The following is a 57,671-nucleotide window of genomic DNA, read 5'->3' on the forward strand; positions in this document are numbered from 1 at the left end:
GCCCTTTGGGCCGGTGTCCTTCGCTTCGCTTCGGACGGGTTCGGGGATCTCGCTTCGCTCGGTTCCCGAATGGCCCGCTTCGCGGGCGATGGTGACCCCGTTTCACGGGGTCCGGGCCTTCGACCCGTTGGGCGGGTCCGCTTCGCTCCCCCACCCGGGTCCTTCCGGCTTCGCCTCCAGGACCAGCCCGCTACGCGGGCGCCAGCAGCGATGGCGAGGGCTTTGGTCGGGGTTGCCGAGCCCGTCGTGGGCTATCCGAAAAGGGTTCGCGCTGTCATGGTGTGCCCTCGTACCGTCTTCGCGGTGGGGCGCGGAAGCTCCCTGCTGGTTGCGGAGTCGTGGCAGAGCGGCCGATTGCGATCGGTGTGAGGGAGGCCCTCCTCACGTCCGACTGACCGGGTACTGGGCGGGCCTGTCTTCCCCGGTCCGCGGGTTCGAATCCCGCCGACTCCGCAACCCCCTGCTTGGAGGGGGCAGCTTCACCAGGTCGTTCGCTGCGGGTTGCTTCAAAATTGGAGTCGGATTCTCTCTGGGATGCGCTGCCCGGGGTGGTACCTGCATCCTGCTTTGCGGCGGCATGTCGTCGCGCTCGGGCGTGGGCGGGGTGGCCTCGCGATGGCCGGGCCGGCCGCCGGGGTCACGAGCGGTCGGGGGCTCGCAGCAGCGGGCGCACCAGGGCCCAGGCGATGGACAGCCCGCCCAGGATCTGGAGAAGGAATCCTCCGCCGGACAGCACGCCCAGGCCGAGTTGGGCCATCGGCTGGGAAGCGGCCGGCGCCCCGTCGGCCAGCCAGTAGCAGAGCTGCCCGACCCCGATCAGGACAACACCCGCTACCAAGTAGCGCACGTCACGAGCACTCATCCCGCCCCTTGTGTTCACCCGGTCACGTTCCGTATGCATCGTACTGCTCTCCCTGCTTGCCTCGGCTCTTCCGCCGACGAGGACGTCGGCCTGTTCCAGACTCCCTGTGTCCCCTGCTCAGGCCTCAGGCATGCCGCCCATCTCACGGGCGGCATGCCGCAGCACTTCCTCCGAGGGCGCCACCAGCGGCCCAGCCGGAGGCATCACGGCATCCGGCCGCCACACGGCAGCCCTGAAGAAGGCGGCCAGCATCGCCAGCAGCGTCAACGCCGTCAGGACGAACTCCGCCTGCACCAGACCAAGACGGCCCGCCCGCCAGGCAGCCGCCTGCAACCCCCCGCCGAGCAGCAGCGCCTCCACCGCGATCCGGTCCCGCCAGGACAACGCCCACCAAGCCGCCCGCCCCCGCTCCGCGAACGCCCGGATACACCACCGCCTCGGCGCTGGGGCCGTCACCGGCCCCGTCCACGGCCCGAGGTCCTGGTGGGGGCCGCCTGCTGCCGGTGCGCGGGCACCGCAGGCTCCGAGGGCGCGGCCTGGCCGGGGGCCGCGCCGGTGGGGGTGGTGGTGGAGCGGGAGCGGGCGGCCGTCGCGGAGGCGCGGGGGCCGTCAGGAATCGGGGCGCCGGGCGGGGTGGTCAGGGCGCGCAACGTGGCGCCGACCATGCGGCCCGCGAGCTCGCCGGGCGGGCCCTGCTCCCAGGCGCGGTTGTCCGCGAGGCCGGCCTTCAGCCGGGTGCGCAGGCCTTGCTCTCCTTCCGGGCCGCGGGCGACGTCGGCCATGCGGGCTGCGAGGAGGGGCCAGGCCCGGGTGGCCACCAGCAGGGCGGTGGCCCGTTCGGAGCCGATGTAGTCCTTCGCGATGGTCAACAGGTGGCTGTTCGCCGCCCCGCTGACGCCGAGCTGGTCAAGGGCGGCGGGCCGGTTGGACAGGTCCAGGTCGTTCGGGACGTTCAGGCCTTCGGTCAGCGGCCCCCACATCGCGCGGGCGTCCGCGCTCACCACCACCGGCTCCGGGGCCGGGGCCGGGGCCGGATCGGGAGCAGCGGGGGCAACCTCCGGTGCGGCGGCCGGTGCGGCGGGGGCGGGTCGGGCGGCGGGCACCCCGGCCGCGGTCGCGGGTCCGGCTGCCGGTGCGGCTGCGCCCTGCTGGGCCAGCAGGCTGGCGACGGCCTGGTCGACGCCGATGCCCTGGCCGTGCGCGGCGGTCAGGAACCCGGAGACGTCGACACCCTGCTGGTCGAGGTGGGCCATGGTGGCGGCCATGTCCGGCCAGGCCGGGGAGGAGAGGATCGCGTCGCGCACCAGGCCCTCCGGCATCGCCTGCTTGAGCAGGTCCGCCCACCGGTCGGTGCCCGCCGCGCTGATGCGCGCGGCGTTGGCCTCCACCGCCTGATAGACGGTCCGGACCATGCCGCCGAGCTGGGGCAGGAACAGGCTCAGGTTGACGCCGGCCCTCTGCAGCAACACCATCTGCCCCGCCATCTGCGGCCAGTCCTGCCCCGACATCAGGTCGGCGAGCACCCCCTCGTCGAGCAGCGGGCGCAGCGCGTCGGCCGCCCAGCCCGGGGCGAGCTTCTCCTCACCGTCGGCGAGTTCGACCTCCTCGCCCTGGCGCAGCTTCTGGGCGGCACGGCGGACGGCGTCGGAGATGGTCAGCATGAGCCGGAAAGCCGCCGCGGCGGTCTGCGCGGCTTCGGCCATCGACTCGGCGAACGGATCGACGGCGGCAGGGTCCGGAGCGGGTGCGGGGGTGGACACGATCAGGGCTCTCCTCGCGGGCGGGTCAGCGGGACTTCCCCGAACCCGGCTTGGGCGGGCCGGGAGCACGGGGCGGCACACCAGTAACGGCACCGGGCGCGGCCGGGCCACGGCCCGCCGTACGCGACGTCCGCGCGGTGCGCGCCGGACCCGTACGGGAGGGTGGTGCGCCGGCCGCGGCGGCGGCCTCGCGCAGCAGCAGTCCCGCGTCGGCCGCGGCCTTCGCCTGCGCGCGATGCTGCTGCGCCTCGTGCCACAGCCGCGAGGCCTCCACCGCCTCCACCAGCGCCACCAGCAGCGTCAGGACCACCACCGCCCCGCCGCCCCGAGTAGTGCGCGGAGCCCGCTCCAACGCACGCGCCGACGCCCGCCAACCCGCCCGCGCCCGGCCCTCCAGGGAGCGTTCGCCCGGGGCCCGGCCGGCCTGCTCGAAGGCGTCCGCCGCCGCCGCGAGCCGCTCGCGCACCGCGGCGGGGGCGTGCGCGGCGGCGGCCACCAGGAGGTCGCCGAGCGCGGCCACATCACCCGCACCCTCCGCGCGGCCGGAGCGGGCGAGCGCGGCCGCCGCCTGGCGCACCAGGCGCTCCGCCGCCGACCAGTCCGCCGGACCGACCAGCGGCTCGAAGCGCTCCCGTACCCGGGGCAGCGACAGGTCGTAGGCGAGGGAACTCCCGGAGAACCACACCGGGCGCGACCCGGCGTCGGCGCGGTCACCGGGGAGCGCAACCGCATACCCCAGCAGGACACCCGCCTCGTCCCGGCGCTCCCGTACGCGAAGGCCCGCATCCCGCAACCTGTCCAGGAAGTCGGTGTCGCTGGCGGCGAGCGCGGCCGCGGTACGGACGGTGCGCTGCAACGTCTGGCGGGCGGTCTCCAGCAGGCCGCGCCGGCCGGCCTTCGCCAGCTCCCCCGTCGACGGGCGGCGCACCGCGGTACGGTCCTGCGGCGACATCGGCGTCAGCCCCCAACGGGCCTCAAACTCCCGGGCGACAGCGTGCATCGCAAGGATGTCCCCGCGCAGCCGCGGCTGCCGGCCGTCGACGCGGGCCAGGGTCGCAACGAGGTGGATGTGGTCCTCGGCGTGGCGCACCGCGACCCACCGGCAGGCCTGCTCGTCACCTGCCGGGGCGATGCCCGCAGCGTCCACCATCGCCGCCGCCACCTGAGCCCACTCCGCATCCGACAGGACCCGGTCACCGGGCGCGTTGCGGACCGAGACGTGCCACACATGCTGAGGCGGGCGCGCCCCGCGCAAGGCCTCCACGGGCGCGTCAAGGAGGTCCGCCAACTCCCCCAGACCCATCCGCTCCGGATGGCGTGCCGGGCACGGCAGGTGGGGATCCCAGGTCGCGACGAGGTGGGGGTCGGTGTGCTCGTCACGCTTACCCGGACCGAAGAGGTACTCCAGCAACGTGTACGTGGCCTCACCCATGGCCGGCTTCTTCGGCATCACGAACGGGCCCGCCTCTCCCGCATCACCGCCACCGTCGCCACATCCACCCGCACCACCGCCGCACGCACATCAACCAGAACCTCCCCCAGCGCTGCGCCGGCCGTGCCGTCGGCGCCAAGAGCATCCAGACGGACCGCGACCTCCCGCAGACCGGCACGCGCTTGGACAAGCTCGCGCAGGACATCGGCCCGGTCCGCGGAGACCGGCACCAGCACCTGCTGCGCGACCGCCATCACCTGCCGGCCCACCCACCCCGCCGCCGACATCCCCTCACGCCCAGCCGCGGCGCGGACGACCGCCAACTCGGCCGGGCTGAACGCCACGCCCACCCGCTCCGACCGCCGCTCCCCCGACTCCCGCTCACGCCGGCGGCCACCCTCACCAGCCACGCCCAGCCACCCCATCTCGACCACACCAGGACACCGGAAAACGGCCCGTCGGGCCCGGACCAAAACAAGATCAGCTAGCGCGTAATGTTCCATTCCGCACTAACTGGCTGCCAATTTCTAATGCCTGGAAAATCCTCCCAGCCCACCGCACCCACCCCAGCCGAAATCGCCCCACAGGCAGCCCACAATCACCCCAACCAGCGACCCCCAAAACACCCCCACGACACAACCCAACCCCCGCGCCACCACCCCCACCACACCCCCACCACACCCCCACCACGCCCCGCACCCACACCACACCCACAGCCCACAACCCCACCCCCCACCACCAACCCCACCCCCACACCGGCACACGAAGCGACGACCACCCCGGGGTAAACCACAGCCACCTTGGCTGCCGCGGTGCGGGCGGAAAATCCAGCGGCGACAGCGGCCGGTCGATACCCTTCCGGATCACCAGCGTCGCGGCGGAAGCGACGTGCGCACCATGCCGGGGGGCAGCATGGCGATCACCTTCGCCGTCTCGGAGATCATGTTCAACGGGGGCCTGAAACTGGCTCCGCCACAGAACGGGATGACCCTGTTCATCGGCCCCAACAACAGCGGCAAGTCGGCCCTCCTCCGAGAACTCGACCAGCAGCTCGCCTACCCCCGTGGCGGCGCCCCTGACCGCCGATGGCTCCACTACGTCCGTCCAGAGCATGAAGGAACCAGCGACGAGTTCCTGGAGTGGCTGCGGGACCGCGGGCATCGCACCTGGTATCCGTCACCGGCCGCCGCTGCCTACAGCACGCCAGATGGGGAAGTGCTGCTCCAGGACGCCGCCCGGCAGATGTGGGCCAGCAACCCTGCGCCGCTCATGCCCTTCCTCGCGCATGCACAGTGGACTGACAACCGCCTGGCTGTCAGGGACGAGGACGCTCTGTGGGACTTTGCTCAGCCACCGCTGTCAAAGCTGCAGTATCTGTACGAGGACCGCGACGCCGAGCGGGCCTTCTCCGACCTCGTTCAGATGGCCTTCGGGCAGGGTGTCTGCGTAGACCGCTACGACCAAATGATCAAGCTCCGGGTTGGCCGGACGGACGTCCCCGACGTCCTTCCCGGATCCGGGCACGAGGTCATCTCGGCGTACCGAGAGCTACCCCTGGTCTCCACACAGGGAGACGGGTTCCGAAGCTTCGTCCAAGTGCTCCTGCATGCCATGGTGCGGCCGACACCCATCGTCATCATCGATGAGCCGGAAGCCTTCCTGCACCCTCCCCAGGCCCGCCTGCTCGGCCAGCTGCTCGCGGGCATGGAGGGCCAGACGCAGCTGTTCGTCGCCACGCACAGCGCCGACTTCCTGGCGGGTGTTCTTGAGGCACGAGAGCGAAGGCCGTTGTCCATCGTGCGCCTGGACCGCACGTCGGGAACGCCGCAGGCGCGGGTGCTGGCCACCCAGGCAGTGCAAGCCCTGCTGAACACCCCCCTGCTGCGGTACTCCAATCTGTCCTCGGGGCTCTTCTACGACCAGGTCGTCCTGTGCGAGGCCGCTGGGGACTGTCAGTTCTACGCGGCAACCTTCGACGTCACCAAGGACGCGGCGGGCACCCATGAGAACACGTTGTTCCTGCAGACAAGCGGTCTGGCTGCGCTGACGACGACGGCGCAGCATTTGCGGCAGTGCGGAATCCACACGGCGGTGATCGCCGACTTCGACATCCTCCGCGAGTACGGCGGCCTGCGCAGCGCATTCGAGCGCCTGGGCGGGTTCGCTGACGCGCTGCGCAGCGACGTGAAGACGGTCAACGACTTCGCGAACGGCACACGCGTCGTTACCACCATCGACGGCTTCCGGAGCGCGGTGGCCCAGTCCTTCGAGGGCAGCAGCGGTCACGCCGCGCTCACCGGCCAGATGGTCGACGAGCTGATGAAGAAGTTGAAGGGGGCCTCTGGCTGGGACGTCCTCAAGAAGGCCGGCCTGAGCGGCCTTCAGGGTGACGCACATGCCGCCGCGCAGCGGATCCTGAACGCGGCTGCCGACCTCGGCCTGTTCATCGCGCCGTGCGGCGAGCTGGAGTCCTGGGTGCGCCAGGTACCGAACGCGAAGAAGTCCACCTGGTCGCGGAGGGTCTTCGAGGAGGAGTGGTACGCAAAGCCGACCCCCGAGCTACAGGCCTTCTGCGAGTCGATCCGAGCCTTCTTCAAGGACGGGGTAGCCGACTACGACCGCGCGGCCGCGCAGGCGCTCCAAGTCAACTCCGAGCTGGGCGAGAGCCAGGCCTCAGTCACGAACGCCAGCGACCGCATCCTGACCGAGATACGCGTCATCAGGGCCACAGCCATGTATGAAGGGAACCTGATTCCCGGATCGCTCTGGGCCGAGGGCGAGGTCACCAGCAGCCGCAATCTCGCCCCCGGCAACACCTTCACCGTGAAGCTGGGAAAGATGGTCTGGGTGGAGCACGAAGGGTTCTTTCCCCGCGAAGCGACGGAGTTGGCGCTCACCATCCATTTCCGCGATGCCGCGGGGCTGTGGTGGGAACGCAACGGCCAAGCGCCGCCGACGAGGCTGCTGAACGGCCCTTCCGAACCTGACCCACGCCCGGAATAGGGGCTTGGGAGGCCACCGCTTGCCACGTGCCACCCCGGCACGCCCCTCCACGATAAAGCCGGGCCAATCGCCCCCAGCGCAGCCCTTGGCCGCGTCGCGGTCGGTCATGTCGGCGGGAGTGACCATGACCAGCAATGGGAGCCCGCGAGTGTCCACCACGAGATGGCGCTTCCTGCCGTTCATCCTTTTCGCTGCGTCGAGCCGCGTTCGGCGTTTCAGCCCCGCGTGGGCGGGGCGCACGGCCTTCACGCATGTCAGCTGTCAGGCTCTGGCGGTTCAGCCGCGCGTGGGCGGGGCGCACCGACGGTGGGCTCCTCCGACGTACTGGGACCGCGGTTCAGCCCCGCGTGGGCGGGGCGCACAGGACGGGGATGGACTGAGCGATCTCCAGCAGCGGTTCAGCCCCGCGTGGGCGGGGCGCACTGCGGAGCGTAGTCGTCCGCCGCCGAGTGGGGCGGTTCAGCTCCGCGTGGGCGGGGCGCACGTCGCGGTGAACGGCGTGGCCAGGGGGAACGGCGGTTCAGCCCCGCGTGGGCGGGGCGCACGGCTCCCCCCAACGTCAGGGACTGTAGGGAGCCGGTTCAGCCCCGCGTGGGCGGGGCGCACACCTCCAGGCGTGGCACCTGGCCGCCCCAGTCCGGTTCAGCCCCGCGTGGGCGGGGCGCACAGCGCGGCGTCGAGGTCCTGGTCCTCGGGAGCCGGTTCAGCCCCGCGTGGGCGGGGCGCACCCGTTCTTCTCCCGCAGGACGTAGACGGAGTCCGGTTCAGCCCCGCGTGGGCGGGGCGCACCTCCGGCCCGGACGAATGGGTACTCATGTGGCCGGTTCAGCCCCGCGTGGGCGGGGCGCACCCCCGGCGGATTTGCCCGCCTTGGTCAAATCGCGGTTCAGCCCCGCGTGGGCGGGGCGCACCGGCCGCCGGGTGGCCCTCACGGGCCTGACTGCGGTTCAGCCCCGCGTGGGCGGGGCGCACCCTTCACGACCTGCGACGATCCGGGCGCTTTGCGATTTCTTGGCCTGGCTGGGTGACGTGTCTGGACATCAACCTAGTCCCTCGTCAGGCCGGTGGTCTTGTCGAGGTGTGTGCTTCGCGGTCCGTTGGCGTACGTGCCGGTTGCCGGGTGGTGGGGCAGGAGGGCGATGTCGCGCAGGGCCGGTGTTTTCGCCCAGCCGGTTGGGGTGTTGGTGGTGGGGTCGTCGTGGGTTAGTGGTCCGGTGGTGGTGATCCATTGTTGGCGGATGGGGATGGTGCGTTGCATGAGGCGGCGGATGGTGTGTCGGTCGCTGGGGTGGACGCGGTGTGGCAGGCGGGTGCGTGGGGTGTGGTGGGTGGGGTGGAGCCAGTGCTTGCCGTCCGCGTCGGTCCAGACGGGCAGGACTCGGATGGAGGGGTCGCCGAGTCGGGTGGTGAGGAGTTCGCTGGTGTGGGTGGAGTTGGTGAGGGGGTGGAGGTTGGTGCTGGTGCGGTGTTGGCGGATGGCGACGAGGTCGGCGAGGGCTTGCTTGGCGTTGTCGTCGGCCCAGCGGTGGACGTCGTCTTCTGCGGTGTAGGTATCGCTGTAGATGGCGTCGACGTGGTGCTGGAGTTGTTCGGGGACCGCGATGGGTGTGGTCAGGGTGGCGAGGTGGGTGTGGGTGCGGCGTAGGAGGCTGGCGTCGTAGATGGGTCCCCAGTGCCGGGGCACGGTGGGGTCTCCCGTCTTGGTGGTGGGTGTGAGGACGTGCAGTGCGGGGTGCTGGGCGTATGGGGGGCGGGTGCGGTCTTGGTGGCGGTGGCCGCGGCCGGCGCGTTGGGCGAGGAGCGCGAAGGGGGCGAGGTCGCTGATGACGAGGTCGAAGTCGACGTCGAGTGATTGCTCTGCGACCTGGGTGGTGATGACGACCAGGGGTCGGTGGGGGCGGCGGCCGGTGGCGGGGGTCCAGGTGCCGTCGGGGGTGTGGTGTGCGGGACGGTGGGGGCCCATCCAGCGTTCGAGTCGGCGGGTGATGCCGTTGCGTTGGTGGACGGGCATGCGGGCGTGGAGGATCCGCACGAGGGTGATGGTGTGCCGGTAGGTGTGGCGGAGGGCGGCTTCGGTGGCTTGGGCGTCGGCGACGGTGTTGCACACGATCAGTGCCGCGCCGGGGGTCTGGGGGCTGGTGTGGAGGGGGTGGAGGATGTCGAGGATGCGGCGGGTCCGGTCCGCGGTGCTCGCGGTGGCGAGGGTAGGTCGGCTGGGCGTGTAGGGGTGGGTGTGGATGGTGAGGTGGTGGGCGCGGGGGGAGGGGTAGGGCCCGCGGGTGGTGGTGGTGCCGGTGGCGTGGTCGGTGTAGGTCCAGCCGGGGTAGGTGGGGGTGGTCGCCTCCAGCGGTGGGTGGCCGGCGCCGTGGCGGTAGGCGTTGAGGAGGCTGGTTGCGATGGTGCTGGTGAGGGTGGCGGACAGGACGACGACGGGCACGCCGAGGTGGCCCAGCCACTCCAGAAGGGTGACGGTCAGGGCGTGGCCGTGTGCGTCGTAGGCGTGGGCCTCGTCGATGATGACGGTCTTGCCGGACAGGCCCAGCCAGCGCAGTGCCATGTACTTGTGGGGCAGTACGGCGCGCACGGCTTGGTCCCAGGTGCCGACCGCGATCCCGGTGAGGAGTCCGCGGTGGCGGCCGCGTAGCCATTCCGCCACCAGGTGGGGGTTGTCGAGGCTGGGGGTGAGGTCTTCGGGGGTGTATTCGGCGTCGAGCCAGGCCAGGGAGTGCAGGCGGGCGACGGGGGTTTTGCCGCGGCAGTTGTGGGCGGCGTGCCGGGTCAGGCGGCGGTGCATCGCATCGGTGGTGGCCATGGTGGGCAGCAGCATCGCCAGCCCGCTCGTACCTGAGCCTCTGCCCAGGACTCGTTCGGCGAACAGGGCTATCTCGGTCTTTCCGTCGCCGGGTGCTGCGGTCACCAGCAGCATGCCGGGGCCGTCGACCAGGTCGGGGAGCTCCTTTTCGATGCTGGCTTGCAGCGGGTACGGATCGCGGCCGGACAGCTGCGGGAACATGGCCGGGAACGATCGATGGTGGCGCCAGAGGGGCGGCAGCAGCTGGGCGCGGGCCAGGACTCGGGTGGCGGCGCGGCGGGCCATCTGCTGGTGGGCGTGCCAGTCCCCGGCCGTCCAGCGGGACTTGCGGTGCTGGCGCTGGCGGGCCTTGAGCCACCACGTTTGCGACGCCAGCCAGTCGGCAAGCGACACCAGCCCCGTCGTCACCGCCGCGACCGGCGCCGACGCCCGACGCGTCGGCCACACGGGAGTCTCGAACAGCTCGCCCGCCAGACGCATCATCGCCTCACGCTGCTCGTCCCAGCCCTCCGCGCCCAGCCCCGGGGCCGCGGCGATCGGACAGGTCAGCGACCCGTCGTGGTGGCTGAGGGGCTCCCCGTAGCGGCCGTGATGGCCACCAAGGATCTGCCCCAGCTGCTCAGCCACAAGGCGCGCCGGCCGTCCCGCGAGCGGTAGTCCATGCACACGGTGCAGCAGCTCCGGCAGGGCCAGGTGCACACCGTGGTCGTGGTACGGCGTCGACTCACCGCTGGCCGGGAACCGGTCCGTCCCCGACAGCACGTCCGCGTGCGGGACCTGCCGCTGGAACACCGGCGTGATCTTCGCCAGATCATGCAGAAAGGCGAGCCAAACCAGCAACAGACAGGCCTCCGGCTCGGACAGACCCCACCCCTTCGCGAGCATCACCCGCTGCCGGCCCGTGAGATACCGCTCCCACAACACCTCCATCACCGCGGCCGTGTCGATCCCATGACACCCCACCGGGTACGGCCGTAGAAGCCCCCGGTCCTTCCCCCACAGACGGGGGTCCTGACGCATCAACGCAACTCCTCACGTAAGACGGCGCAACTCCATCTGGACGGAACGATCGTGCGCGGATCGTATGGAGACGCAGCGATGGATGGCGGGCAGGGCCAGACCTAAACAGATCGGTGCAGCTCCACGCGGGCGGAGCAGACTCCGCCGGCACGCCGCGCTCGATCAGAAGATCCGGTGCAGCTCCACGCGGGCGGAGCAGACACGAGGGTGGCGAAGATCCGCGCCTGCGCTTCCGGTGCAGCTCCACGCGGGCGGAACAGACCTCAAGCGGGCTCGGCTACGCCGTACCGGAGGCGGTGCAGCTCCACGCGGGCGGAGCAGACGACCGATCCTGGTCCGCCCACGAGCGCAGCGACGGTGCAGCTCCACGCGGGCGGAGCAGACGCCCCCGTGGTGACCTGGGACGAATTCTGGAACGGTGCAGCTCCACGCGGGCGGAGCAGACGCCACCGGCGCCCCGAAGGGGTACTGCCGCCTCGGTGCAGCTCCACGCGGGCGGAGCAGACCGGTGGGCCGAGTACGAGTTCGGTACAGCCGGCGGTGCAGCTCCACGCGGGCGGAGCAGACGGCTTGATGGATCGGATGCGGGCCACGATGGTCGGTGCAGCTCCACGCGGGCGGAGCAGACCTTTCCGAGCTGCAGTCTTTCAGGGGCTTTGCTGGTTCTTTACTGGGTGTGGGGTGCGAGGGAGAGCAAGCCGAGGCCATAGGCGAGGCCTTTGCCGATGCCGCTGGTGAGGGCGGTGCGGACGGCGTCGGGGTCGGTGATGGTGGCGATGCCGTCGAAGGCGACGGGGGTGAGGGTGGCGGTGGAGTGGGTGTGGCGGCGTGCGGCGATTTTGGGGAGGGGGGAGTCGATGACGAGGTCGGGGTGCAGGCCGTTGGCTTGGGCGGTTCGGGTCCACCAGGCGGTGATGGTTTCGGGGGTGGCGGGGAGGGTGATGCCGCGGCGTTTGGCGGCTTGGCGTGCGACGCGGTCGAGGAAGGCGTCGCGGACTTGGGTGGCTTGTGCGTAGGTCTTGCCGGCTTTGATGGCGGCTTCGGCGCGGCGGTCGGCTTCTTTGGTGAGGAGTTGGGGGTCGCGGGTGGTGGTGACGGGGTTGGTGTGGATGCGGTAGCGGACGGTGCGGCCGGTGGTGATCCAGGCGAGGACGGGGGTGGCGTCGCGTTGTGCCGCGTCGAGGGCGTAGGTGTCGGGGAGGCGGTCGAGGTGGAGGGGCACGGTGGCCTGGATGAGGAGGGATGCGCCGTCGGGGGTGTGTTCGAGGCGGTGGAGGAGGCCGGCGTCGTGGCGTGCGGTGGGGTTGCCGTCTTGGCGGTCGATGAGGTTCATGACGGTGCGGTGCATGTCGGCGGGGTTGCGGACGTCGCGGTGGACTTCGCGGGAGGCAGGGTTGAGGCGGATGCGGGCGAGGGTGAGCTGCGCCGCGGCGGCGGGGCTGGTCATCGGGGGGCCTCCTGGGGGCGGTGGTAGTGGTCGGCGAGGGTGGTGAGCCAGGTGGTGCCCAGGCCGCCGTTGGGGGCGGGGATGGTGCGGTGCTGTTCCCAGATCCGGCGGCTCGTCCAGGCTTGGTGGCGGCCGGGGAGGGGTTGGTCGTTTTGCTGGGTGGTGCTGGGGGTGTGGGGGGTGGGTGGGGTGTCGTAGGTGTAGAGGACGGGGTCGGTGTCGGTGGTGGGGCGGTGCAGGGGGGTGTGGTCGAGGTCGCGCACGGCGGTGGGGGTGCGGGTGAGGAGGATGGGGGTGTCGGGGAGGCAGGAGCGGCGGCCGAGGTAGGGGGTCCAGGCGGGGTTGGTCAGGGCGTGTTCGACGGTGTCGAGGACGGGGGTGGGGCCGGTGACGGCGAGGGTGAACGCGGCGCCGGTGAGGTAGTAGCGGGTGGAGACGATCGGGGCGTCGCGGGTGCCGCCGTCGGCGGTGGTCAGGCCCTGGAGGGGGTAGTGGCTGCCGCCGCCAACGGTGTGGTAGTCGGCCAGGAGGGTGCCGGGGCGGTCAGTGCGGATGGTGTAGCGGAGCTGGTCGAGGTCGGTGTTGTCGGCGCCGCGGTCGCGGCCCAGGCAGCAGGCCAGGAGTCCGGTCAGGGCGGAGCGGGTGGGTTGGCGGTAGGTGGGGCGGATGTTGGCCTGTGCGGGGCCGCCCCAGGCTTGGAGGGGGCCGGACAGGTGCAGGATCAGGCCGTCGCTCATCCCTGGGCCTTGTCGAGGGTGGCGAGGGTGGTGGCGACGAACTCGTCCAGGCTGTCGAGGCGGTCGCCGAGGTGGGTGAAGGTCTGGTCGTCGGCGAGGGTGAGGTGGGCGTGGCCGGCGAGGCGGCTGCGGCCGAGGAAGCGGTGGGTGGCGCCGGCGTGGGCGTCGAGGCGGGCCATGCTCGCGGTCAGGTAGCCGCCGGTCGCGGTGGCGGGGACGGGCTCCTCGAACGCGCCGACGAGGTTGACCGGCTGGTCGGTGCGCACGGCCGCGTACATCAGGTGGGGCAGGGTGTGGGGGGCGGTGCCGGAGACCTTGCCGACGTTGCGGGGTGCGCAGGAGGCGCGCAGGAAGGCCTCGATCGTGTCGCGGGCGGTGGCCTGGGCGGCGGGCTTGGGGCCGGCGAGGTTGTCGAGGAGTTTGGTGACGTTGACGGTGGAGTAGCGGTAGAAGGTGGCGCTGTTGTAGCGCTGCTCGCCCAGGTAGCCGGCGCCGGAGGCTTCGCCGAGTTCCTTGATGATGTTGTCCACGGCCGTGAAGGAGTCGATCTGGGTGGTGATCGCGTGGGTGGACAGGGCGTGCGCGGTCTGGATGGCGGACTCGACGGTGGAGCCGGGCTCGTTGGCGAGCATCCGGCCGTAGGCGGCGACGATGGCGTTGCGGGTGCGCAGGATCCGCAGCACGTGCTCCTTGGTGAGGAAGCCGTTCTTCGCGGTGATCTTCTTGACCTCCGCGGCCAGGGCCTTGGTGCGGTCGGTGTCCTCTGCGACCTCCCCGTCGCTGTCCGCGGCATCGGTGGCGTCGCCTGCGGTGGCGGTCTTCTTCTTCGTCTCCTTGGCGAGCGCGGTGTGCGCGGCGGTGATGTGCGGGGCGAAGTTGTCGCGGTGCTGGTGGGCGAGGTCGGCGAGTTCGGTGATCGCGGCCGGGGGCAGGAACAGCAGCGCGTTGGTGCCGCCGTTGTCGGCGATACTGAGTCCCTTGACCGCGCTGGCCAGGATCAGCATCTGCACCGCGGTCAGGGCCTCCTGAGGGTCCCAGCCGCGGCCGGTGAGGTCCTTGACGGCTTCCAGGGTGGTGGCGCGGGTGCGGTAGGCCTGCAGGCCGAGGAGTTCCTGGACGGCCTGGCGCTCGTGGTGGCGCTGGTGCTGGGAGGACAGGCGGGCGCGCAGCGTGGCGCCGTAGAGGGCGGACTTCGGGGAGCCGTTGCGGTCGCGGTTGGCCGAGGCGTAGGGCGTGGACTGGATCTGGATGAGGTCCAGGTAGAGGGCGCGGGGCAGCGCCATGCCCGTGCTGCTGGTGGTGGGGTGGGTCATCGGGTCTCCTCGTTGCTGCCGGTGTTGTGGAAGGAGCGGGCCCAGTCCAGGCGGACCTGTGCGCTCTGGGTGGGCCAGCGCAGCAGGTCGCTCAGGAGCAGGGGCCAGGTGATCGGGATGGATGCGGAGCGCAGGCGGGCCACGACGGCGGGCAGCTCCCGCAGCAGGGTGGACTGGTCGAGTTCGGCGAGGTAGCCGAGCGTGCCGGTCGCGCTCTGGCGGCTCATCACGCCGCGGTGCGCGCCGGTGGCGAAGGACCAGCCGAGGTTGTGCCACGGCTTGAACGCGGCCGGCGCCGGCGGCGGCGTGGTGGCCGCCATGCGGGGGTTGGGTGCGTCGTGGACGGCGTAGAGAGTGGCGACGAGCAGGTGCGGGAGCTCGGCGGCCGCGGTGGGCGGCGCCTGGTAGCCGGCGGCCATCAGGTGGGTGTAGAGGGGCCAGCGGGACTGGCCGGAATCACCGGTGGGGTGTTCGAGGTCGGCCAGCACGATGTTCAGGCCCCGCCGCAGGTCCGACCGGCCCGCCGACGTCGCGCAGGCCGCACGCACGACGTGCATGAACGAGGTCCGGCCCGCACGCCGGTCCGGCCCGGAACTGGGTCCGCCTCCGGATCCGGGGTCGCCCCCGGATCCGGGTCCGCCTCCAGCGGCAGGATCGGGCTCGGCTACCGGTGCGGCTGGGTCGGAGCCCGTTCCGGACGGAGGCGCGGCGGTACTGCTGAGGTCGGGGCCGGCGCCGGGGGCCGCAGCGGGGGTGGAGGGGGTGGTGGTCATCGGGATGCTCCTTGCGTGCTCGCCTTGCGCTGCCGGCTGGAGGGAGGGCCAATGCGGCCGTCACGCAGCGCCAGGCCGATGCGCAGCCACTTGCGGTGCTCGGCGATCGGCAAGAACCCCGCGCTGCTGGTGGCCACGTCTGCGGTCACCTCGTCGTAGACGTCCACCGCCAGCCCCGCCAACGCCGCCGCCGGATCGCTCACCTGGTGCACGGCCGTCCAGAACAGCCGGTCGGCCTGGTCCCAGAACAAGGTGCGTGCCGCGTCCACCCACGGCGACTCCTTCGCCTTCGGGTCGAACTCGCGCCACGCCCCGCGCAGCTGCGCCACCAGGTGGGCCTCGGCGTTCTCGCAGTCCTGCCGGCCCACCGCCACGATCCTCGCGCGCTGCGGGTGCAGGGCGGGCAGGCAGGCCGCCAGGGTCTCGGGGGTGGTGGCGGTGTAGGCGATCGAGTCGCCCATCTCCCGCTTGTCCTGCTCGTAGCCCACCGCCCGCACCCGGACCGGCCCGAACGCGGTGAAGGCCTCGGGGGGCAACTGGGCGTAGACGTCGATCCAGGCCGGGCGGTGCACCCCGGGCGGGGCCTTCACCGAGGGGTCGGTGGCGGCGACCAGGGCGTCGAAGTCCCTCAGCAAGCCGCGCCGGTGGGAGCCCTGCATCGCGCCGCCCTTCTCCCGATCCAGGACGAACGGGTCACGCGCCGCGGGCAGATCCTGCAGCGTGCCCCAAGCCACCCAGCACCGCGTCACCACCCCGTCCTCCACAGCGACCAGGATGTGGTGCGCGGCCCGGCCCACCAGCAGGCCCACCGGACCGGCCGGGACCGGCGGCGCCAGCGGATCTGCGGGCCTGTCGGCCTCCCACGGCGCCAGGTCCCGACCGCCGCCGGCCGGCCAGACCGACGGGGGTGGGCACGACAGCAGCGCGGAGAGGAACAAGTTCGAGCACTCGGGGAAGTAGGAGACCAGGGCCCGGTAGGGGGCGGCCTTCATCGACTTCGTGTCCGTACCGCCGTGCTTGCGCTGCGCGCCGGTCCCGCAAGGCCCGTACCCCCGCCACAGCAGGATCCCCTCGAACGCGGTCACCGGGTCCATCGGCGTGTCCTGGGGAGTGTGGTCCCACCACAAGGCGTTGTTCCCCGCCGCCCGGTCGAAGTGCAACTTCCCCGCAGCCGCCGGCTTCGAGCACTCCTCGGCCAGCGCCGGATGCTGCAGAAACGGCCGGACCGGATCAGCAAGATCGAACACGTGCCGATCGACGTAGGCCTCGACCGCCGACCGCTCCAGCCTCCCGGCCGCCAGCAACTCGTCGAAGCGGTCCTCCCACTCCTCCTGCCCACCCCGGTCCAAGCCCCCGATCCGCGCCACCAGCGCGGCCACCAGGCGACGGATCGCGCCCTCCGCCGCCGGATTGACCGGCACGTAGGCATCCAGCAGATGCAACCCGGCCAACAGGAACACCAGCCCCACCGTCACCTGCTCCCCCGGCCCCGCTCCGGGTAAGACCACCGCGACCTCGGCCGGATCCGCATCCGACCGGACACGGACCCACACCCGCGGCCCCACGGCACCACGCATAAGCCACCCCCCTCTCTTCACTTGATCACCAAAAAGCCATGCCAAAAAGGGAGTTACAGGGGCAAACCCCCGCGAACTCAGGAGACATTAAAGAGGTAATGCGGTAATCCACCAACCCATGGCCAAAGCAACACACTTCGCGGCCACCGACCACCAACCAGCCACGCTAAACGGAGCCACTGACAACACCCCGACCCACCGCAACATCCGGGTACATTGAAAACCGAACTCCCCGGCCCCCCACCGGGCAAAGAACAAGCAAACCCACCAGAAAACCGCAGGTCACCCACCCACGTGGGGCTGCACCGTCGTCTTCGCGGCCCTCGTCGCCGCATTCGCCGTCCGCCCCACCCACGTGGGGCTGCACCGCCCGACGGTACGACCGTCTACCGGCACTCGGTGTCCGCCCCACCCACGTGGGGCTGCACCGTCCCAGTCCGAGCCGAGGACCAGGAGCTTGCGGTCCGCCCCACCCACGTGGGGCTGCAACGCTGATCGGCGAGCAGCTCGCCATGTGGCTGGGGTCCGCCCCACCCACGTGGGGCTGCACCGGAGATTGCGCACTGGGAGGAGGTCGTCGAGAAGTCCGCCCCACCCACGTGGGGCTGCACCGTTCTTGCCGTCGCTGAAGTGCTGCTCCCACTCGTCCGCCCCACCCACGTGGGGCTGCACCGGCGCTCAAGCGGGTGCGCGACGCCGCTCAGCTGTCCGCCCCACCCACGTGGGGCTGCACCGGGCTACGAGATCGCGCGGGAGCTGTCGGTGTCGTCCGCCCCACCCACGTGGGGCTGCACCGTACGAGTGCCCGAGTCCCTCCCCCACCAGCGCGTCCGCCCCACCCACGTGGGGCTGCACCGCGGACAGCAGGTACGTTGCCAGGCTGCTGTCGGTCCGCCCCACCCACGTGGGGCTGCACCGCCGTGCGCGAGCAGACCCGCAGCGCGTCCACGTCCGCCCCACCCACGTGGGGCTGCACCGCTGATGTCGCGGCCGTTGGCCTGCGCCATGCCGTCCGCCCCACCCACGTGGGGCTGCACCGGAGTGGGTCCTCCTGGTCCGCGTGCAGCCCGGGTCCGCCCCACCCACGTGGGGCTGCACCGGGCGCTCCGCACTCGGCCCGCACCTCGCCACCGTCCGCCCCACCCACGTGGGGCTGCACCGATGGACGACCACTCGGCCGACGCCCTCCGGTAGTCCGCCCCACCCACGTGGGGCTGCACCGTCCAGGGTGTAGATCTTGACCTTCGGTTTGTAGTCCGCCCCACCCACGTGGGGCTGCACCGTCGGCCCGGGTCATGGTGGTCCAGTCGGTCATGTCCGACCCACCCACGTGGGGCTGCACCGGTGGTGACCATCGGCAGGACCTGCCCGCCGATGTCCGCCCCACCCACGTGGGGCTGCACCGATCTGGTGCCTGGTCAGCGTGGACAGGTTCAGGTCCGCCCCACCCACGTGGGGCTGCACCGCCGTACCAGGTGGCAACGCCGTACCCGCGGATGTCCGCCCCACCCACGTGGGGCTGCACCCCTGACTCAGCAGGCCGTGGCCGAACGCGCTGGGTCCGCCCCACCCACGTGGGGCTGCACCGCACCCCGGATCCCGCGACGTCCCGCCCGGGGCGTCCGCCCCACCCACGTGGGGCTGCACCGGCCAGCTTGCCGGTCACGGCTGGGGCTCGGGGGGTCCGCCCCACCCACGTGGGGCTGCACCGGATCTCGACGAGCGCGAGTTCGGCGTCCTCGTGTTCGCCCCACCCACGTGGGGCTGCACCGCCCGTAGGCCAGGGTCGAGAGGGGTACAACTGGTCCGCCCCACCCACATGGGGCTGCACCGTTGCCTTACAACTTGCCCTGCAAGTTGCCTCAGTCCGCCGCACCCACGTGGGGCTGCACCGCGGAGGAGTCGGCATTCAGCCCGACCAAGGTCGTCCGCCCCACCCACGTGGGGCTGCACCGACCGCCGTCGCCGCCACCCTCACCAGCGCGGCGTCCGCCCCACCCACGTGGGGCTGCACCGACCGCCGTCGCCGCCACCCTCACCAGCGCGGCGTCCGCCCCACCCACGTGGGGCTGCACCGTTCTTGCCGTCGCCGCCACCCTCACCAGCGCGGCGTCCGCCCCACCCACGTGGGGCTGCACCGTTCTTGCCGTCGCTGAAGTGCTGCTCCCACTCGTCCGCCCCACGCACGTGGGGCTGCACCGGCCCCGGCTTCCCAGCCAGGGCTTCTCAGCGTGTCCGCCCCACCCACGTGGGGCTGCACCGTCGACGATCCTGCGGGCCATCCTGGACGTGCTGTCCGCCCCGCCCACGTGGGGCTGCACCGGTCCGCCACGACCAGCGCCCGGGCACCCCACCCGTGAACCAAGCGGCGAACACACTTCCCCGGCGATCGGCCACGCCCCCCTTCTGATCGAACGCCCCCACGCTGAGCACAGCCGGAGCCGGCACCCTCCCGCGGACGCAGCGGCGCCCCGGCCGTCGTGCGGGGCGGGTGCGTGCCGGGCGCCGAGCTGCATTTCGAGGTCCTGGAGGTAGGTGCTGTGGGCGTCGAAGAGCGCGGGCGGCAGCCCTCCCTCACCGGCGAGGTCCAAGCCGGTGGGCCGGCTGACTTCCAAGATCCGCCGGACAGTGCCCCGCCGTCGAGGACCAGGCCGTGCGGCAGCTACTCGACGGCGGCCGCAACCGGGTCCGGCCACCGGTCCTCGGGCCGGGCGGCCGGGTGGTGGTGCAGTCCCGGCGCGGGTCGCTGGTTCCGCCGCGGTGAACAGCAGCGCGCCCGCGCGTGCCGGGGGTGGGTCCCTGTCGTGGCGGGAAGGGTGCGGTCCTCCTGCCATGACGCGTCGAAGAAGCCGAGGTACTGGATAGGGTCCAGGCAATGATGGCGTTGACGAGGAGTTCTCGATGGCGGAGTTAGTGGCGAGCCAGGTACTTGATGTGCACGTCGAGTTCCATGCCTTCGCCCTTCAGGAGGCCGACGACATGGAAGTCCCCGCTCCGTTCCCCGAAGAGCTCGAGACGAGCCCTGAGCCGGCGTTCCTGACCGCCCACGACAAGCGGCTCGACTTCGCGAGCGCCGGCCACACCCACCACGCCGCGCTGACGGCCGAGGTGTGGAGTGGGGAGCCGCCCATGCATGCGGGCGAGTCCTGGGAGGCGCAGGGGGAGGCGGAGATCCTTTCCACGACTGGGGAGCTGTCCGTCGAGACGATGTCGGGGGTGGCCGCTGAGACGGTGGTGGAGCTGGGTCGGCCGGAGACGCTGTGGAGGGTGCGTGCCTACGGCTCGGGCCGGGCCGAGGTGGCCCGGCTGGCCGCGGTGGATGTGCCTGAGGGTGTGGAGCGGTATCTGGTGCAGTTCTGGCCGTCCGGCTCGTGACGGCCGGCGGGCAGGGGCTGGTCCTGCCCGCGGCCGTGGGGGGTCAGGAGATCGAGATGAGGTATCCGTCGGTGTTGTCTCCGGCGCTGAGACCGTCCAGGATCCGGTTGCGGTCCATGAAGATCTTCAGGATCGACCCGCCTGCTCCGTTGTCCGCCTTGGGGATGGGCCGGGCGGAGAAGTTGTCCTTCGGTGCGCGGGGTTCGTACTTGCTCTGCGCGGCGCCTTCGTAGGTGCTGGCGAAGGGGTACTCATCGCATTCCCTGGTGACCCCGGGCAGGCTCGTGGCGTAGTCGCGGCCCCAGTATTTGATGCATGCGGCGATCGCTGCGCGTCGGTTGGCGTCGACGCGCCTGGTGTCGGTCTGGAGCCGGTGCAGCGTCCGGTCGAGGTCGAACCCGGGGACGCTCTTGCTCGGGTTCACCGGCTTCGTGGCGCCGGGTTTCGTGTGGGCGTCCTTCAGGTGCTGCGCGACGGCCCGCTCCGGGGCCCCGGCCTTGGAGCTGTAAGGCAGCCAGGTGACGACCGGCAGGGCCGCGCCTCCCTTCTTCTTCGGGTTCCCGCCGCCTCGCCGGTTGAAGAGGTAGGGGGCGGCGTCCCAGCGGGCGGCGAGGAATCCGACTCTGACGCTGCCGGTGTTGGGCGAGGTGTAGGGGGCGGGGAAGGTGAGCTTGATGAACGGCTCGTACATCAGGAAGGACACGTCGTCCTTGCCGTCGCCGTGCCCGGGCTCGACCAGGAACGTGTGAATGTAGTTGGGCTTGGCTTTGAGCGCGTCGTAGCTCTGCGCGGGCGGTATGTGCCCGCCGCTCTTCCGCGGCAAGACCTTCGGGACCGTGGTCACCTTCACGTCCGTGTCGACCTTCAGGCCGCTGGTGCGGGTGCTGCCGACCTTGTCGAAGTCGGTGAAGAGGTACTGCATCCGGACCGTGCGGTCGTTCTTCCCCGGAACCGTGTCGATCACCCACAGCGTGAACGAGCTCTGCCCGACAGGGCGGCCGCGCTGCAGCCAGGTCTGCACGAACTGCGTACCGGTACACATCGCGTACTTCGACTTGACCGCGAACAGCTGACCGCCCTGCAGGCCCTTCTTGCACTCGGCCTTCGACATGGTCCGCGACGGCTCCGGATAGGTGGCCCCGAGCGGGAGCCGGCCGGCGATCTCGTCGGAAAGCCACGAAGACGTGGTCGCCCGCGGCACGCCGAGGCGGGCCGGAACGACCGCCTCGCGCGGCAGCTTGCCCGCCGCCGTCTCCCGGCTGGGCAGCGCGGCCTTCCAGCCGCTGCCGCGGGCCTGCAGCATATCGAGCGACGGGATCGGCACACCGGCGGGAAGCGTTTAGGAGAACACCTCGAACGCGCTCATCGCGGTGTCGGCCGTCGCGGTGGCCGGCAAGCCGAGTGGAAGCATCGTCACCGCGGCTAACACGGCCCAGGCACGCCTGCGCCAGCTACCGGATGCGGACATCTTCAGCATCAAGAACCCCCCTTGAGACGACGCCGTGTCGGATCCGACACGACCCGCCCAGACCTATCGCAAATTCGCAGCTGTGCACATATCCAGGCCTGAACTGCCCGCACATTTGACCGATTAGCCGCCGATCGGAAGCGAACGAGCTGATGAAGTGGCATGGCATGGCCCATGCGAAACGGCGGCGCGATCGGGCACTCCATCCAATCGGAGCACCTTCTCAGCAAACTGAGGTCATGTCCGGTACGGTCAGCTCCCCCAAGGCGTGCGCGGTCGGCGACGCCCAGCCGGACGGCGTCTCCTGACGGGCCCGGTCACCGGACGGTGGGACGGTGAGGGTCTGCGGCAACGTGAGCGGCACGGCGTCGCCCATCGGTCCCAGAGCGACGTCGAAGTACAACGCACCCGGCGTGAGTACCCGTCGTCTGGGCCGTGGATGACGACAGGGAGGCCCGGGTCGGCCCGGCTCTGTTGGTCTCGATGGACTACGAGGGGGTTTTCGGGGTGGTGGTCTACCGGCTCAGCGGTCGCCGCGGGCCAACGTTTCCTTCGCGCCAGTAGCCACGGCGGAAGCGGCGCACCGGCGCTGCAGATGCCGAGCGAACCAGGGGCGGTCGTCGTGTCCTGCGCACGATCCCGACGCTGGCACCTCGACACCGCCCCGCGCTCCGTCGAATCCGTTCACCAGTCGGCCAGCTGCGAAGGGCTACAGGCCTCTACCCACTCGGCCTGCGGGGCCGGGCAACCGAACGTGGCCGCATCCGCCCGGGACACTGGCTGTCTGCTGCCTGAGCTGTAGGCAGAATGCGGGTACGGAGTGGCCACGATCGCATGGGGGCGTTGTGGAATCAGGGGGCCGTCTGGCCGGACGGTACAAGATGGTCGAGCTGCTTGGCCGAGGCGGCATGGGCGAGGTGTGGAAGGCTTCAGACGACGAGCTGCAGCGCGCAGTAGCCGTGAAGATCCTCCGTGACGGCGGTACCAGTGCGGAGGCGGTGAGCCGTTTCCGTAGGGAGGCGACCATCGGTGCCCGGCTTCGTCACCCCGGGATCGCGATAGTTCACGACATCGGCCGCGATGCCGGCCAGCTGTTCATCGTGATGGAACTCCTCGAGGGCCGCGATCTGGCCGCCGCGCTCAGCGAGTCACCCAACGGGCTGCCGGTGGAGGAAGTCCTCAGCCTGGGAGTGCAGATAGCCGATGGCCTTGCCGCAGCCCATGACCAGGGTGTCGTCCACCGTGACCTGAAACCGGCGAACGTCTTCCTCCACCAGGGGTGTGTGAAGATCTGCGACTTCGGCATTTCCCGCTCGGCGGACTCGACCGCAGGGCTGACCAGCACCGGGCGGCCCTTCGGAACCCCCCTCTACATGGCACCAGAGCAATGGCGCGGGGAACACGTGGACGCGCGCTGCGATCTCTACGCACTCGGATGCATCCTCTACGCGATGCTGACCGGAACGCCGCCGTTCACTGGCGATTTCTACACCCTGATGCGCCAGCATGCCGACCAAGTGCCGCGGTCCCCGCGCGCGATCCGCCCGGAGATCCCCCTCACGCTTGAGGCACTGGTGCTGGCCCTCCTGGCAAAGGATCCCCAGGCCCGTCCAGCAACCGCCCACACCACTCGCACCGCTCTGGCCGCCATCACCGCCAGCTTCGGCCCGTCGGTAGGTCCTGGCCAGAACTCGGTGTCCAACGGCGCCTCACTCGTGAATGCACTGATCGACCAGGCAGACACAGCCTCCAAGAGCGACCTCACCAGAGCGCAGAGCCTGGGCAACGCCGCCGTGGAAGTCGCCACCCACCTCTTGGGGCCCCACCATCCTGGTACCCTCGCCGCCCGCAGCCGCCACGCTGCCTGGGTCGGGAAGGCAGGTGATGCGGCGGCCGCCCGCGACCTATACGCGACTCTGGCCACCGACTGCATCCGTGTCCTGGGACCCGACCACCCCCACACCCTCAGCACTCGCAATCACCACGCCAACTGGGTCGCAACGGCCGGCGATGCAACGGCCGCCCGCGCCTTGTACACCGCCCTGGCCGCCGACGACGAGCGGGTCCTGGGACCCGACCACCCTGAAACCCTCGCCACTCGCAGCCACCACGCCAACTGGGTCGGGAAGGCAGGTGATGCGGCAGCCGCCCGCGACCTGTACCGGGCCCTGGCCACCGGCTGCACCCGCGTCCTGGGACCCGACCACCCCAGTACCCTCGCCACCCGCAACAACCACGCCAACTGGGTCGGGATCGCTGGCGATGCGGCGGCCGCCCGCAACCTCTACATCACCCTGGCCACCGACTACGACCGGGTCCTGGGGCCCGACCACCCTGACACCCTCGCGATCCGCAACCACCACGCCAACTGGGTCGGGAGGACAGGTGATGCGGTGGCCGCCCGCGACCTGTACCGGGCCCTGGCCACCGACTGCACCCGGGTCCTGGGACCCGACCACCCTGACACACAAGCCACCCGCAACAACCACGTCCACTGGGGTGAAGTCGCTGCACGCGCAGCCGGATGAGCGCGCCAGCGGGCCCCAGCCTGCGGGCAAGCCCTTCGGGGAGTGTCTGTCACGGCTCACCCTCTTTTGAGTTGGGCTAGGGCCTGTTGCGAAAGTGGCTGAAGGTGCGGGGGATCGTTCAGAGACTGCGGACGGCCTCGGCCAGGTCGGATCCGTAGGAAGCCCAGCAGATCACCGAGCCGTCGTCGTCGAGCTGCCCCATGAACCACTCACCGTCGTCCCTCACGAGGCACAACTCGTGGAACGCGAGAATCACATCGGGCCGAAGCGGCTCGTAGCCTCCCTGGCCTGCCACCTCGACGACTACGAGCCGATCCAGGCAGAGCGGGGCGGCGCTTGGGTCTCCGGAAAAAAGCGCGCACGCGTTCGATCGTCCATCCGGCGGGGAGTCCTGAGTCCACCGGCGTATGGTCCCACCAGGGCGCCTGCCACAGCCACTCGTTAAGGACTGCGACCAGCACGGTCACCTCGTAGCGGACGGCGAGCTTGTCGTACCGGGTGGCGACGGCACGGTGTCTCTTGAGGCGGTTGATCCCGCGCTCGACCGCATGGCGCTCGCGGTAGTCGACCGCGTCAAGACGTGGCGGCCGGCCGCCACGGGAGCCGAGCTTCTGGCGGTTGCGGGCCTGGTCGGCCTTGTGGGGATGGTGCAGCGGATTCCGCGGCGGCGTAGGTAGGCACAGTCTTGCGGGAGGCGTACGCCTTGTCCGCCCGGACTCGGTTGGGGCGGACGCGCGGGCGGCCCGGCCCGATGCGGGGCACGCGGACCTTCTCCAAGCACGGGTTCGAACTGCGGCGAGTCACCGCGCTGTCCCGCCGTGAGCACGATCGACATGGGCTTCTGGCCCTGCTCGACGGCCAGGTGCAGCTTGGTGGTGAATCCGCCGCGCGAGCGTCCAAGGGCGTGATCACCAGACTCGACGAAGATTCCGCCCGGTGGTTCCTTCTGCAGATCACCCTGCTTGCGAGCCCCGGCCGCATGCTGGTGGGCGCGGCAGACCGTGGAGCCGACGTTCAGGTCCCAGACGATCGTGCCTTTCGCATCGGCCAGGGACTGGAGCCGGGTGAGGATCCGGTGCCAGGTGCCGTTCCGCTGCCATCGGCGGAACAGGTCGTAGACCCAGCCCCACGGTCCGTACTCGGCGGGGACGTCTCGCCACGGCACACCGGTCCGGACCCGGAACCGTATGCCGTCGATGAACTGCCGCCGAGGCCAGACCGGCGGTCGCCCCGTCTTCGTGCCCTTCGGCAACAACGGCTCCAGCACCGCCCACTGCTCGTCCGTGAGATCTCGCCGACCCATGAACCGTGATCATTCACAGCCCAAGATCCACTTTCGATACACGGCCTAGACCGTCATGAGGCAGAAGGGCCCGGCGGGTACACGACATCGTGCCGCACCACCGCGCCCGACCGCGGCGGCGGTCCCCCACCGACCGGTCCGGGGCAGATAGCTCCGGGGCGGCTCCTCGACCACCAGCCTCGGTTCCCCTAGACCTGCCTCATCCCATGGCGAGCTCCGCACCCTCGGACCTGGCCATGCGCCCCTTCGCCTTCAGCTCCCCTGTCATGTCCGGTACACGGTCAGCTCCCCCAGGGCGTGCGCAGTCGGCGCCCCCCCCCCCCCAGCCGGACGGCGTCTCCTGACGGGCCCGGTCACCGGAAGGTGGGACGGTGAGGGTCTGCGGCAGGGTGAGCGACAGGGCGTTCTGTGCCGGGCCGGGGGCGACGTCGAAGTAGTAGACGTTGGCGGAGTTTTCGTCGTTGACCAGATGCGGGCCCGACCACACCCGCGCGGAACGGCGGACGGCCTTGGTGTTGATCAGGGGCCTGGTGAACATCCGGCGCAGCCGCATCAGCGTCCCCGGCGTGATGATCCCGTCGTCCGTCGTACGGGCCAAAGGAGAGGCGTCGAGCTCCTGTGCAGGTCCCTCGGCGGGGATCTCGCCGGTCAAGAGCAGCGTCAGCATGATGGGGACGGCCTTGCCGCGTAGTTGTTGGGTTGCGTCGCCGAGGCGGTGGATGTGTTCGGCGGGCAGGGAGAGGACGAGGGAGGCGGCTTCGCCGCCGGTGCCGACGGATACGGCGGAGCAGCAGGCGTCGGGGCCGTATTCGAAGGCGTCGTAGACGGGGCGGCAACCTTCGTTCCCAGGCTGTGATGCGCCGGATCGGCATGACCCGGGACCCCGCCGACGACTTCGACGACCCGAGCGTCCCCAAAGGGCCGCTTCGCCAGTGCGTGCTGTACCGGACCCGCGAGATGCCCACGGGCCACACCGTGCGGCGGAGTGCCTAGCCCTCCCCTCGCCGACCTCGGCCTCGGGCGCCGGGACCGGGTGGCCTCACACGCGCAGCTCCCAGCGGAATCTACTGCCCGCCGCCCAGGCGAAGAGTGCGGTCCGCCGCATGGCCAGCGCCGCGCGGGTGAGGATGGCGCCGGCGTCCAGTTCGCCGGTCCAGCCCGAGCGGATCAGGTCGACGGTCGAGGACAGCGGCGCGTCGAGCAGGGCGTCGCCGACCCCTTCCGGAAGGACTTCGCGGGGGGGGGAGGGGGCGGCGGAGGGCCGAACTGCTGTTCTACGGAGTCCGGCATCGGAAAGGGGTAGGCGGGGACGGCTGTGTACGCGGCCGGGTCCATGCTGGCGATGGGCCGGGCCTGGCCGGGGGCGTCCACCCACATGCAGGATGACGCCGTACTCATGACGCCGCCCTCGCCGCAGACCCACAGGCCGAAGGAAAAGAGGTAGATCCATCCACCTCGCGGCTGTCGCGTTTCACGCAACCTCACCCTGCGCTAGCAACTCCAGGCCGACTCGGCAGGTGCCGCCCAGCCATGCCGCAGATGGGCTGAGGCCGTCATTCGGCAAGTGCAGCACCCGCAGGCAATCCGCAAGACTGCTGCAATTTGTTACTCTCAAGCCAACAAAGAGGCTCCCCAGCTGTCCAGCCGGGGAGCCTCTTTGCATCCGATTATCCGCCGCGTCGGCGACTATTCATGGAACTTGAGATTTTGGATCTACAGGTAGTCCCCGAGATTCCAAGACTCCGCCAACTCCAACTTAACGGAATTGGCGACTTTCCGAAGTTCGGACCATTCCGTTGCGCCAGTAAGAGCGACTTCGGTCCAGATCGACTCGTCAGCGGCGCAAACTACAACGGTGGCGGCGTCGACCCTTCGCAGGGTGTCGAACTCCTCGAGGGTCAGGAGTTCGTCATGAAACAATCCACTGGCCGTGGACAGTACATCGTCGAACTCCAAGATGAGCTCATCGGTCCCTACTGAGGTCCTCTCGATGAAAGCAAGCTGCTGCTGTGGAGGGTTTCCGAGACGCTGCAAGACCTGCAGTGCCCAGGAGCGAAATCTCGCAACCCGATCAGTTTCTTGGCTCATTGATGGATCTCACCTATCCCGGTCCCACACACCAGCGGGAATAATACCCTCATCGCCACCTTGGTCGGTACCGTCATTCAGCCTCCAGTAAGGCGTGGGGCCGTGATGACCCCCGCCCGGGTGGTAGCGGAGCATGCGGCCAGTTACCGAGTATGTCCCGTCCTTGTTCGGACGCAACCGCACCTCCTTCCACTGCACGCCACCCTTCCGGTCACCCGTCGTTCCGGCTTTGAGACCCGTTCTGATCCAGTTGGGCCCTTCGAAAAGGTGACTCACGTGGTCGGGATTGGTCCAGCGGAGGTAAGGACGGTTCGCGGCGAGGTCGTCGAATGAGTTAACCCCGGGGAGAATCCCAGCTTCCTCCGAGAGCTGTAGGTAAAGCCGGTCACCATTGTAGGCATTCCCCTCAATCCGGGCTGCGCCGCCAACAGCAGCGGCGCCTCCGGCTATGGCACCATTCGCCGCGCCTCCGGATGCGGCTTCAGCGATTTCCGCTGCGCAGACCGCGGCTGCGGCGAGACAGGCCGGGCCAGCCATGGCTGCGATGGGCGCGGCGGCTACCGCGAGCCCGACGGCTGCCGCGACGCCGATGACGACCTTCTGCCAGGTGGCCAGGGTGGCTGCACGCTTTGCGGTCCACTCGGGATGGACGTAGCCGGCTCCCGCGCCCCAGGTCTCATAACCGCCCTTGCGGACGGGCTCATACCCCTTGGTGGTGGGTGCAGGCTTGGGGCCCTCGAGGAAGGCTTGGACCTTGGAGATTCCGCTCCCGCCGATGGAAACGACAGTGACCATGAATCCGCCGCACTGCGGCTTGAAGTTTGCCTGGTTGTATGTCCAGTTCCCTGGTCCGCCGCTCCACCAGGCCTTGTGGTCCCGCATGTACTGCTCGTCGGCTTGGCGGCCGCCTCCGACCGGTCCGTCGGGGCGGAGTCCGGTGGGGTCGGAGAGGGTGACGGGGGTGTTGTTGGCGTAGGCGTAGCCGTTGAGGGATTCGTGGTCTTCGGGCGCGAAGACGGGGTCGACGGAGAGGAAGCGGCCGGTGTTCGGGTCGTATTCGCGGGCGCCGATGTGGGTGAGGCCGGTGGTGTCGTCGGCGGGCTTGCCGAGGAAGTCCTTGTCGTCGGGCCAGGTGGTGGGGTTGGTGCCGCGGCGTTCGCCGAAGGGCTTGCTGTAGCGGCGGGTGACGGCCTGGGTGGTGGCGTCGACGACGAGGGAGGCGGTGCCGTGGTGGTCGTCGACGAGCCACTTCAGGCCCGCGTTGGTGCGTACGGCCTTGCCGTCGCCGACGCCGTAGTACCGGGTGCCGGAGAAGGTTTTGGCGGTCGGGTTGTAGTGGAGTTCCTGGCCTCCGGGCAGGTACAGGATGCTCTCGTCCGGTCCGGTGCGGATGAGGAGGTCGCCGTTGGCGTCGTAGAGGTAGGTGGTGGTCTTGGTGCCTTCAGTGAGGCTGGTGAGTTTGCCTTCGGTGTTCCACTTCAGGGACTGCGTCGCCCCGGTGGGGCTTTTGCGGCTGGTGGTGTTGCCGAGTTCGTCGTAGACGTAGGGGCTGGTCGTGCTGCCGGTTTCGGTGCTGGTCAGCTTGTGGGGCTGGCCTGCGCCGCTTCCGTTGACGGCGGGGTACTTGTACTGGGTGGTGGTGTCACCGTTGCTGGTGTGGATGGTCTGTGTGTCGCGCAGGCCGCCGACCTTGTAGGTCCAGCTGTTCCAGTAGGGTGCCGGGCCGCCGAGCGTGGAGGTGCTGCGGGTGGCGGTGCAGTCGCCATTCGCGGGGGTCCAGGCTTGGGTGAGGCGGCGGTAGCCGTCGTAGGCGAAGCACTGGTTGTCGTCGGTGCCGGCCTTGTTCTTGATCGACAGGACGTTGCCGGAGTCGTCGTAGGTGTAGTCGACGTCGCTGGTGTAGCCGGCGTTGGTCTGGTCGATGGTGTGCCGGTTGTCCAGGCGGCGGGTGCCGTCCTCGAAGCGGTTGAGGACCTGCATCTGCTTGGCCGTGGCCGAGGTGGCCAGGACGGATTCCTGGACCTCGCCGTACTGGGTGTAGCCGATGTTGCGGACGTAGTCCGTCATGCCCTCGACGCCGGTGGGCATGCCCAGGTCGTTGTAGGTGTAGGCGACCGCTTCGGTCGGCAGGCCTCCGATGGCGGGCAGAACGGTGTTCTGAACGGTGCCATCGAGGTTGTAGGCCGTCGGGGTGCTGAACGTCTGCGGTGCGCCGGCGGTGACCAGCGGGTCGGTGGCGGCCAGGACGGTCTTGACTCCGGTGGGCTGGCCCATGAAGTCGTAGCCGGTGACGACCTGGGAGTAAATCTTGCCGGTGGTGCCGCCGACGTAGCGGATGGCCGCGGTGGGCTTGCCCTTGGCGACGCTGTCGTAGGTGTACTTGGTCAGCTGGTGGGCGTCGTCCTTCACGCCGTCCCACGTGCCGGTCTTGCGGCCCAGCTCGTCGTAGTCGTTGACGAGCGTCTTGGTGGCGCCGTCCTTGGTGAAGCTGGTGGTCAGGACCTGGTCGACGTCGTTGTAGGTGGTGCTGGTGGTGCCGGTGTCAGGGTCGGTCTTGGTCACCTGACGGCCGCGGAGGTCGTAGGTGTAGGTCCACTTCGCCCCGTCCGGTCCGGTGATCGTCTCGATCTGCCCGCCCGGGGTGTAGGTGTACTTGGTGCTGGTAGCCGTGCCGGTGGGGTTCGGTCCGCTGTACTGGCGGCGCTCGATCACCTGGCCGAGGGCGTTGGTGATCGTGCGGACACCCGTGCCGCCGGCGGCCGCGGTGGTCGCGACTTCGTCACCGCTGTACGCGGTGCTGGTCTTCCAGCGGTCTTGGCCGTTGACGCGGAAGATCGCTTCCACGGCGCGTCCGGCGTCGTCGTAGATGGTTTCCGTCGAGGCGGGGACCGAGCCGGGGAGGGTTCCTGCGATCTTTCCGGAGGGGGCGTTGTTGTCGTAGACCTGGGAGTTGGCCTTGTAGGCCAGGCCCCGGTCGTCGTACAGCGTCTCCGAGATCAGCCGACCGCCGGAAGGCGAGGGGACCTGCTTCTGGCGGGGCCGCAGGAGCGAGTCGTACAGCTCGTAGGAGCTGTTGTACGTCTTGCCGTCGGCCTTGAGGGTGTCGGTGCGGACGTAGGAGTTCGACGTCGGGCTGTTGGTGATGTGGTACGCGTAGGTGATGCTCGCTGCGTCGCCGAGGGCGCGGACCCGGTTGGGCTTCCACACGGCGACGAGTCGGCCGAGGGCGTCGATGTCCCATTCGGTGGTGTTGTCGTTGGCGTCCACGAGCTTGGTTGCCGTGCCGAAGGCCGGGTCGATCGTGGTGGTGGCGGTGAAGCCCTTGGGGTCGGTGACCGTCTTGGCCTTCAGCGGGCCGTAGCCGGTGTCGCTGGGGGTGTAGTCGGTGCGGACGGTCCTGCCCAGGGCGTCGGTCGCCGTGATCGGGCGGCCCAGCTTGTCGTAGGTGGAGGAAGACACCTTCTGGTAGACCGGCTGGTCGGATGAGTACCCCGAGAGCCGGTAGGAGGAGGTGATCAGGCCCTTGGTCGGTGCGGTGCCGACGGGCTGTCCGTCGTAGCCGGTGGTGATGTCCGATACTGCCGCGTCCGGGAGCGTCATGGTGGTGCGGTTGTCACAGGCCACCGAGTAGGTCTCGACGCGGGAGACGGTGCCGACGATCCAGGCGCTGGTGTTGCGGGCGTAGCTGGTGACGGTGCAGGACTCGTCGCCGGTCTTGTCCACGTCGCCCTTGTCGTCTACGCGGACGGGCATGCCGTAGGTGGTGCCGTAGTACGTCGTGGCCGCGGTGGTACGCGTTCCGGTGCTGGTCTTGGTGCGCGTGGTGACGGTGCGCGGGAAGACCATCCAGGATTCGGTGGTGCCCCAGTCGTACTTGTGTGAGGCGGTGTTGCGCCCGTCCGGGTCGGTGATGGTGCCGGTGACCTCGGTGGTGCCGTTGTAGGTGATGGTCTCGCGGACGAAGCCTGCGTACTGCCGGGAGTCGTCGATGGACGTGCCGGTGGAGTCGGTGACCTTCTCCACGCGCGGAGTGTTGTCGAGTTCCTTCTCGCCGTTGAGGCCGCGCATGTAGAGGGTGACGGTCTTGCCCTTGGGGCCGTTGCTGTCGCCTGTGGTGGTGGTGACCTTCTGGTAGCCGCGCCACTGGGACCAGGTGCGGTGGTTCGGCTTGGTCAGGCCGTCGTCGTCGGAGTATCCCCAGCCGGCTCCGCCGTCGTAGTTGTAGTAGGTCTCCTGTGTGTCGCCGTTGCCCTGGGTGTCTTCCTGGAGGACTGAGGTGACGACGTACTTGTGGAACCAGTCGAGGGTGGGTGTGCCGCCGGACTGGGACCAGTAGATGGGGAAGCAGCGCAGGCTGTTTTTGTCCGCCGAGGCGGGCATCTTGCTGCCCCAGATGCATTCCGGGTTGGAGTAGTTGACGAGGGTGACGGAGCCGGTCTCCGAGGTGATCTTCCGAACGCGCCACTTGATGTAGCGAAGCGTGTTCGGAGAGCCTGCGCCCTCGACGTGGTTCGGCTTCTGCTCGCCCTCGAAGACCACCTTCGGCATCTCAAGGCCCGTGCCGCCGTCAGCCTTGCCGATGGACTGGATCGACATCAGCCACAGGCTGGGCGCTGAGGCGTCACCGGACGGAGGGAAGTCGTGCTCGAGCTTCCAGTTGTCCACTGCCCGCATGGTGGTGCCGGTTCCGGACCAGACGAGGGTGTTGATGTCGGTGAGGCGGTAGCGGGTGAAGAACGACGGGCCGACGAGGCCGGTGCAGGTTTCGGTGCTGGTGCAGATCTGGTCGAAGGGGACGTCCGGCCAGTTCTTCTGGGTGGTTTCCGTCAGGCTGGTGCAGCCGTCCTTGACGATGCACCGCTGGGCGTAGGTGAAGGTGACCTGCTGGGCGGCGGGCTTGTCGAAGAGGAGGTCGCTGCGCTGGCCGTAGTCGATGCGCTTGAGGTAGCCGGCGCGGTGGTAGGAGGTCCCGGGGGAGGCGACGCCGGACTTGGCGTAGTAGTTCGACTCCTTGCCGTACCAGTAGGTCATGGCGTTGCCGTGGGGGTCGACGACGTAGTCGAGGTTCCACTTCCATGCCTGGACGCAGTCGGAGGCGTTGAAGGTGCTGCCGTGGCAGGGCTCGCCGGTGTCGTCTCCGAAGACCGGGGCAGTCAGGACCGAGTTGGTGACCGGGTCGTCGGCGGAGGTGCCGTTGTCGGACCAGCCGGGCAGACGGTGCTTGCCGAAGTAGTACTGGACGCCGTCCGTGGTCGTGACGCGCCAGTATTCGCCGTTGTTGTCGTCGTTGACGATGCCGGTGAGGTGCTCGACCTTGGTGGCGTCGTCATTCTTCAGCTTCCACGTACCACCGGCTGCCTCGGACTGGGCGGCAGTGGTGCAGGCGGTCGGGTCCTCGACGTCACAGGCGTTGACGAGCTCGGCGGCCTTGCCGTTCAGCACCAGGGTGGCGTTGGCGTACTTCCAGCACAGGTCGCCCTTGCCGGCCTGGCCGTCGTCCTTGCAGGATCCGTACTTGCGCTCGATGTAGGACTCGGTGATGGAGAAGCCCTCGCCGATGACGGAGGTCTGGTTGTTCTCCGCTGCGGTACGGCCGTCGACGCTTGCCGAGTTGTAGCCGATGGACAGCTTCGGTGCCGGGCCAGCGGTTGCCGGGGGGACGCGCAGCGGGTAGTTCCAGTTGAAGTCGCCGGTGCTGCCGCCGGCCTCCCAGGTCGCGGACGGGCCCAGCGGGGTGGCGCCGAAGTCACCGGCGGCCGAGGAGGTCTCGGACTGGGTCGCCAGGACGGCCGTGCCGGAGGTCAGTGCCTTCGCCGGGACGTCCGCGGTCAGCGTCTGAGCCGTCGGGTCGTTCTGGGAAGGAAGCGCGAGCCGGGTCTGGCACGCAGGCTTCTGGGGGGTGGTCAGTGCGCAGGCGGGGAGCTGTACGAGCTTGAGCCGGGCGCCGTAGCTGCCGCCGTACATGGAGGCGAAGGAGGAGTAGTCCAGCCCCAGGCGCACCGGCCCTGTGGCGGCACGGGTCGTGGGCGTGACGGCGAGGAGTATGCCCTTGACCCCTGCCCGTTGGGCGGCCTCGCGGTCGTGCAACCGCACCGAGAAGCCTGTGCCAGTCGCGGGCGCGGTCTGCTTCGCTGCGATCTTGCCGCTGGCGGGCGGGGCGGTGAGGGTGATGGGCAGTCCGCCCGCTGTGCCCTTGGTCTGCTTTCCGGTGCTTGTGTCCAGTGTGACCGAGCCGGCGGCCGGCCACTTCGCGGCAGCGATGCGGGACCGCTCGCGGGCCGCGGCCGACGCCATCTGGCCCTTGGGGGCCTTGGACGGGCGCGCCTTGAACGGCACAACCTTGTTGATCTTCGGCTTGGGCGGCTTGGGGAACGCGGCCGCCGATGTGGTGGCGGTGGCCAGGGGTGGCTGGCTCAGGAGAGGCGGCAGCAGTGCGAGTGAGACGGTCACGGCACCGCGCCCGAGCCAGCGGCCCAGGGTGGTGCGTGCCCGTGCGCCACGAGCAACTGGTATCACAGTCGTTTCCTCTGGCAGATGGGAAGTGGACTCCGAGCCCGCCGCAGCGGGCTGGAGCAGGGATGAGAGACGGGGGCCTGTGGCCCTGCCGGACAGCGGCAGGGCCACAGACGTCTCGAGGTGAAGGTGCTAGCGGCCGTTCTCGCCTGCTTCATCGCCGAACATGACAGCGATGTCGGAGCCGCTCATCGCTCCGGCCCAGATGCGGATGCTGGCGATGTGGCCGGGGAAGTACCGCTGGGTGGTGCCGTTGACCAGGCCTCGGCCGGCTTCGAAGGCGCCCAGCCCCTGCCACGGGGAGGCGTAGGCGGCACCGTTTCCGTTGAGCTGGGCGGTGTCGACGTAGAGGAACATCGCTCCGCGGTGGTAGCCGTCGCCGTCGTCGTCCTTGACGGGCTGCTGGGCGTCGTAGACGGCGGTGAGCCTGACCCACATGTCCTTCTTGGCGGCGCCGGAGTCGGCGGTGATCCAGATGGGATCGCCGCTGTCCTTGGTCGGCCGCCCGAGCCGCCACTTGCCCACGGTGGAGCCGGACGGCTGGTCGTACCAGACACCCCAGGAGGAGTGGGTGTCGCCGGCTTGGCCCATGACCTGGACTCGGTAGCTCTTGGAGGTGTCCTTGAGCTTCTGGGAGTCCAGGCGTGTCCAGACGGTGGCGGTGAAGGAGCCGGTCTCGTCCACGATCGGGCCTGGTGCCGTCGCGTAGCTGCTGGAGCCGTTGAGCGCCATGACCTGGCGGGGAATTTCACCAGTGGCGGGGTCGATGCTGGGGTCGGCTCCGAGCGTGGCGCCCTTGAGTGCCATGTCGCGCCCGAACCCTGTGGTGTCCTCGAGGATGGTGCCGGAGTCATGGACCGCGTCCCAGCCGCCGACCTCGGCCACTATCGGGTCGCCCGCGGTGTTGTCGCTGGCGTCCTCGTCCTCCAGGCGGGCGTCCTGGGCGATCTCGTCCCCGGCCAGGGCACGCTTCCAGACCTTGACCTCGTCGATGGAGCCGACGAAGTGGTCGACGTTCCCGCCGCCCCACAGCACCCGGCCGACCTGCAGCCCGCCACTGGCCTTCCACGAAGGGGCGACATCGTCGGAGCCCTGGAGACGGCCGTTGACGTAGAGGCGGATTTCCTGGTCGGCGGCGTCGTAGACGGCGCTCAGGTGGGTCCAGGCGTTGGTGACGGCAGGCTGGTCGGCCACGACCGTCTGCTGGGTGAGGTTGCCACCCGTGGAATCCGAGGGAGAGGTCCGCAGGGTCCAGGTCTTCTTGGCGTGCTCGTAGGAGAGATAGAAGGCGCTGTAGACGTCACCGTTCATGCCGAGGACGGTCTGGTTGCTGCTCACTCCGTTGCTGAGGCGAGCCCACGCGGAGACCGTGTACGACTTGGAGGTGTCCACGGGCGGTGTGTCGGTGCGGGCGTACTGAGCGGGCTCGCCCTTCAGCCACAGCGCCCTGGTGCCGGCACGCTCCCGGTACGACCACTCAGATTCGGATCCGAGGGTCAGCGGGTGCTTGGTCGACGCGGTGGTGGTGTCGTCACCGTTGCCGTCCAGGCTCCATACGCCGGCGGGGAGCTCGGCGCCCTTGACGTTGAAGCTGTAGTAGCCGGTCTGGGAGATGTGGCCGGCGTCGTCGTACGCCCACACCTGGATGGTGTTCTCACCCGCCTGGTTCGGGGTGATGGTCTTTGTGTACGACGCACCGACGGAGACGCTGATCGGGGTGGATACCGTCCCGCTGTTCAGGCGCCACCGATAGGAGGTGACATCCGACTGGATGCCGGATTGCGAAGAGTTCGTGTCGCCCGGGGTGAAGGTGAACTTGCCCGGCACGCCCACTCCGCCGGAGGCGGGGTTGCTGTCTGCCGGCAGGTACAGGCCGTCCGCGCTCTTGATCGTCGGGCGCGGCGGGCTGTCGGTGTCGACGCGGAAGTAGCACCACGTCGACCACGGCGAATCCAGGACGCCGGTCGCCCCGCGGTCGGTGGAGTAGTACGCCTGGGTCTTCGCCCGCATCTTGTAGGTGGTCTGCGCCGACAGCGTCGACGTCGGCTCGGCTTGCTTCATGTTGTCCGCCACCCAGGGGCCGGACGTCTTGGTCCAGACGGGCTGGGACCCGTCCGTCTTCCAGACCTCCATGACCGCACGCAACTGGGATTGCGCGCCGTCCGGAGACTGCACGTACGCCACCGCCTCCGGCGTCGTGTCGCTGGTCACCAGCGGAGTCGCCGAAGGGTTGCAGACCCGGCCCATCGAGCCGTTCTGCACACCGACCGGATCCGGGGCACCCGGCTTGGAGATGTACGTGACCGACAGCTTGGCGTCATTGCGGAACCGAGCCCAGGCGGCCGTGGTGGACTCGTCCTGGGCGCGGAGCTCGAGCGTGATGTGCGGCTTCTGCCCATCGGCCATGCTCTGCAGCGTCGGGGTCAGGTTCTCGTCCTTCTCGCCGCCGCTGACGTTGTCGCTGAAGCGCAGCCAGTCAGCCGGCTGAGCCGGGTCACACAGCGTGCCCCGGCCCATCGCCGACCACTTGTCGCCCATCAGGTCCACGTAGGCGGGCTTGGTGCTGAAGCGGGTCGAGCTGGAGATGCCCCGGTCCTCGTCGGCGCGCACGAGCCAGTAGTTGTGCTGCGAGCAGGTGAAGCTCCAGGTCTGGAAGACCTCGAACGTCGCGTCCAGGATCTTCTTCCCGTACAGGGAGGACAGCGGGTACTCGTAGTAGATGCGCTGGGTGTAGTTGTCGTACGAGCACAGGTAGCCGGCGTAGTTCGCGCAGTACCCGACGCCCTTCTCCCCGCTGAACTCCCAGAAGGCGTCCCCATCCGACGACAGCGCTGTCCAGTCGGCGGGCGTGAGGCCCTTGACCGGCGGGTCGATGTAGAGGGGGAAGACCGCTTCCTTGTCGCGCAGCAGCGCAGGATCAGGGGTGAGTTCCAGTCTCTGCCCGCTGACGTGAACCGAGACCTCGGCCGTCTTGTCGCCCGGGGTCGGAGCGTCGGCAGGGTCCTCCGACCCCCCATCGTCAGGCTGCGTGTCCGACTGTGCCGCGGGCGCATCCGACGCAGGCACCGTGTAGGCCGCCGTACGCATCGCAGGAGTGGCATCGGGACCGGGCTCGAGCTGATCTCCGGAGGAGTCCCACATCCGTCCAGCAGGGCTCTCGAAGACCGTCTGGCCATCCTCGTCGACGTAACGCAGACCACCCGTGGCGGTCGGCTCGGCCGTCACGCCCTGGCCCTTGACCGACATCTTCAGCTTCGTCAGCGCGGGGTTCGCCGCCGCTTCAGGCGTGTTCACCACAAGGACCTGGGTGAAGCCGGTGCCGACCGCGGTCAGCTTGAGGTCCACCCCAGGCAGCACATTGCTATAGGTGGCGGTGTCGTCAGCCACCGTGGGCTTGGGGAGCGGCGACGGCCAGTCCAACGCCAGACGCTTGTCACCCCGCGTCAGCACGACCATGTCCTGGGCCGAACCACCGCCGGAGAACTCCACACGGCTGGTCGTCGACCGGGCCCTCACATGGCCGTCCGCAGTAGCCGTCAGCGTCGTGTCGATCGGAGCCCAGGAACCATCGTCCTGACGCGCCCGCACGGGAGCCGCGTTCGACTCCAGCGTGAACGTTCCGTCCGGGTTGGCGAACACCTGACGCGACTCCGCACGCCGCGCCACAACCTCAGCACGTTCCCCGGTTTCCCGGGCACGTTCCGAAGCCGCATCCTCCGGAGTGAGAGCAGGCTCAGACGCCTGCCGGACTGACCCATCTTGGGCCTGAGCGGGGGTCGCGAATGCGGGCACCCCAACGCCCATCAGTGCCACAGCAATGAAGGCGCACGCCTTACTTCGCGTACGCCAATAGAAGCCCCTCACGGGCTATCCCCCCAGGCTTATCAAGACCTTATAAGTCAGGGAAAATATCGCCTCCCATTTACCGCTAGTCAAGTGTGATCCGAGGCACCATCAACCCGTTCTTGCAGGTAAGAGCGGCTACACGAGGAGCCATGCACACCAACCACATGGCGATGCCGGTATGCTCGATTACTCGGACACACCTCCGACCCGATACGCCCATACAGATCATTTCAGAACATTGCAGACGCAACCACCGAAGGTGATAGCCGACGAACTTGGCATGCACGCGCCATTTTGGCAATAGCTGTGCATCGCCCCTCACGGCACACACCCACGTCGGCGCTATGGTGCGCGGCCCAGGATTCCACCGACATCGGATACCGGGCCCGGACGCGGTCCGCGCCTTACTGCTGGGCGAGGAGGGCGACAGGCCGACGCGTCGTGCTCGCCCCGTACCGCCACGGGCTGGTAGGCGGCCGTCGAAGCGACCGCCGACCTGGTGGTCTGCGGAGTTGGAAGTGGTGTCGGTCTCGGCGAGCGCGGCCGCGGTGCGGACGGTGCGCTGGAGGGACTGCCGGGCGGTCTCCAGCAGGCCGCGGCGGCCGGCCTTCGCCAGCTCCCCCGTCGAGGGGCGGCGCACCGCGGTGCGGTCCTGCGGGGACATCGTCGTCAGGCCCCAGCGGGCCTCGAAGGCGCGGGCGACGGCGTGCATCGCGAGGATGTCGCCGCGCAGCCGCGGCTGCCTGCCGTCCACCCGGGCCAGGGTCGCAACGAGGTGGATGTGGTCCTCGGCGTGGCGCACGGCGATCCACCGGCAGGCCTGTTCGTCACCTGCCGGGGCGATGCCCGCAGCGTCCACCATCGCCGCCGCGACCTCCGCCCACTCCGCATCGGACAGGACCTGGTCGCCGGGGGCGTTGCGGACCGAGACGTGCCACACGTGCTGGGGCGGGCGCGCCCCGCACAAGGCCTCCACGGGTGCGTCCAGGAGGTCCGCCGACTCCCCCAGACCCATCCGCTCCGGGTGGCGTGCCGGGCACGGCACATCGGGATCCCAGGCGGTCACCAGGTGCGGGTCGGCGTGCTCGTCACGCTTGCCCGGCCCGAAGAGGTACTCCAGCAACGTGTACGTGGCCTCACCCATGTCCGGCTTCTTCGGCATCACGTACGGGCCCGCCTCTCCCGCATCACCGCCACCGTCGCTAGGTCCACCCCCACCGCCGCCGCACGAGCATCAGCCAGGACCTCCTCCAGCCTCGCCCCGGCGGTGCCGTCGGCGCCGAGCGCATCCAGACGGACCGTCCACGACACGATCCAGGCCAACGTGTCGGGCGAGCTGACGATGCTGCTGATCGAGAGCAGCGAGAGCTGATTCACACTGCTGAGGGCCCACCGTGAACATCCGTGGTGGGCCCTCGGCGTTGGCGGCCTCCCCGCCGGGACGTGGGGCACGTCCCGCCTCCAGGCGTCCGCCCACCCCACGGTGCTGTCGGCATCCGGGGTTAACGTGTGCACGTACGCCAACTGGATCAAGAAGTTGTGGGGGGCGACGGGGCATGGGGTTGATCGCGCAGATCGCTGCGCTGCGAGATGGCACGGGCAGGCCACAGGCGTTGGTCGGTGAGCTGCGCCGTACGACGCTGCTCGTGCCCGTCTCCGACGGCGGGCTGATGTCGGCTGAGCGGGGTGGGGTCCGCTGGCTCTACGCCTTCACCGACGAGGTGTCCCTGAGCCGGTTCCTGCTGCAGCGCGGCGCCGATCCGGCCGCCGAGGCCGAGTACGTCGCCATCCTCGGTGCCCGGCTGCTGGACGCGGTGATCCCCTCGCTCGACGGGCCGACCGGAGTCGCGGTGAACGTGGCCGACGAGGACGGCTCGATGCTCTTTCCGCCGGTGGCGGGGATCGTTCCGGATTCCGTCGCTGTGGACCTCGTAGGGAAGGGGGCTCGCGGTGAGCGGTGACAAGGACCTGGCACTGGACCCGGTGGCGGTGAAGAACATCACCGAGGGGCTGCGCGGTGCCGTGGCGGAGCTGCGTGAGGTCGGGACGGCCGGCGGGGCGTCGATGGGCGCGGGTTTCGAGTCGTTGTCCATGACCGGGATGGAGGCCGGACACGCCGGGCTCGCGGGGGACTTCGAAGCGTTCTGCGAGCGCTGGGAGTGGGGCGTACGCGGGCTCGTCCAGGACGCCAGCGTGCTCGCCGCGAACCTCGGCATCGCCGCCGGTGCGCTGTGGGAGGAGGACCAGTACCTCCAGGGTGCGTTCAAGGTGGGCGCGAACTCCCTCTACGGCAACCCGCACGCCAACGAGGACGACATCGAGAAGAAGGAGTGGGGCGACATCTTCTCGGGCGACGTCTACAAGCCGGACTACAGCCCGGGCTCCTTCCAGAAGGCGGGCGAGGAGATCAAGCAGACCTGGTCGGATACAGGCGAGAAGCTCAAGACCACCGGGCGGATCGGGTCGCTCAACGACCTGATCCAGCAGACCGACGGAGAACGGTAAGAGCAAGTGGGCTGGCGCGACTGGACCCCGGACTTCATCGAGGACGGGGCGGAGAAGGCCGTCGAGGGCATCGGCAACGGGGTCGAATGGCTCGGCGACAAGACCGCCGACCTGGCCGACAAGGCGGGACTGGAGGACGCCGGGGACTGGGTGAGGGACAAGTCCCGCTCCCTGGCGAACCAGCTGGGCGCCGACGTCGCCGAGCTGGAGCTGGACCAGACCGAGGACCCGACCAAGATCATCTACGGCAGCGTGTCGAAGATCCGCGAGAACGCCAACCACCTGGCGAAGTTCCAGGCGAACTTCGACAAGGTCGGCACCGGCATCAAAGGTCTGGACTCCAGCGCCATCAAGGGCCAGACCGCCACGGCCTTCGGCGAGAGCACCGCCAAGGAACCGCCCAAGTGGTTCAAGGCCGCCGACGCCTTCGAGAAGGCCCACGGCGCGCTGACCCGCTTCGCCGAGACCGTCGAGTGGGCCCAGGGCCAGGCCAAGGAGGCGATCGCCGAGTACAAGACGGCGAAGAAGGCCTCCGAGGACGCCCGCACCGCCTACAACGACAAGGTCGACGCGTACAACGACGCGGTCAAGGAGAAGAAGGACGACCTGCCGCCCCGTCCCGACGGCTTCAAGGACCCCGGCGCGGCCGGACTGAAGGCCGCGTACGAGAAGGTCGCCGAAGCCCGCAACCAGCGCAACGAGGCGGCCGAGACGGCACGTTCCGCCATCGCCGCGGCCCGCGACATGGCACCGCCGAAGCCCTCCTACGCCGAGCAGCTCGAGGACGGCGTCATCGCCATGACCATCGACGCCAACCACCTGGTCGGCGGCGTCGTCAAGGGCACCGCGGGAATGCTCAACTTCGTCCGCTCCGTCAACCCCACCGACCCGTACAACCTCACCCACCCCGCCACCTACCTCACCTCCCTCAACTCCACCGCCGCCGGTCTCATCACCGCCGCCAACGACCCCGTCGGCACGGCGAAGACGATGATCGACCAGTTCATGAAGGACCCCTCCGAGGGCATCGGCAAGCTCATCCCCGAGCTCGTCGGCAGCAAGGGCCTGGGCGCCCTCAAGAAGACCGCGGCAGTCGCCAAGCTGGCCGACGACATCCCAGGACCGAGCCGCAGCACGCTGAACGGCCGCGGCCCGCACATGTCGGAGACTCCCGACATCGCCAAGCGGTTCGACAACACTGACCCGATCGACTTGGCCACCGGGCGGATGTTCCTGCCCCAGACGGACGTCGTGCTGCCCGGCACCCTGCCGCTGGCGTTCACCCGCCGCGCGGAGTCGGGGTACACGAGCGGCCGGTGGTTCGGTCCCACCTGGTCGTCCACGATCGACCAGCACTTGGAGGTCGACGCCGAAGGCCTCGTCCTCGTCACCGAGGACGGGCTGCTGGTCGCCTACCCACATGCGGCTCCCGGCGTGCCCGTCATGCCCCTGTCCCCGTCGGCACCCCGCCGGCCGCTGGAGCGGGCCCCTGACGGCCACTGGACCGTCACCGACCCCGCCACCGGGCACGTTCGCCGCTTCACTCCACCCGCGGGCGACCCGGACGGCTTCGGTATAGCCGCTGTCGCCCAGCTGGAGGACCGCAACGGCAATCTGGTCGCGTTCGAGTACGACGAGCACGGAGCCCCGCTCGGGATCTCCCACTCCGGTGGCCACCGCCTGCGCTTCGAGACCGTCGACGGCCGCATCACCGCCCTTCACCTCGACGGCGGCCCGCGCATCCTCGGCTACGGCTATACCGACGGGAACCTCACCGACGTCACCAACTCGTCGGGACTGCCGCTCCGCTTCACGTACGACGAGCGGGCACGCATCACCTCCTGGACCGACACGAACGGCCACTCGTACACGTACGAGTACGACGAGCAGGACCGTTGCGTCGCGGAGGGCGGCGGCGAGGGACACATGGTGCTGCGGCTCTCGTACGACGCCGTGGACGCGGTAACGGGTCACCGCGTGACCGAGACGGTCACCGGCGAGGGCCACACGCGCCGTTACCTGGTCGACGACACCTACCGGATCGTCGCCGACTACGACCCGCTGGGCCACGTCACGCGCTACGTGCGCGACCGGCGTGACCAACTGCTCGCCCGAACGGACGCACTCGGCCGCACCACGTCGTACCGCTACGACGATCACGGCAACCTCGTCTCCGTGATCCGTGCCGACGGGCGCGAAACCACAGTTCGCCACAATGCGCTCGGCCTGCCGACGCGGATCAGACGACCCGACGGCCAGACCGTCCACCACGAGTACGACGAGCGCGGCAACCGGGTCGCGACCTCCGATTCTCTGCACCGGACCACCCGCTTCACCTACAACGACTCCGGTGCTCTCACGTCGGTCACCGACCCTCTGGGCCACACGACGACCATGCGCTGCGACCGTGCCGGGCTCCCTCTGGAGGTGACCGATCCGCTCGGTGCGACGACGCGCTTCGTACGTGACGGCTTCGGCCGTCCCACCGCGATCACCGACCCCAGCGGTGCCACCACTCATCTGGATTGGACCGTCGAAGGAAAGCTCGCACGGCGCGTCCACGCGGACGGGGCCACGGAGAGTTGGACCTGGGACGGTGAGGGCAACTGCACCAGCCACAGCGACCGGCTCGGCGGAGTCAGCCGCTACGAGTACACCGAGTTCGACGTCCTGACCGCGCGCACGGGACCCGACGGAGTCCGCTACACGTTCCGGCACGATGCCGAGCTCCGCCTCACCGAGGTCACGAACCCCAGGGGCCTGACCTGGAACTACAGCTACGACCCGGCGGGACGGCTGACCTCCGAGCGGGACTTCGACGACCGCACCGTCCACTACTCCCACGGGCCAACCGGCAGCCTCGTCTCCCGGACGGACGCGCTGGGCCGGACGACGACGTACGAACGGAACGAACTCGACCAGATAGTCCGCAAGGACGTCGACGGCGCGGTCACCACCTACGCGTACGACGTCACCGACCAGCTCGCACACGCGGAGGGCCCCGACGGTACGGCCGTCACACTGCTGCGCGACCGCGAGGGCCGCCTGCTCAAGGAGACCGTCGACGGCCGTGTGCTCACGTACACCTACGACGAGCTCGGGCGGCGCGCGAGCCGCACCACACCGACCGGCGCGACCACGACCTGGAGCTACGACGCAGCCGGTCGCCGCGCGACCATGACGACGTCCGGCCGTTCCCTCTCCTTCGCGTACGACGCGGCGGGCCGGGAGGTGGCACGTCGCGTCGGAGACGCGCTCCTCCTCCACCAGGCCTTCGACCCTGCCGGGCGCCTCACCGCTCAGACGCTCACCGGGCCGAGTGGCGCCCGAGTGCGTCATCGCAGCTACACGTACCGGGCCGATGGCCACCTCACGGCGATGGAAGCCGAGGGTGCGAGGCACGAGTACGAGCTTGACCCGGTCGGCAGGGTCACCGCGGTCGTGGCGGCCGGCTGGAGCGAGGCGTACGCCTACGACCAAGCCGGCAACCAGACTCTCGCGGCCTGGCCCGCCAACCACCCGGGCCACGAGGCCACGGGCGAACGCGGGTATGAAGGCAACCGCATCACCCACGCCGGAGCGGTGCATTACGAGCACGACCAGCTGGGCCGGGTCACTGCGCGGCGGAAGGCGCGACTGTCCCGGAAGCCGGACGTCTGGCGCTACACCTGGGACGACGAGGACCGTCTGGTCTCCGCGACCACGCCCGACGGCACGCTCTGGCGATACCGCTACGACCCGCTCGGCCGCCGCACGGCCAAACTTCGCCTGGCCGACGACGGGATCACGGTCGCCGAGCGCGTGGACTTCACCTGGGACGGTGACACGCTCTGCGAGCAGACCAGCACCTCGGACGAGCAGTCCGCCGTGGTCGCCCTCACCTGGGACCATCTGGACCTCCGGCCGGCGGCGCAGACCGAGCGGATCCTCGACGCGTCCCGTGAAGTGGTCGACTCCCGGTTCTTCGCGATCGTCACCGACCTGGTGGGGAGTCCCACCGAGCTCGTCGACGAGTCGGGGCGCGTGGTTTGGCACATGCGCAGCACGTTGTGGGGCGTCACCGCCTGGGCAGCCGACAGCAGCGCCTACACACCCCTGCGTTTCCCGGGCCAGTACGCCGATCCGGAGACCGGATTCCACTACAACCGCTTCCGCCACTACGACCCCGAGAACGGCCGCTACGCCACCCCGGACCCCCTCGGGCTCAGCCCCGCGCCGAACCCCTCCACGTACGTGATGAACCCTCACGCGTGGACGGACCACCTGGGTCTGGCCCCGGACTACATCCCGATCTACCGCACACCGAAGGGTGCCCACGCCCAGTACGAGCTCGACCACGGACCGAACCCGGCGAACCACCAGCCGGGTGTGGACATCGGCGGCGGCATTCTCTCGGACGGCAAGATCTACTTCGGTGAACGGGGGGTGGCAGCCGAGTACGCCGGACCCACCGGGGCGAACTTCGCCAAGGGCATGGTCAAGTACGAGATGCACCCGAGCTTCCTGGAGGAGTTCGGCGACTATGCGAAGGTCCATGACAGGAACGGACCGAACGGCGCACCACGCATCGAGTTCGAGATACCCGTGGACAAGCTCGACCGCTTCAACGCACTGACCCAGCGACGCAGCTGGATCGAAATCTTCGGAGGGCCGAATTGAGGTTCCAGGATCACCAGGAGCTCGACGTGACCGTCGTCGGGGTCGCGCCGGTGGGAGCGAGAGTCGAGGTGGACGGCATGAGCGGCGTGTTCGGGTTCATCGACCAGGTCAAGCACCCGTCGTGGTGGGACGCGAGCGTGCCGCCTCCCCAGGAAGGCGACCGGCTTCACGTCTGCGTCCTCGACGCGACCCGCGAACCGTACCCGCGCTTCAGCGCCCTGCAGACGGACATCGACATCGCCCGCCGACTGCGCGGTGACGCCTAGGTGTTTTGGCCACGGGTCGCGAACCGGGCCGGCGTGCTCGACCCCCTCTACGACGAGCTGCCCCCGCTGACCGGGGTCCGGTTGCGGTCGGTGAACCTCGACGGCTGGGCGCCGACCGTCACGCTGCGGCTGGACCTGCCGCGCTTCGCGGACCGGTGGGAGGGGGCACCGGGCGACACCGTCCAGTGCCATCTGCAGTTCACGCACGTCGAGGACTTCGAGATGGAGGGCTGGCAGCCGCCCGTCACGGTGGACGTCACCCTGGAGGAACTGCCCGGGCACCGGCTGGACGTCCGCGTCAGTGGTGCGGGCACCAGGCTCCGCTTCACCTCCAACGCCTCCCTGCTCGCCGGGCACGTCAGCGTCTACGAGCGCGCCGCCGACGGCGGGGATGCCGGCCCGCACCAGTTCCTGCGCAAGCTCGACGCCCGGCTCCACCGGACTGTTCCACCCACGACCGCAAAGACGTTCTATGAACACCTCTGACCCCGACCGCGACCCGCTCGCCGAGCTGTACGACCTGTACGACACTCCGCCCGACCTCGCCGAGTGCCTGCTGTTCTCCGTACACGTCGACGAGCGGGACGTGTCGGTCACCTTGCGATTCGAGACGCACACCCTGCCCGACCGACCGCGGCCGGAGTGGCACGGCCGGTCGTACAACACCTTCTTCTTCTCCCTGGTGTTCACCGGTGTCGCAGGGTTCCGGCTCCGGGGTCTGCTCGCCGACGACAAGCGCGAGGTGTCGCTCCGCCCGACCGGAGACGGCTCCCTCACCGTCTCCGTGACCGGGCCGCACCGCGCGATGGAGTTCACCGCGGCCGCCGTCTCCCTCGCAGACCCGGGAGTCCAGCTCCAGGGCAGTCCGTAACCGCTCCGCGGAGACCTTGACGCCGTTTCGACTGATGTCGGCGCCAGGGGCAGCGCCCAGGCCGCGTCCGGCCGTCGCCGGCCGGCAGCCGCCCGGACACCGCGGGGAGTTCCGAGGGCCCCAAGGTCCACCGGCACTGGCGCCACGCCTTGGGCTTGCAGAGCCTGGGACCGGTGATCCGGGGACTCCTCGGCCGATCCGTCTTCCTCTGTCGGTCAAACCGGGTCCGGGAGCGCTGTCGGTGGCGATGATGGTTCTTCGAACGGACATCAGGGGGAGATGCATGGACAGTTCGGAGCTGGCGGCTGCGGCCGTCACCAGCCTGCTGGCGGCTTTGGCCGGGGCGTCGGCGACGGCGCTCGTCGACCGTGGGAGTACGACCGTGGCCGCGCTGGTCCGCAGCGGGCTGGGACGGAGCCGACGGGGACAGGCCGCGCTGAGCGCGCTCGAAGCCGACCCCGGCGACACCGCCGCACGAACCGAGGCCGAGGGGGCCCTGGCCGAGGAGATCACCACCGACCCGGACCTGCACAGCCGGCTCACCATGCTCTTGGACACCTCGACCAGGTCCTACCGGGACACGGTGGTGATCACGGGCAGCCGCATCTCGCGCAGTCCCATCTCGCTGGGTCCCCTCACCATCAACAACACCGCAGGAGGCCGGGCCCTGGCGGGTGTCGTCATCATGCTGGCCGTCGCGGTGCTGGCGCTGGCTGTCTACGGCGCCCGTCAGCTGGTGGTCACGGACGACGGCTCTCATCGGAGGACTCCCCCCGCGCAGACGCACCCCTCGGACAGTGCCGGCCAGAGCACTGACGGCACAGGTGGCGGGCACGTGCTCACGGCCGCTGAGGCCGAACTGGCAATGCCCCGGCCGGACGACGTGCCCGGGAACTGGGCGCTGTTCTCCCGCACCGAGGCCAGGTACCAGCCGGACGGCTGCAGCGCCAAGTCCGTCCTGTACGAGGTGGACGGAGGGGTGGAGGGCAAGGACTACAAACTCGCACGGTTCCTCATCAACGCCTGCCCATCGGAAGCGACGGCCAGCGCCGCGCTTCCCCGGCTGCCGATCCTCAAGGAGCAGGACGTCCCCTTCGACAGGCCGTACGGCACCCCCACAGATCTGGGGTTCCCGAAGCTCGGCGACGAAAGCACCGCCCGCGCCTACCCCAAGGACTCCTCACGGACCATCGTCATCGCGATCCGCGAGGGCAACGCCATCATGCAGCTCACCTATGAGTTCCTGAGCGACTCCAAAGCCGACGAGAACGAGGCACTCACCCGAGCCCGCATGGCCCACGACCGGCTGAAGTCAGTACAGGCCGGGGCCCTGAAGCCCTAGCCGGTGCCCGGCCCCGGCTGCCGCTGGGCTTCGTCTGCCGCTGCCGCACCCCCTTCGTGCAGGAGGGCCACCGCGCCGCGCACGTCGGACTGGGATGTCCCCGGCCGGGGGAAGGTCGCCGAACTCCCGTCTCCTCCCCCGGTGCGGCGGGGTTGAGGTTGTGGCAGGGCGAGGGTTGTCCCGGAATGCGGTGGAGGGGTTCTCACGCCGTCGTCGGGGTGGCTCGCAGGCCGCCGAGCAAGGTGGCCAGGTAGCGGTGTGCGGTGGGGATGCGGTCTGCCGGAGCGCTGCCGTGTACGTCCACGGCGTAGGCGATGCCGCACATGAGCGGGACCAGGTCGGCCGCGGCCAGGTCGGGGCGGACCGCCCCGGCCGCGCGGGCTCGGTCGAGGAGGGTGGTGCCCGTCGACCACAGGGACGCCTTGAGTTCCGTGGTGCGCGGCAGGGCGTCGTCCGAAGCGGCGGCGACCGGCGCCAGGGAGGCGTCGGTGACCTGCGCCTCGACGGTGCGGGTCAGGAAGCTCTCCAGGGCCCGCCAGGCGTCGGTGTCGGCCAGCGCCTGCCTGCCGTGGGCGGTCAGGCTCTCCAGGCTGGGGGTGGCGACGGCCTCCAGGAGCGCCTCGGGCGTGGCGAAGTGGCGGTAGACGGTGCCGACTCCGAGTCCGGCGCGGCGGGCGACGTCGTTGAGCTGCAACGGCGTGCCCTGGTCGACCAGCTCGCGGGCGACGGCCACGATCCGGCCCCAGTTGCGGGCCGCGTCCTTGCGCAGTGGTGTCGTGGTCATGGGGGCATGCTAATCGGATCGCTCATCCGGATGGCCCCGCCGCCCGTGCCGCGCCGGGCCGCCCGTGCCGCGCCGGCCTGGCGGGTCAGGGCGCCGGCAGGGGTGCGTGCTGCCGGCTGAGTCGGCGTACGGCGTCGGCGACGCGGGGGTCCGTGGCCGTCCGGAGTGGCGCCGCCGGGCGTGCCGTGGCGTCGATGAGGATGCCGGTCCGGCCCGTCAGGGACTCGTCGGTGGCGGCGACGATGGAGGACTTGGCGGCCTCGGATGCCGGGCCCGCGGTGGAGCGTTCAAACCTGCGGCGCACCAGCGGCCACAGCAGCCGCAGGGCCGGTGAGACGATCTTCGGGTCGGTCAGGGTGCCGTTCGTCATGTCGGTCGCGGCGCCTCCGGGGTCGGCGGCGAAGACCGAGACGCCGGTGCCGTCGAGCCGTGACGCCAGGTCGAGCGTGTAGGCGAGGTTCGCGAGCTTGGCGCGGCCGTACCAGTGGAAGCCGTAGTAGCCGCCGGGCGGCTCGACGGCGTCGAACACCCGCTTGGCGACACCCACCGCACCCGAGGTCACGTTCACGATCCTGCTCGGCGCACCGGCTGTGAGCGTGGGCAGCAGGAGTTCCGTCAGCAGGTACGGCGAAAGGTGGTTGACGACGAACGACGCCTCCACGCCGCCCAGCTCCTGCCGCTCCGCGAACATCGCCCCGACGTTGTTCACCAGCACGGTCAGCGGTTCGCCGGAGGCGGCGTGGTCGCCGGCGATCCGGCCGGCGAGCGCGCGCACGCCGTCGAGCGAGCCGAGGTCGGCGGGCAGGAACCGGGCGGGGCGCGCCGGGTCCACCGCGTTGATCCGGTCGACCGCCCGGGCGCCTCGGTCGGCACTGCGCCCGACGACGGTGACCGAGAATCCGGCGGCAGCCAGTCCCAGAGCCGTCTCCAGGCCGATGCCGGCGGTCCCTGCCGTGACCACAGCCGTCTTCCTCATGCGTTCCTCCAGCCCGATAAATCGGATAGGTCATCCGCTTGGTGATGACGATAGCAGAAGCGGATGGGTCATCCGGTTGCGCCGCCGGGAGGTTGCGTGCCGTTCGCCCTGGGGGACGGTGTGACCGCGCGACGGGCGCAGCCGCACGGGGCGGCCTCGCGCCGCAGCCCGCGTCGGCTGCGGCGTTCGCCCGCGCGCGTCGGCCGTACGGGGGAGGACGGGGCGGGGTGCCGGAGGTGTGCGGCGCGGTTGGGTGTGAGAGGGCCGAGGCTGGGCAGGGGCGGACGACCCTCCCCCCGTGGACGACAGGGAGCTCGTCGTGGCACACCCATCCGAACCGCCGCCCCGGCCGGCGCACGGCACGCCGGGGCAAGGGGCCGCAGGCGAGACCCGCTCCCCCGTGAGCGTCCGCGTCAACGGGACCCTTCACGACCTCGACCTCGACCACCGCGTCACGCTGCTGGACGCCCTGCGCGAGCACCTGGACCTGACCGGCGCCAAGAAGGGGTGCGACCACGGGCAGTGCGGTGCGTGCACCGTCCTCGTGGACGGCCGGCGCGCCAACAGCTGTCTGCTGTTCGCCGTCACCCTCGACGGGTGCGCGGTCACGACCGTGGAGGGCCTCGCGGGGCCCGACGGCGCCCTGCACCCGCTCCAGCGCGCCTTCATCGAGCAGGACGCCTTCCAGTGCGGCTACTGCACCCCCGGCCAGCTCTGCTCCGCCGTCGGCGCCCTGCGCGAAGCCGCCGCCGGCGACCCGTCGCGCGTCACCGCCGCCGGTGCCCGGGCAGGGGCCGCCGCGCTGACCGCGCAGGAGATCCAGGAGCGGCTCAGCGGCAACCTGTGCCGCTGCGGTGCCTACCCGGCGATCGTCCGGGCCGTCGCCGGGGCCGCCGCCGATGCCGCGGCCCTCAGGACCGGTGCGGATGCGGACGTGATCGTGTGAAGCCCTTCGCGTACGTACGCGCCACCAGTCTCCGCGAGGCCGCCGAAGCCCACGCCGCGCACCCCGGTTCCCGCTACCTGGCCGGCGGCACCAACCTGGTGGACCTGATGAAACTGGGCGTCGAGTCCCCCACCGCCCTGATCGACGTCTCCCGGCTTCCCCTGGACGAGATCACCGACCTCCCCGACGGGGGCCTGCGCGTGGGCGCCACGGTCCGCAACAGCGACCTGGCCGCCGACCCCCGGGTGCGCTCCCGCTTCCCGCTGCTCGGGCAGGCGCTGCTCGCCGGCGCCTCCGGCCAGCTCCGCAACGTCGCGACCACCGGCGGCAACCTGCTCCAGCGCACCCGCTGCGCCTACTTCCAGGACCTCTCCAAGCCGTGCAACAAGCGCGAACCGGGCAGCGGGTGCGGAGCCCGGGACGGCGTCCACCGCGACCACGCCGTCCTCGGCCACTCCGAGCACTGCATCGCCACCCACCCCTCCGACATGGCCGTGGCCCTCGCCGCGCTGGACGCCGGCGTCGAGCTGTACGGGGGACCCGACACCACCCGTACGGTCGCGGCCGCCGAGTTCCACCGGCTGCCTGGCGACCGCCCCGAGCAGGACACCGTCATCCGTCCGGGAGAGATCGTCACGGCGGTACTGCTGCCGGCCCCGGCGCCGGGCGCCGTCTCCTCCTACCGCAAGGCCCGCGAACGCGCCTCGTACGCCTTCGCGCTCGCCTCGGTCGCCGTCGTACTGGACCTCGACCGCGACGCGGGCCTCGTGCGCCGGATCTCCCTGGCCTTCGGCGGCCTCGCCCACCGGCCCTGGCGGGCCACCACGGCCGAGGCACGGCTGACCGGCGCCGAGCCGCGTCCCGACGCCGTGCGCGCGGCGGTCGACGCCGAGCTCGCCCGGGCGGAGCCGCTGCGCGACAACGCGTACAAGATCCCCCTCGCCCGCAACCTCGCCTGCGACGCCATCGCCACGCTGGCCGGTACGCATCCCGGTTCCACCGACCACAGGACAGGACCCCAGGACCCACGATGAGTTCCGCCTCCGCCACCCTCGGCACCGCCTCCGAGGCCCTGCTCGGCACCCCCGTCCCACGGCTCGAAGGCCGGGAGAAGGTGACCGGCACCGCGCTGTACGCCGCCGAGCGGCACCTGCCGCGGCGGGCCTTCGCCTGGCCGGTGCCCGCGACGGTCGCCCGCGGCCGGGTCACCGCCGTCGACACCGCCGCCGCGCTGGCCCTGCCCGGCGTCCTGGGCGTCCTCACCCCGTACGACGCACCGCGCCTGGGCCCGTCCGACGACCCCACCCTCCAGCTGCTCCAGGACCTGCGGGTACCGCACCGCGGCTGGTACGTGGCGCTGGCCGTCGCCGACACGCTGGAGGGGGCCCGCGCCGCCGCCGACGCGGTGCGCGTCACCTACGAGGCGGAGCCGCACGACGTCGTACTGCACGAGGGCCACCCCGGCCTGTACACCCCGGAGAAGGCCAACGGCGGCTACCCCGCGCACCGCGAACAGGGCGACCCGGACGCGGCGTTCGCCGCCGCGCCCGTACGGATCGACGTCCGCTACGCGGTGCCGCCGCTGCACAACCACCCGATGGAGCCACACGCCGGCACCGCCGACTGGGACGCCGGGCGCGGCCACCTCACCGTCCACGACTCCTGCCAGGGCACCACGGTGGTGCGCGCCGTCCTGGCCGGGCTGTTCCGGCTGCCCGAGGACCGGGTCACGGTGCTGGCCGAGCACGTGGGCGGCGGCTTCGGCTCGAAGGGCACGCCGCGTCCCCACGTCGTCCTCGCCGTCATGGCCAGCCGGCACTGCGGACGCCCCGTCACCGTGGCCCTGCCCCGGCAGCACATGGCGGCCACCGTCGGGCACCGCGCGCCCACCCTGCACCGCGTCCGGCTCGGCGCCCGCGCCGACGGCACGCTCACCTCCCTCGGCCACGAGGTCACGACGCACACCTCACGGGTGCGCGAGTTCGTCGAGCAGGCCGCCGTACCGGGGCGGGTGATGTACGCGGTCCGGGACAGCCGCACCACGCACCGCGTCACCGCGCTCGACGTGCCCACCCCCTCCTGGATGCGCGCCCCCGGCGAGACGCCCGGCATGTACGCGCTGGAGTCGGCCATGGACGAGCTGGCCGACGCGCTCGGCATGGACCCCGTCGAGCTGCGCGTACGCAACGACCCCGCCACCGAGCCCGACAGCGGCCGCCCCTTCAGCAGCCGCCACCTCGTGGAATGCCTGCGCGAGGGCGCCGACCGCTTCGGCTGGGCCGGCAGCCGGCCGCCCCGGCGGGAGGGCCCGCTCCTCATCGGCAGCGGCATGGCGGCGGCCACCTACCCCGTGTACATCGCTCCGGCCGGCGCCCGGGCCCACGCCCGGCCCGACGGGAGCCACCTCGTCGAGGTCAACGCCACGGACATCGGCACCGGCGCCCGTACGGTCCTCGCCCAGATCGCCGCCGACGCGCTGGGGGTCCCGCTCGACAGCGTCTCGCTGTCGCTCGGCAACAGCGCGCTGCCGCCCGGCCCCGTGGCCGGCGGCTCCACCGGGACGGCGTCCTGGGGCTGGGCGGTGCACGACGCGTGCACCGCCCTGACCGAGCTGCTGGCCCGCCACCACGGGCCCCTGCCCGACGCGGGGCTCTCCGCGTCCGCGGACACCACCCAGTCGGCGAAGCAGAGGTCCCCGTACGCGCGCCACGCGTTCGGGGCCCACTTCGCCGAGGTGCAGGCCGACACGGTCACCGGCGAGGTACGGGTGCGCCGGATGCTGGGGGTCTTCGCCGCCGGCCGTGTCCTCAACCCGCACACGGCCCGCTCGCAGTTCATCGGGGGCATGGTGATGGGGCTGGGCATGGCCCTGACCGAACACAGCGGCCTGGACCCTGCCTTCGGTGACTTCGCGGAACGCGACCTGGCCGCCTACCACGTACCGGTCAACGCCGACGTCCCCGTCGCCATCGAGGCCCACTGGATCGACGAGCACGACAAGCACCTCAACCCGATGGGGAGCAAGGGCATCGGTGAGATCGGCACCGTCGGCGCCGCGGCGGCCATCGGCAACGCCGTGAGCCGGGCGACCGGCCGGCGGCTGCGCGAGCTGCCCCTCACCCCTGACCGGGTCCTGGCCGCCCTCGGCGACGAGGGCGGCTCCGCCGCGGGCACGTAGACGCGCGGCGGGGGCTTCCCCTCGGCGCACCCGCCGCGCGCCGGCTCGCGACGCAGGTGGTCCGAGCGGGGCTGGAGAATGCCCCCAGCCCGTCCCGGCGTGCGGCGAGGCGATCTGTTCGTTGGACAGCCCGGTCGCGATCAGGCGGGTCACTTCGAGTTCGCGCGCGGTGAGTACGGCGAGTTGTTCCGCGGTGTCGGTGGGAGGTGCCGGGCGGTGTGCGAACTGCTCGATCACCCGTCGGGTTGCGCCCGGTGACAGCAGCGCGTCGCCGGCCGCCACCACCCGGACGGCCTGGCGGAGGTCGTCCGGTTCGGTCTCCTTGGTGAGGAACCCGCTCGCGCCCGCGCCGAGTGCCGCGAAGACGTACTCGTCGGTCTCGAAGGTGGTCAGGACGACGACCCGGCAATCCGCCAGTTCGGGGTTCCCGACGATCGCCCGGGTGGCGGTGAGGCCGTCCATGCCGGGCATGCGGATGTCCATGAGGACGACGTCGGGCCGGACGGCGCGGGCCGCACGGACCGCCTCGTCGCCCGTGCCCGCCTCGCCGACGACCCGGATGTCCTCGGCACGGGCGAGGAGGCTGCTGAATCCGGCCCGTACCAGAGCCTGGTCGTCGGCGAGGAGCACCTTGATCGTCATGGGCGGAAGCCGGCACAGGATCCAGAACCTACGGAGGGGGCGGGGGGGGGGCGGCCGCGTCGTCGCGACGGGGACACCCTGTCGTACACCGGCCGGTGTCATCGCCCGGCCGGCTGCACCGTCCGGTGTACGTGCCGGGACTGCCGCGGACGGGGTGACCGGCGGAGAACGCAGGGGCGAACCGCTCGCGGTGCGGGACACGGTGCCACGGGTCACCGGCACGCCAGCCCGCCCCTTCCGCCGGTGGGCTTCGTCGGAGCCATGAGGCGAGTGCCTCGTGCGGCAACTTGCCCGCCGTCTCCCGCAGTCAGCGTGGCCTTCCCACGGGGTCAGGCGAGCCTGCCGAGGATCCGGCTCGCCGGGGCGTTGCGGTCCTCGGTGGTGAAGAACTCCAGCCAGGCGGCGGTGTACTCCTGGCGGGTGATGGTGCCGTCGCCGTCGAGATCGAAGGCGTTCGCGGCCTCGGCGGCGTCGGGTGCGGCAAGCCCTGCGCGCGTGAACATGCCGATCAGCACGGCAGTGGGGATCTCACCGTCGTCATCGTGGTCCATGGCGCTGAAGGCCGCCTCGACGGCGGACCGGGCGGCGGCCTCCACCGCGGGCGCATGCACCAGGCTCGTCATCGCGGTGCGGAACTCTTCCGAGGTGACGGTCCCGTCGCCGTCGGTGTCGGCGTGGTCGAGGAGGGTCCTCCACCAGGCGCCGTACTCCGCCCGCAGGGAGAGGGCCTTGGGCGACTGGGCGGGCACCGCGCTGCCCTGCAGGATCCTGTCGACCATCAGCGCCACGTCCTCGTGGTTGAGACGGCCGCTGCCGTCGGTGTCGTAGAGGGCGAACAGCCGGTCGCACTTCTCGTACAGGACGTCGGACATCAGGGGTCCTTCCTCGGGTGAACGGCTCCGGGGCCGGGGGAACCCGGGGTCCCGGACATGGGAGATGGGGCGAACTGTGGCAGAGGGCACGAGGTGGACCACCCGCCCCAGCCACCCGTTCGGCGTATGCGCGGGCGGGGAGTCCACTCCTCAGGGTGGCGCCCCGGTGGTTCGGGGTGCGGTCACCGGACCGGTGCAGGGGCGCGGGGACGACGGTCGGTTCGCGCCGGTGGATTCCACGGGCGCGCATTCCCTCGGCGCGCGCCGGGTACCGGACGGGGGCAGGAGGAGGCGAGGCGGCTCGGGCAAATCCGCACCTCCCGAACGCCGTTCGCTGCACGCACCCCAGAACACTCCGGCGTGCGCCCCCGGCGACATCGCCACCCGGAAGGGCGGTGCGCGGACTCCAGTGCGATTACCAGCGCCGTGACGGCGCCTGTTCTTGATCGTTCAGCAGGCCGACGAGCAACGGAGTAGTCAGTTCCGATGGTGAGCTGATGATGGGAGACGCCCTCGTGCCTACTGAGACGGTTCCGACCGACACCCGATGGCTGGTGACCGCCTTTCACCTGGAACGCGGGGCCGGCTGCGAAGCCGTGGCCGAGCACGTCCGGCACCTGCGGGCGCGCATCCTCTTCGACCACGGGCGGCGGCCGGAGTTCCGGAAGGACCACGGCGTCTACGCCGACGACCAGGAACTGGACTACGGAGCATGGCACTTCGTGGCCAGGCGGCAGGCGGGCGGCCCGCCACTGGGCTACGTCCGGCTGTGCACGCCCGAGACGGGTGAGCTGTTCCAGACCCGTTCCTTCCTGGGCGAGGACCCGTACCAGGACCTCCTGCTGTCGCAGGGCCTCAGCACGGCAGAAACGTTCGAGCACAGCCGTCTGGTCGTGGAGCACAGGGCGCGCAAGCTCGGTCTCGGCGTGCACCTCAACGCGGTGGCCATCGCGGCGGCCCGCCACCTGGGGGCCAAGGCCATGGTGGGCACGTCCGGCACCGCGGACGGACAGGACCTCTTCCACGCGCGGTTCGGCTTCCGGCACGTCGCGGGCACCCGCCGGTACGTGGAACGGTACACGGAGGACGTCGTGGTGATGATGTACCGGTCCACAGGCGGTTGCGGCGCGTACGAGGACCTCGTCGCCGACCTGGAAGAGGACTTCCCCCGGCTGGTGAGGCCCGTGTCGGACATCGAGGCAGGCCGGCCGTACGAGGCCGGTTCCGGTCCCGGCGCCCGTCCGGCGGCCCCGCCGGTGGCCTCGCGGGCGGTCACACCGGCGGTCACGGAGGTGAACGGGGACGAGCCCCGCTGGCGGCCCGGCCTGTTCGACCTGCAGCAGCCCGCGGACGCCGCGGCCTTCGAGGCCCTGCTCGCCTCAGGCACCGTGCGGGAGGTGGCGGACACCGTCGCGGAGCAGCTGGTGGAGCTGGTCACCTGTCGGGAGCCCGCACTGCGCCGGTCCCCGGAGGCCGTGGAGCGGGCCGTCGCCGGGCAGCTGGCGGGACGGTCGCTCCGGGAGTACGGGACCTGGGTGTGGTACCCCTGGTCCGGACGCCTCGTCCACCTGCTCCCCCGGGACGAGTTCCGGCTGGTCCGCACCGACCGCAACCGCGGCCGCATCGAACGACCCCAGCAGCGGCATCTGCTGGAACGCCGGGTCGGCATCATCGGTCTGTCGGTGGGCAGCAGTGCCGCGCTCACCTTCGCCATGGAAGGCATCGCCGGCGCGTACAAGCTGGCGGACTTCGACGCGCTCAGCGTCTCCAACCTGAACCGGCTCCGGGCCGGGGTGCACCACCTGGGCCTCAACAAGTGCGTGATCGCCGCCCGGCAGATGGCGGAGATCGACCCCTGGCTCGACATCGAGATCTTTCCCCGCGGCCTCGACGGCGCGTCGATGGCGGAGTTCTTCACCGGCGGTCACGGGAGCATCGACCTGCTCGTGGAGGAGTGCGACGACCCCCAGGTCAAGCTCGCGGCCCGGGAGTGGGCACGGCAGCTGCGCGTCCCCGTGGTCATGGACGCCAACGACCGGGGCCTGCTGGACGTGGAGCGCTTCGACCTGGAACCGGAACGTCCGCTCCTGCACGGGATCCTCGGCGACACCACCTCCGAGGATCTCAAGGACCTTTCGGCACAGGAGAAGGTCGACGTGATCCTCGCCATGGTCGACCGGGAGGGCATCAGCGCGGAGCTGGAGGCTTCGATCGCCCGCCTGGGGACGACGTTGAGCAGCTGGCCCCAACTGGCGTCCGGGGTCGCGCTGGGCGGCGCGCTCACCGCGGAGGCGGCCCGGCGCATCCTGCTGGGGCTGCCGCGCCCCTCGGGCCGCTTCTACGCCGACCTCGCCGTTCTGACCTCGGCGGAGCGGAGCGTTCTGGCATGAGCACCCGCCTGCTGCCCCTCGCCTCCCACACCGGAACCGGTCCGTCGGGGTCCTTCGCCCTCACGGGAAGCGGAATCCACGTCCCGCCGACCGTCGTCACGAACGAGGAGATCACCCGGGTCACCCATCGCGACGGCGACTGGATCACCTCCCGCACCGGCATCCGTGAGCGGCGGCGGCTCGCGCCGGACCTCGCGACCTCCGACATGTGTCGCGCCGCGGCCCTCCCGGCCCTGCGCGCCTCGGGCACCGACGCGCGGGACCTGGACGCCGTCATCGTGGCCAGCTACACCCAGGACCAGCCGATGCCCTCCACCTCCGTGATCCTCAAGGACGCCCTCGGGGCGGCACGGGCGGTCGCCCTGGACGTGTCCCAGGCCGCC

37 protein-coding genes, 1 tRNA gene, 2 pseudogenes and 3 CRISPR repeat arrays (1 of these 43 running past the window's edge) are annotated in these 57,671 nt (G+C 70.5%); of the genes and pseudogenes, 16 read left to right on the top strand and 24 right to left on the bottom strand.

The annotated features are described in order from the left end of the window. Nucleotides 1-332 precede the first annotated feature (332 nt). Nucleotides 333-453: transfer RNA gene (locus tag ACIQUR_RS31865), tRNA-OTHER, on the top strand. A gap of 184 nt (nt 454-637) precedes the next feature. Here the strand turns inward: ACIQUR_RS31865 and ACIQUR_RS31870 are convergent. From ACIQUR_RS31870 to ACIQUR_RS31890, 5 genes are all read right to left on the bottom strand, one after another. After that, nucleotides 638-862 (bottom strand): hypothetical protein, encoded by a 225-nt coding sequence (locus tag ACIQUR_RS31870; protein WP_403671930.1) that lies wholly within the window; start codon nt 860-862, stop codon nt 638-640. Between the two features lie 117 nt (nt 863-979). After that, a complete protein-coding gene (locus ACIQUR_RS31875) occupies nt 980-1,222 on the bottom strand; it encodes a hypothetical protein (RefSeq protein WP_403671933.1) in 243 nt (80 codons plus the stop codon). Between the two features lie 92 nt (nt 1,223-1,314). After that, nucleotides 1,315-2,622, bottom strand: coding sequence for a hypothetical protein (locus tag ACIQUR_RS31880; protein WP_403671936.1), 1,308 nt, complete (start codon nt 2,620-2,622; stop codon nt 1,315-1,317). Nucleotides 2,623-2,647: 25 nt separating this feature from the next. Continuing rightward, entirely contained in the window at nt 2,648-4,054 is a 1,407-nt protein-coding gene (locus ACIQUR_RS31885; RefSeq protein ID WP_403671939.1) for a mobilization protein, read from the bottom strand. 17 nt (nt 4,055-4,071) lie between these two features. Next, the gene (locus ACIQUR_RS31890) at nt 4,072-4,398 is read right to left on the bottom strand and encodes a hypothetical protein (RefSeq protein ID WP_403671942.1); all 327 of its coding nucleotides are present in this window, start codon (nt 4,396-4,398) and stop codon (nt 4,072-4,074) included. A 568-nt stretch (nt 4,399-4,966) separates the two neighbouring features. On the opposite strand from ACIQUR_RS31890, the gene ACIQUR_RS31895 reads away from it, so the two are divergent. Continuing rightward, nucleotides 4,967-7,057, top strand: a complete 2,091-nt coding sequence (locus tag ACIQUR_RS31895; protein WP_403671945.1) for an ATP-dependent nuclease — start codon at nt 4,967-4,969, stop codon at nt 7,055-7,057. 87 nt (nt 7,058-7,144) lie between these two features. Here ACIQUR_RS31895 and ACIQUR_RS31900 read toward each other — a convergent pair. From ACIQUR_RS31900 to casA, 7 genes and pseudogenes are all read right to left on the bottom strand, one after another. Then, nucleotides 7,145-7,255, bottom strand: a pseudogene (locus ACIQUR_RS31900) (transposase); the annotation flags it as partial. Nucleotides 7,256-7,268: 13 nt separating this feature from the next. Then, nucleotides 7,269-8,029: a CRISPR direct-repeat array (repeat unit 29 nt; unit sequence CGGTTCAGCCCCGCGTGGGCGGGGCGCAC). Between the two features lie 73 nt (nt 8,030-8,102). Beyond that, complete coding sequence (cas3, locus tag ACIQUR_RS31905) at nt 8,103-10,889, bottom strand: CRISPR-associated helicase Cas3' (protein WP_403671948.1); 2,787 nt, start codon at nt 10,887-10,889, stop codon at nt 8,103-8,105. A 111-nt stretch (nt 10,890-11,000) separates the two neighbouring features. Continuing rightward, nucleotides 11,001-11,517: direct repeats of the CRISPR family, unit length 29 nt; unit sequence CGGTGCAGCTCCACGCGGGCGGAGCAGAC. 39 nt (nt 11,518-11,556) lie between these two features. Further along, nucleotides 11,557-12,336, bottom strand: a complete 780-nt coding sequence (locus ACIQUR_RS31910) for a type I-E CRISPR-associated protein Cas6/Cse3/CasE (RefSeq protein WP_403671951.1) — start codon at nt 12,334-12,336, stop codon at nt 11,557-11,559. Then, nucleotides 12,333-13,073 (bottom strand): type I-E CRISPR-associated protein Cas5/CasD, encoded by a 741-nt coding sequence (cas5e, locus tag ACIQUR_RS31915; protein ID WP_403671954.1) that lies wholly within the window; start codon nt 13,071-13,073, stop codon nt 12,333-12,335. Before cas5e ends, ACIQUR_RS31910 begins: the two co-directional genes overlap by 4 nt. After that, nucleotides 13,070-14,386: a type I-E CRISPR-associated protein Cas7/Cse4/CasC gene (locus ACIQUR_RS31920; RefSeq protein WP_403671957.1), complete on the bottom strand. Its 1,317-nt coding sequence runs from the start codon at nt 14,384-14,386 to the stop codon at nt 13,070-13,072. The genes cas5e and ACIQUR_RS31920 overlap by 4 nt, the downstream gene beginning before the upstream one ends. Beyond that, complete coding sequence (gene casB, locus ACIQUR_RS31925) at nt 14,383-14,943, bottom strand: type I-E CRISPR-associated protein Cse2/CasB (RefSeq protein ID WP_403671960.1); 561 nt, start codon at nt 14,941-14,943, stop codon at nt 14,383-14,385. The genes ACIQUR_RS31920 and casB overlap by 4 nt, the downstream gene beginning before the upstream one ends. Before the next feature lie 212 nt (nt 14,944-15,155). Further along, entirely contained in the window at nt 15,156-16,634 is a 1,479-nt protein-coding gene (gene casA / locus ACIQUR_RS31930; RefSeq protein WP_403671963.1) for a type I-E CRISPR-associated protein Cse1/CasA, read from the bottom strand. 381 nt (nt 16,635-17,015) lie between these two features. Beyond that, nucleotides 17,016-19,059: direct repeats of the CRISPR family, unit length 29 nt; unit sequence GTCCGCCCCACCCACGTGGGGCTGCACCG. Nucleotides 19,060-19,637: 578 nt separating this feature from the next. Here casA and ACIQUR_RS31935 point away from each other — a divergent pair. After that, nucleotides 19,638-20,111 carry a hypothetical protein gene (locus tag ACIQUR_RS31935; protein ID WP_403671966.1) on the top strand — a complete coding sequence of 158 codons (474 nt, stop codon included), beginning with the start codon at nt 19,638-19,640 and terminating at the stop codon, nt 20,109-20,111. A gap of 43 nt (nt 20,112-20,154) precedes the next feature. On the opposite strand, the gene ACIQUR_RS31940 is transcribed toward ACIQUR_RS31935, so the two are convergent. Then, nucleotides 20,155-21,414 carry a NucA/NucB deoxyribonuclease domain-containing protein gene (locus tag ACIQUR_RS31940; protein ID WP_403671969.1) on the bottom strand — a complete coding sequence of 420 codons (1,260 nt, stop codon included), beginning with the start codon at nt 21,412-21,414 and terminating at the stop codon, nt 20,155-20,157. Between the two features lie 1,046 nt (nt 21,415-22,460). Between ACIQUR_RS31940 and ACIQUR_RS31945 the strand changes: the two genes are divergently transcribed. Next, nucleotides 22,461-24,107 (top strand): protein kinase, encoded by a 1,647-nt coding sequence (locus ACIQUR_RS31945; RefSeq protein ID WP_403671972.1) that lies wholly within the window; start codon nt 22,461-22,463, stop codon nt 24,105-24,107. A gap of 463 nt (nt 24,108-24,570) precedes the next feature. On the opposite strand, the gene ACIQUR_RS31950 is transcribed toward ACIQUR_RS31945, so the two are convergent. From ACIQUR_RS31950 to ACIQUR_RS31980, 7 genes are all read right to left on the bottom strand, one after another. Beyond that, entirely contained in the window at nt 24,571-25,410 is an 840-nt protein-coding gene (locus tag ACIQUR_RS31950) for an IS5 family transposase (RefSeq protein WP_403671975.1), read from the bottom strand. 199 nt (nt 25,411-25,609) lie between these two features. Beyond that, nucleotides 25,610-26,077, bottom strand: coding sequence for a hypothetical protein (locus ACIQUR_RS31955; protein ID WP_403671978.1), 468 nt, complete (start codon nt 26,075-26,077; stop codon nt 25,610-25,612). Nucleotides 26,078-27,123: 1,046 nt separating this feature from the next. Continuing rightward, a complete protein-coding gene (locus ACIQUR_RS31960; protein ID WP_403671981.1) occupies nt 27,124-27,366 on the bottom strand; it encodes a hypothetical protein in 243 nt (80 codons plus the stop codon). Between the two features lie 141 nt (nt 27,367-27,507). Beyond that, nucleotides 27,508-33,948 (bottom strand): RHS repeat-associated core domain-containing protein, encoded by a 6,441-nt coding sequence (locus ACIQUR_RS31965; RefSeq protein ID WP_403671984.1) that lies wholly within the window; start codon nt 33,946-33,948, stop codon nt 27,508-27,510. Nucleotides 33,949-34,143: 195 nt separating this feature from the next. Continuing rightward, nucleotides 34,144-37,650, bottom strand: a complete 3,507-nt coding sequence (locus ACIQUR_RS31970; protein ID WP_403671987.1) for a LamG-like jellyroll fold domain-containing protein — start codon at nt 37,648-37,650, stop codon at nt 34,144-34,146. Nucleotides 37,651-37,939: 289 nt separating this feature from the next. Further along, a complete protein-coding gene (locus ACIQUR_RS31975) occupies nt 37,940-39,001 on the bottom strand; it encodes a hypothetical protein (RefSeq protein ID WP_403671990.1) in 1,062 nt (353 codons plus the stop codon). A gap of 17 nt (nt 39,002-39,018) precedes the next feature. Beyond that, nucleotides 39,019-39,234, bottom strand: a complete 216-nt coding sequence (locus ACIQUR_RS31980) for a hypothetical protein (RefSeq protein WP_403671993.1) — start codon at nt 39,232-39,234, stop codon at nt 39,019-39,021. Between the two features lie 179 nt (nt 39,235-39,413). Here ACIQUR_RS31980 and ACIQUR_RS31985 point away from each other — a divergent pair, with 179 nt between their 5' ends. From ACIQUR_RS31985 to ACIQUR_RS32015, 7 genes are all read left to right on the top strand, one after another. Next, entirely contained in the window at nt 39,414-39,818 is a 405-nt protein-coding gene (locus tag ACIQUR_RS31985) for an SseB family protein (RefSeq protein WP_403671996.1), read from the top strand. Then, nucleotides 39,808-40,362 (top strand): hypothetical protein, encoded by a 555-nt coding sequence (locus ACIQUR_RS31990; protein WP_403671999.1) that lies wholly within the window; start codon nt 39,808-39,810, stop codon nt 40,360-40,362. The genes ACIQUR_RS31985 and ACIQUR_RS31990 overlap by 11 nt, the downstream gene beginning before the upstream one ends. Nucleotides 40,363-40,368: 6 nt before the next feature. Then, a complete protein-coding gene (locus tag ACIQUR_RS31995) occupies nt 40,369-45,021 on the top strand; it encodes a putative T7SS-secreted protein (RefSeq protein WP_403672002.1) in 4,653 nt (1,550 codons plus the stop codon). Then, nucleotides 45,018-45,287, top strand: coding sequence for a hypothetical protein (locus ACIQUR_RS32000; RefSeq protein ID WP_403672004.1), 270 nt, complete (start codon nt 45,018-45,020; stop codon nt 45,285-45,287). Before ACIQUR_RS31995 ends, ACIQUR_RS32000 begins: the two co-directional genes overlap by 4 nt. Nucleotides 45,288-45,320: 33 nt before the next feature. Continuing rightward, nucleotides 45,321-45,773, top strand: coding sequence for an Imm50 family immunity protein (locus ACIQUR_RS32005; RefSeq protein WP_403672007.1), 453 nt, complete (start codon nt 45,321-45,323; stop codon nt 45,771-45,773). Beyond that, complete coding sequence (locus tag ACIQUR_RS32010) at nt 45,760-46,158, top strand: Imm50 family immunity protein (RefSeq protein ID WP_403672010.1); 399 nt, start codon at nt 45,760-45,762, stop codon at nt 46,156-46,158. Before ACIQUR_RS32005 ends, ACIQUR_RS32010 begins: the two co-directional genes overlap by 14 nt. Before the next feature lie 283 nt (nt 46,159-46,441). Next, entirely contained in the window at nt 46,442-47,500 is a 1,059-nt protein-coding gene (locus ACIQUR_RS32015; protein WP_403672013.1) for a hypothetical protein, read from the top strand. 202 nt (nt 47,501-47,702) lie between these two features. On the opposite strand, the gene ACIQUR_RS32020 is transcribed toward ACIQUR_RS32015, so the two are convergent. Together ACIQUR_RS32020 and ACIQUR_RS32025 are read right to left on the bottom strand one after the other, a co-directional pair. After that, nucleotides 47,703-48,284, bottom strand: coding sequence for a TetR/AcrR family transcriptional regulator (locus ACIQUR_RS32020; protein ID WP_403672016.1), 582 nt, complete (start codon nt 48,282-48,284; stop codon nt 47,703-47,705). 85 nt (nt 48,285-48,369) lie between these two features. Then, nucleotides 48,370-49,260, bottom strand: a complete 891-nt coding sequence (locus tag ACIQUR_RS32025; protein ID WP_403672019.1) for an SDR family NAD(P)-dependent oxidoreductase — start codon at nt 49,258-49,260, stop codon at nt 48,370-48,372. A 319-nt stretch (nt 49,261-49,579) separates the two neighbouring features. On the opposite strand from ACIQUR_RS32025, the gene ACIQUR_RS32030 reads away from it, so the two are divergent. Genes ACIQUR_RS32030 through ACIQUR_RS32040 form a run of 3 tightly spaced genes read left to right on the top strand, consistent with a single transcriptional unit; the run spans nt 49,580 to nt 53,384 of the window. Continuing rightward, complete coding sequence (locus ACIQUR_RS32030; RefSeq protein ID WP_403672022.1) at nt 49,580-50,206, top strand: 2Fe-2S iron-sulfur cluster-binding protein; 627 nt, start codon at nt 49,580-49,582, stop codon at nt 50,204-50,206. Continuing rightward, on the top strand, nt 50,203-51,240 hold the full coding sequence (locus ACIQUR_RS32035) for an FAD binding domain-containing protein (protein WP_403672025.1): 1,038 nt from the start codon (nt 50,203-50,205) through the stop codon (nt 51,238-51,240). The genes ACIQUR_RS32030 and ACIQUR_RS32035 overlap by 4 nt, the downstream gene beginning before the upstream one ends. Continuing rightward, nucleotides 51,237-53,384 carry a xanthine dehydrogenase family protein molybdopterin-binding subunit gene (locus tag ACIQUR_RS32040; RefSeq protein ID WP_403672028.1) on the top strand — a complete coding sequence of 716 codons (2,148 nt, stop codon included), beginning with the start codon at nt 51,237-51,239 and terminating at the stop codon, nt 53,382-53,384. Before ACIQUR_RS32035 ends, ACIQUR_RS32040 begins: the two co-directional genes overlap by 4 nt. A gap of 108 nt (nt 53,385-53,492) precedes the next feature. Here ACIQUR_RS32040 and ACIQUR_RS32045 read toward each other — a convergent pair. Both ACIQUR_RS32045 and ACIQUR_RS32050 read right to left on the bottom strand, forming a co-directional pair. Then, nucleotides 53,493-54,026: pseudogene (locus ACIQUR_RS32045) on the bottom strand (response regulator); the annotation flags it as partial. 329 nt (nt 54,027-54,355) lie between these two features. Beyond that, nucleotides 54,356-54,898, bottom strand: coding sequence for an EF-hand domain-containing protein (locus tag ACIQUR_RS32050; RefSeq protein WP_403672031.1), 543 nt, complete (start codon nt 54,896-54,898; stop codon nt 54,356-54,358). A gap of 515 nt (nt 54,899-55,413) precedes the next feature. Between ACIQUR_RS32050 and ACIQUR_RS32055 the strand changes: the two genes are divergently transcribed. Both ACIQUR_RS32055 and ACIQUR_RS32060 read left to right on the top strand, forming a co-directional pair. Next, nucleotides 55,414-57,288 carry a ThiF family adenylyltransferase gene (locus tag ACIQUR_RS32055; RefSeq protein ID WP_403672034.1) on the top strand — a complete coding sequence of 625 codons (1,875 nt, stop codon included), beginning with the start codon at nt 55,414-55,416 and terminating at the stop codon, nt 57,286-57,288. After that, on the top strand, nt 57,285-57,671 hold the 5' end (the start) of the coding sequence (locus ACIQUR_RS32060) for a 3-oxoacyl-ACP synthase III family protein (protein WP_403672037.1). The gene runs 645 nt beyond the window's last position; only the first 387 of its 1,032 coding nucleotides appear in the window; the start codon lies at nt 57,285-57,287; the stop codon falls past the right edge of the window. Before ACIQUR_RS32055 ends, ACIQUR_RS32060 begins: the two co-directional genes overlap by 4 nt.

Origin of the sequence: Streptomyces sp. NPDC101132 (assembly GCF_044759225.1) — a bacterium.
Lineage (GTDB): Bacteria > Actinomycetota > Actinomycetes > Streptomycetales > Streptomycetaceae > Streptomyces.

Excerpts from the sequence above, each read along its gene's own strand:
- cas3 (WP_403671948.1), bottom strand. The coding sequence starts at position 10,889 with ATGCGTCAGGACCCCCGTCTGTGGGGGAAGGACCGGGGGCTTCTACGG.
- ACIQUR_RS31950 (WP_403671975.1), bottom strand. The coding sequence starts at position 25,410 with ATGGGTCGGCGAGATCTCACGGACGAGCAGTGGGCGGTGCTGGAGCCG.
- ACIQUR_RS32010 (WP_403672010.1), top strand. The coding sequence starts at position 45,760 with ATGAACACCTCTGACCCCGACCGCGACCCGCTCGCCGAGCTGTACGAC.
- ACIQUR_RS31975 (WP_403671990.1), bottom strand. The coding sequence starts at position 39,001 with ATGGGTGAGGCCACGTACACGTTGCTGGAGTACCTCTTCGGGCCGGGC.
- ACIQUR_RS31945 (WP_403671972.1), top strand. The coding sequence starts at position 22,461 with ATGGTCGAGCTGCTTGGCCGAGGCGGCATGGGCGAGGTGTGGAAGGCT.
- casB (WP_403671960.1), bottom strand. The coding sequence starts at position 14,943 with ATGCACGTCGTGCGTGCGGCCTGCGCGACGTCGGCGGGCCGGTCGGAC.
- ACIQUR_RS32040 (WP_403672028.1), top strand. The coding sequence starts at position 51,237 with ATGAGTTCCGCCTCCGCCACCCTCGGCACCGCCTCCGAGGCCCTGCTC.
- ACIQUR_RS31920 (WP_403671957.1), bottom strand. The coding sequence starts at position 14,386 with ATGACCCACCCCACCACCAGCAGCACGGGCATGGCGCTGCCCCGCGCC.
- cas5e (WP_403671954.1), bottom strand. The coding sequence starts at position 13,073 with ATGAGCGACGGCCTGATCCTGCACCTGTCCGGCCCCCTCCAAGCCTGG.
- ACIQUR_RS31985 (WP_403671996.1), top strand. The coding sequence starts at position 39,414 with ATGGGGTTGATCGCGCAGATCGCTGCGCTGCGAGATGGCACGGGCAGG.
- ACIQUR_RS31870 (WP_403671930.1), bottom strand. The coding sequence starts at position 862 with ATGAGTGCTCGTGACGTGCGCTACTTGGTAGCGGGTGTTGTCCTGATC.
- ACIQUR_RS31935 (WP_403671966.1), top strand. The coding sequence starts at position 19,638 with ATGGCGGAGTTAGTGGCGAGCCAGGTACTTGATGTGCACGTCGAGTTC.
- ACIQUR_RS31940 (WP_403671969.1), bottom strand. The coding sequence starts at position 21,414 with ATGCTGCAGGCCCGCGGCAGCGGCTGGAAGGCCGCGCTGCCCAGCCGG.
- ACIQUR_RS31895 (WP_403671945.1), top strand. The coding sequence starts at position 4,967 with ATGGCGATCACCTTCGCCGTCTCGGAGATCATGTTCAACGGGGGCCTG.
- ACIQUR_RS31885 (WP_403671939.1), bottom strand. The coding sequence starts at position 4,054 with ATGGGTGAGGCCACGTACACGTTGCTGGAGTACCTCTTCGGTCCGGGT.
- ACIQUR_RS32020 (WP_403672016.1), bottom strand. The coding sequence starts at position 48,284 with ATGACCACGACACCACTGCGCAAGGACGCGGCCCGCAACTGGGGCCGG.
- ACIQUR_RS32025 (WP_403672019.1), bottom strand. The coding sequence starts at position 49,260 with ATGAGGAAGACGGCTGTGGTCACGGCAGGGACCGCCGGCATCGGCCTG.
- ACIQUR_RS31955 (WP_403671978.1), bottom strand. The coding sequence starts at position 26,077 with ATGCTGACGCTGCTCTTGACCGGCGAGATCCCCGCCGAGGGACCTGCA.
- ACIQUR_RS32015 (WP_403672013.1), top strand. The coding sequence starts at position 46,442 with ATGGACAGTTCGGAGCTGGCGGCTGCGGCCGTCACCAGCCTGCTGGCG.
- ACIQUR_RS31910 (WP_403671951.1), bottom strand. The coding sequence starts at position 12,336 with ATGACCAGCCCCGCCGCCGCGGCGCAGCTCACCCTCGCCCGCATCCGC.
- ACIQUR_RS32050 (WP_403672031.1), bottom strand. The coding sequence starts at position 54,898 with ATGTCCGACGTCCTGTACGAGAAGTGCGACCGGCTGTTCGCCCTCTAC.